This is a genomic window from Kitasatospora sp. NPDC015121, assembly GCF_055562955.1.
The window spans coordinates 355,172-407,085 of the sequence record NZ_JBVHEH010000004.1; the positions used below are offsets into that span (position 1 = coordinate 355,172).

The window sequence follows — 51,914 nt, forward strand, 5'->3', positions numbered from 1 at the left end:
TGCCAGGTCGAGGGCTGCCGAGGAACCGCCGGGCTGCCCTGCACCGGCACCGGACGCACCCCCCGCATCAAGGAGACGTCCCACCCCTGGCGCATCGAGGCCTACGCCCAACACACCGCCGCCTGACCTCCGACGGGAGCACCATGACCACCACCCTCACCGCCAGCGCCGGCGACGGCACCACCGTCACCGTGCTCGTCGACCAGGCCGACGCCGTCCGCCTCGCCGGCCGCCGCATCTCCCTCGGATCCCACGGCTACGCCCAGATCCGCGACGGCGGCGTCCGTACCCTCCTGCACCGCTGGGTCATGGGCATCCCGGCCGGCGACCGGACGGACACCCTCGTCGACCACATCAACCGGAACCGGCTCGACTGCCGCCGCGCGAACCTGCGGCTGGCCACCCCGACCCAGAACAACCTCAACCGGGCCTTGGCGCCCCGTGACCTCCCCCGCGGCGTCTCCCGCCGCAACAAGCGGTACACCGCCAAGATCAAGCGCGGTCGAATCAGCCAGCACCTGGGCACCTTCGACACCCCCGAGGCAGCGGCCGCCGCCTACCAGGCCGCCCAAGAGCTCGCCGACCCCGCCGAGTGGTGCCAGCCCGCCGCATGACGATCGCCGCCCTCCGCGCGCTGATCGACGCCGAGATGCCCGACGTCATCCGCCCGCCCGCCCCCCGCATCCGACCCCGCACCCCCAAGGAGGCCCAGCCCGTGAACGCCGAAGCCGCCGTCGCCGTCTCGATGTACACGGACGGCGAGCCCATCGCCACCATCACCTCGGCCACCGGCCTCACCCAGGACGAGATCGGCGCCGCCGTTACCGCGGCCGGCGCCGCCAAGCAGTTCGTCGCCGACCGGGGCCCATCGTCGACCGGTCCGGCCCAGGAGCTCATCTCCTGGGGCATGCAGCACTCCTCCGCCAGGTTGCAGCGCCTGGCCGATCAGGCCCGTACCGCGCTCGCCGACCTCCAGCAGGCCCGACGGCGCGAGGTCGTGGTGACGGCGGCCGAGGAGCAGGTCCACCGCGCGAAGCAGGCCCTGGCCGACGCCGAGGCGACCCTGCGCAAGGCGCGCGGCACCACTCCGGCCCAGGGCGGCCGCCCGGACCGCACGGAAGCCGCGCTGATCCGGGCCTGGGCCGCCGAGACCGGCCGCGTAGTCGCCCCGGTCGGCCTCGTGCCGCGCGCCATCGTCAACGCCTACCGCGCGGCCCACGCGGCCCACGCGGCCGCCTGACAGCCCGCCATGGACCCGATCATCGCCCACTGGGACCGCACCGAGATCCCGCCCGCCACCGCCACCGACGACACCATCCTGTGCTGCCTCGCCGAAGACGGCACCCCGGTCGCGCTGCTCCTCAGCCCCGAGGAGCGCCGGCGCCTCGGCCGAGAGCTCCTCGCCCCCGCGCCCGGCGTGCCCCGCCCGCTGCCCGGCGGCCGCCGCGTCGTCCACCGCAGCCGCGTCGTCCACCGCAGCCGCTCGACCACCAACCGCCGTCCGTCCGCCGCCTGACGGCCCGCCACCGCCCACACCACACCGGAGACCACCCATGACCACCGAGCCCGAGCCCATCACCAACCAGGAGATCCCCGTCATCGCGGACCGCGTCGCCCGCGGCCTGGTCACCTACCTTCTCACCGAGGGCCGCGACTTCCTCGGTGAAGCCATCGACGAGGCGATCGGCGACGACCAGGATGCCGACCGCTTCGACCCGTACATCCGCGGCAAGGTCTACAGCTCGGTGTGGGACCAGCTTGGCCGGGCCGCCGCCGAGTACCAGCCCCGCGACCAGGTGCTCGTCGAGGCCGCAGACCTCGCCCTCGCCACCCCGTCCGGCCACACCCTCTGCCACAAGGATGCGGCAGTGCACATCCTCGCGGCCCGCGCCGGCCAGGAGGACTGACCGATGGCCGCCACCGCACACGTCGTCTACGCGTTCAGCCGCCGCGAGGGCGCCCGGTCGAACGGCGGCTACCACCTGCGGCTCGACGAAGCGCTGCACGCCGGACGGATCAGCCGGTCCGCGGGCGACGCTCTGTGCGAACCCCGTCGCGACTGGTGGGGCCTGGAACCGCGCCCTGCGGCGGACGCTACCTGCCCGCGCTGCCTCGACCTCGCTTCCCGGTACGGGGTCACCGTCGACACCCCGGCGGCCGCCCGGTGAGCGCGCCCGAGCAGCAGGCCGACAGCGGCGTCCGCGGCACCATCCGCCTCGCCATGATCCGCAACGGCCAGTGCGCACCCGACGCGGCCACCAACCTGCTCGACATCTACCGCGACGAGACCCGCCGCGCGGCCGCCGCCGAGCAACGCGCCACCCTGCTCGCCGAGGGCTACGACCTGTCGTGCCGGTGCGACAGCTGCACGGCCTGCCTCGTCCGATACGCGATCTCCGCGATCGACCCGGGTACCGACTACTACGAGGACACCGAATGACCACGCCCGTGCAGCCCCCGGCCGGCCTCTCCGACGCCGCGCTGACCGTCGCCCTCGCCCCGCTCGCCTCCGTCATCGACCAGACCCTGCGCACCACCCCGGTCCGGCTCGGCGACACCACCGACCTGACCGCCGCGCTCACCGTCGCCGTGGCCGCGTACATCGGGCCGCTCGTCGGCAACGTGCCCGAGGAACTGGCCGCCCTCCGCCAGCAGCCCGCGCCGCTACCCGCCGACCTCGCCACCCTGACCACCTGGGACGGCGCCGACAACGACGACGCCCTCACCCGATGGCGCCGCACCTGGACCACCTACCGCCGCGACGCCAGGTGCTCCTGCACGGACCCCGACGGCACGACGTGCGGATGCGCAAAGGGCCGATCCCCCGCGTGGCAATGCCCCTGCCACACCGTCAACGGCCCCCGACCCGTTACCGCGCCGTCCGCCTGACCACCCGCCGGCCGCCCCACCCCGGGGCGGCCCCGCCCGAAGGGCCAGCGTGAACAGCTACCGGCACGCCCAGTCCGCCGCCCGCAAGTGGGGCGGCGCCCCCGAGCTCTACCTCCCCATCCACGAGTTCATCGACAGCAGCAAGCGGATCATCGGCGACGTCCGGCACCGCTCCCTCTACCACCACACCGAGGGCGTCTGGCTCTGCCAGCGGATCTTCGGCGTCACCCTCGACATCCCCCGCCAGCACGGCACCGTCCAGATCCCCGTCCGCGAGATCGCCGAACGCCACATCCTCGAAGACCTCGGCTGGCTCCCCTCCCCGGCGGACTACATCGATGGCATGCCCATCAAGACCTGGATGTCCGGCGCCCAGCGCAAGACCGTCCCCCTCTCCCACCTTCTCCTCAACCAGCCCACCGGAGGCACCAAATGACCACGACCCGCACCTTCCTCGGCATCGCCGTCCAGGGCGACATCACCCAGGGCTCCACCCGCGTCGACCAGCGCCCCGCCGAAGACCTCCAGCCGATCCTCCAGGCCATCCTCGACGACCCGACCATCGTCGAATTCGGCTGGACCCAGTACACCCCGTACTTCAACGACGGCGAGCCCTGCGAGTTCAGCGTCCACACCCCGTGGGTGCGCACCGACCAGGACGAGGACACCGACGAGTACGAGCTGAGCCTGGACAGCTCCCACCCCAGCCTCGGCGAGGAGCCGTACGTCAAGGTCGATGCGCCCGGGACTGCCAGGGGCTGGGACTGGGAGCAGGGCCCGTACCAGGGCCCGGACGAGGCCCGCTACCGCCGCTGCCGCGCGCTGCAGCACGCGCTCGAAGGCGGCGAGTTCGAGCACGTCCTCCTCGACGCCTTCGGCGACCACGCCGGCATCACCGTCCGCCGCGACGGCATCCAGGTCGAGTTCTACGAGCACGACTGACCGACCATCCGCCGGCCGCCCCACCTCGGGGCGGCCCCAGCCACCGGAGCAACGGCTCCATGATCGACGTCCTCCTCGGCATGCTCGCCCTGGCCGCCACCGGCGGATCCATCTGGCTCCTCTCCTGGGCCGACGAGCGCATCCACCAGTGGAAGATCCACCGCGCGACCATCCGCGCCATCGCCGAAGCCGAACAGATCACCCGCACCGCCGCGAACGGAGACCGGCCATGAACCTCGACGCCCCCGACGACCTCGGCATCATCAACGCCTCCGCCGGGATCCCGCTGCTGTGGGAGCGCCACGGATCGACCCTCATCTACACCACTGCCCCACCGCCGCCCGGACCTCCGGCGTGGTTCCCCACCCTGCCGAGCCAGGAGCAGTGACCACCCCGGCACCCGCCAGCCACGCCACCGAGCAGGCCCGCGCGGAAGCCGAACTCGTCGGCGACGACTGGCCCGACGGCGACACCCGCCGCTACGCGCTCCGCCACGGACGGTGGAAGCCCATCGAGGACCTGGCCGACATCGACACCTACCAGCCCGCCAACACCTGACAGCCCAGTGCCACCGAGGAGACCACCGCCGTGCTCACCGCCGCCCGCACCGCCCGCCTCCGCCAGCAGCTCAACGAGATGCCCGAACTCCTCACCCACACCTACCTCACCCTGCTCCCCGGCAGCGGCACCCGCGACGGCCGCGTCTCCGGCGCCACCCGCACCCCGCCCCTGCCCTGCCGCCTCGACACCCTCGACGCCCTCACCGACCCCACCGAGCCCAACATCGACATCCTCGAGTCCTGGGCCTGCACCGTCCTCGACGACCGCGCCCGTGCCAACGACTGGACCGCCTGGACGCGGATGCCGGCCATCCGCGGCGAGATGGCGGCCAGCACCAGCATCAAGATCCTCACCTTCCACCTGCCGTTCGCCGCCCAACGCGACTACGCCGACGACCTCGCCACTGAGATCGACACCCTCCACCGCCACCTCAACCACCTCGCCCGCCACCCCATCCGATCCACCCGCCCCGTCCGCACCCCCTGCCCCGCCTGCCAGCTCCTCGCCCTCTGCGAGCGCACCGACGGCTGGCGCGAATGCCTCGGCTGCCGAACCACATTCAGCCCCGCCGACTACACCGACCGCGTCCACCAGGTGCTCGCCGAACTCCACGCCGCCTGACTCACCCAGGACCACACCATGACCACCCTGACTCGCACCTGGCTCGCCGCCGCCCTCGCCGGCCGAGCCACCCCGGCGCCCACCACCCCGCTCGACCCCGACGCCATCCGCGCCGCCGTCGCCCGCGGCCTCGCCAGCCCCTTCGTCTGGCGCGGCCCGCTACCCCCGCAGGGCGGCCCCGAACTCGCCGACTCAGCCCCGGCGAGTCAAGTGATTCAGCCCGCCCGAACAGCGCTTTCTGACGACAAGGTGGTTGCGCTCCACCGCTGCTGGCGCCAGGGTGATTCAACCCGCACCGCAGCCACCGAGTGCGGGGTGAGTCAACCGACCGCCTACCGGTACTTCAGGCGATTCAAGGCCGCCGAGCAGGCGAGCGCGAAAGGATGACCGCATGAGCCAGCGAGTCTTCACCGGAACCGCCACCCTCACCACCGACGACGACACCCTCCACCTCGTCGATGTCGTCCTGCTCGTCCACCACCACGACTTGGGCCTGAAGTCCTGGGACGGCACCGCCGTCATCGCACCGGGCCAGCCCGACCTGAGCGGCCTCTTCGCCGAGCCGCACGCCGAAATCACCCTCGACACCGGGGCGGCTGGGACAGTCATCGTCCATGCTCTGGAGACCGTCGACGCCGTACAGCGCATCGAGCTCCAGGGAGTTGGGCCCGCCCCCGCGTAGCCGCTTGCGCAAGATCGGCACGATGTGTCAGGCTGGCGACAGCACCACACGTGTGCCCAAGACACCAGAAGCCCCCGCAGCCGAGCAGTAGCTGCGGGGGCTTCGTCGTACCCGGGAGGCGTGGCGTGGAAGAGCTTCTGACCCCCGCTCAGGCCGCCAACCTGTGCGGCGTGACTCCCGATGCAATCTGGCAGTGGAAGCGCCGTGGCCTCATCACCCCTGACGGCCTAGACGAGCGCGGCCGACCGCTGTACAGCCAGCTCACCATCGCCCGCGCCGAGGCCCGCACCCGGCAGCGCGCAGGCCGCCAACTCTCTACCGCTGCGTGACCGATCACGATCTCGCCACAACCGCTCCGCGCACCCTGGCGGCCTGCCACGGTGCACCGCATGGGATTCATCAACAACGTCAAGGGCGGCATGGCCGCCGACAAGGCCCGAGAGGCTTACGCCAAGGGCGACTCGGTCTTCGTCTTCAAGGCAATCGAGGCGAACTCGAAGAGCACCACCACCGGCCCAATGCCGGGCATGGCCGAGCAGATCCAGGCGATCGAGGCAGAGGGCTGGCGCCTGGACCAGTTCACCGCTGCCGAGGGCAAGACTGCGCTCAGCGGCGAGCGCATCGCCCTGGTGCTGCTGTTCCGCCGACACTGACGCAACGCAGGTCGCGGCCCGCCGGCATCCCCCCCGGCGGGCCGCATCTCACGCCTGACAGGTCACGATCGCATAGCCGCCACTGCTCGTGTTCGTCGCCACCGTCCGGCCGTTCACCTGGATCTCGCACGTCAGCGTCCCAGTGCGGCCCGTGTTCTGGGCCGAGAAGTACAGGAACGTCGACAGGCCCGCATCGAAGATGATCCCGTCCGCTCCCGTCGTTGCCGAGTGCAGCGGCACCTTCTTCCCCATCGCCTGAGCCGTCTGCCCCCGCTCGTCGGTGAACGTCAGGTCGGCGCCCTCCGCCGTGCCAGTCAGCTTGTACTTCACGTGCCGAACCGGCGGCGTGTACGGCACCGCCGACGACGAGCCCACCGACGGCTCCGGGTCGTCGTCGATGCTCGCCAGCCCGATCACCAGCAGCGCCAGCGCAGCAGCTACCGCCGCCACCGCAGTGACCCCGCCCCGATTCCAGTCCCGCTGCGGACCGACAGTCGGAGCCGTTGTCGGCTTCGGTGGGATGTCCTGAACTTCCATCATGCCCCCTCGAGTTGGGCGCCAGCGTAGGGCGGAGGCGAGCATCATGGCCAGACGCCGAGCACTCACCGTCTGCTCCGTCCCCGGCTGCCCGGAGTACACCCCGGGTGGCCGCTGCGAGAGCTGTCGGCGCGAAGCGGACCAACGGCGTGGCGGAGCCCGGCAGCGTGGCTACGGCCGCGGGCACGAACGCTTCCGCGCCGCCGTCCTCGCCCGCGACCCGCAGTGCGTGCTCTGCGACGCCGCCCCCTCGGTGCACGCCGACCATCACCCGCTCAGCAGGCGCGAGCTGGTCGACGCCGGCCTCGACCCCGATGACCCGAAGCGCGGCCGCGGCCTGTGCACCAGCTGCCACAGCCGCGAGACCGCAGCCCACCAACCCGGAGGGTGGCACGCATGAGCACCTACCTCGACCAGGTCGTCCACCAGCGCGACGAAGCCCAGCGGCAGCTCCGCGCCGCCGAGAGCACCCGGGACGGCGCCTACCGCGAGCGCGCCCACCTCGTCGCCTGGCTCGCCGCCCTCTACCCGTCCGTCCTCGTCCCCGCCCCGGACGTTGACGAGGACGGCTGGTGCATCGTCTACCTCACCGTCGGCGACCACCAGCTCTCCTGGCACATCGCCCCCACCGACACCGGCCTCTTCGGACACGTCGAACGGGTCGACCCCGCCGACCCGCGCGCCCAGTGGGACGGCCACACCACCGAGCAGAAGTACGAGACGATCCGCGCCCTGCCTCCCGCGATCAGCGCCGCCATCGAACTCGAACAGCAGATCCGGGCCGGGATGGCCAACATCACCGCCGAGGCCCACATGATCGCAGGCAGGCCCTGGTGACGCAGGGCCTCGACCGCGGCTGGTGGGTCGAGTACGAGGCAGACCCCGAGATCAACCCCTTCGCCCCCGAAGCCCCGTGGTGCGCCATCCTGCAGCTCGACAGCGGCTGCTTCACCCTCAGCGGCGTCGCGTTCTTCACCGAGGCCGACTGCCTGACCTTCATCCGCACCGAGATCATCGGGCGCGGGCAGATCGGAGAGGAGCGCACGTGACCGTCCTCAGGCTCCTGCTCCGCGAAGAGCTGGAGACCAACCGCGAAGCCATCATCAAGTGGCTGAAGGCCAACCACATCGACCCGAGCACCGTCTCCCCAGCCTGGATCTCCATCGAGGTGTACGCCGGGCAGACGCTCATCCGCTGGGACCACATCAAGCGGACCCCCGACGGCCGGGCCCTGGTCGACCCGCGCGACCCCACCAGAGCCTGGACCGTCGAGCTGAGCAACCGGCTCCTGGTCGAGCTCGACCTCCCACTCACCGCCCCGCCCAGGCCCGCCGCCGAGCCGCTCGGCGACCGGCCCGCCGCCGACCAGGGCCAAGCAGCCAAGGTGCCCGGACTGGGCCTGCTCAGTCGCTACCGAGGGTGACCAGACCCCTGGGGGGTGACCCCCTACGGCCTGCCCTGGCGGACCGCCGGGGAGGCAGCTCGCTGTGTGTACGGGTCTGGGAGTCCCCGGACCGAGCGTCAAGTGACGCTGTGTGACCCAGCCTGGCCGCACCGGCCGGGCCCCGACGCGCCGCAACGGCGCCCCTGGAGGCGATCACATGGCAGGGATGGGCCCGGCTCCGAAGCCGGCCGACCAGCGGCGGCGGCGCAATGCCACGCACGCGACGACCAAGCTGCCCGCGGCCGGCCGGACCGGCGAGCCGCCGCGCTGGCCCCTGCTCGACGACATCACGACCATGGAGCGCCGGGATGCTGCTCGCCGCCTGGCGGACGAGCTGGAGATGCAGCTCCTCGAACCGGAGCTGACCGGCCGGGCCCGCTCGTCCACGCAGAAGAAGTACGACGCGGCGCTGAGCGCGGCCAACATCCTGACCGCCCAGCTCGAGGCCGCCCGGGCGGTGGAGGCCGAGCTGTGGGCCGAGCTGTGGGCGACTCCCCAGGCCGCCGCCTGGGAACGCCTGGGCTGGACCCGCGAGGTCGCCCAGTACGTCCGCTGGAAGGCCAAGGCCGAGCAGGGCGACCTCGACGCGGCGAAGGAGTCCCGCCAGCTGGCGGATCGTCTCGGGCTGAACCCGCTGGCGATGCTGCGGCTGCGCTGGGAGGTGGCTGTCGACGAGGTGTCCGAGCAGCGGCAGGAGCGCACGGCCCGGCCGCCGGTAGGCGCGCGGAGGCGGCTGAAGGTGGTCGACCCCGGTGCCGTGGCGGGGGGCTGAGTACCCGGGCGAGTTCCCCACGCTGGGTTGGACGGTCGGTGAGTGGATCGAGGAGCACTGCGTCATCCCGGACGGCGACCGGGCGGGCGAGTCCTACCGGCTCACGGACGAGATGTGGACGTTCCTCGCCCACCACTACCGGCTCCGGCCCGGCGCCCAGCCCGGGCAGCGGGCACCCGCCTTCGCCTACCGCCGCTCGCAGCTGGTGCGGCCGCAGAAGTGGGGCAAGGGCCCGTTCTCCGCAGCGCTGATCTGCGCCGAGGCCGTCGGCCCAGTGCTGTTCGACGGCTGGGACGCGGACGGCGACCCGGTCGGTCGGGAGTGGCCGACCCCGCTGATCCAGATCGCAGCGAACTCCGAGGACCAGACGGCCAACGTCTACGCTGCGCTGCAGCCGATGATTGAGCTCGGCCCGCTGGCCGACCTGGTCCCGGACACCGGCGACACCCGGATCAACCTGCCAGGCGGCGGCCGGATCGACCCGGTCACCTCCCGGGCCCGGACCCGGCTCGGGCAGCGCGTCACCTTCGTGGTGCAGGACGAGACCGGCCTGTGGACAGTGGCGTCCGGCATGGTGCAGGTCGCCGAGACCCAGCGTCGCGGTCTGGCCGGCATGGGCGGGCGCTCGATCGAGACGACCAACGCGTGGGACCCCAGCGAGGACTCGGTGGCCCAACGGACGGCCGAGTCGCGGGTGCGGGACATCTACCGGGACCACCGGCTGGCCGACCCGCGGTTGAAGTACAAGTTGAAGGCGGACCGGCGGAAGATCCACCAGGTCGTCTACGGCGACTCTGCGAAGCCCCGCACCGGCTGGGTCGACCTCGACGCCATCGAGGCCGAGGCCGCCGAGCTGGTCGAGAAGGACCTCGCCCAGGCGGAGCGGTTCTTCGGCAACAGGGTCACCGCGGGCACGGGCACGTGGATCGAGCGGGCCGTGTGGGACACCCTCGCGCAGCCTCGCACCGTGCTGCCGCGGACCCGGATCGTCCTCGGCTTCGACGGCTCGGACCTGGACGACTGGACCGGCCTCCGGGCGGAGACCTTGGACGGCTACCAGTTCACCCCGGTGTACGGGCCGGACCGGCGGCCGACGATCTGGAACCCGGCCGACTGGGGCGGCCAGGCTCCCCGCCTCGAGGTCGCCGCGGCGCTCGACGAGGTGATGACCACCTACGACGTCGTCCGCGGCTACTTCGACCCGCCGTACTGGGAGACCGAGGTCGACGCCTGGTCGGAACAGTACGGGGAGACCCGGGTGATCCGCTGGTACACCAACCGGATCACGCAGATGCACGCCGCGGCCGAACGCCTGGTGACCGACGTAACGAAGGCCGGCACCACCTTCCGGCACGACGGCTGCGAGATCACGTCCTCGCACGTCGGCAACGCCCGCAAGGCCGCCCGACCCGGCGGGAAGTACGTGCTCCGCAAGGCCTCCGTCACCCAGAAGATCGACGTCGCCGTGTGCTCCGCCCTTGCCCGCGAGGCCGCGGGCGACGCCATCAAGGCCGGCCTGGCCCGGCAGACCGAGTCGTGGGTGTGGACCGCGTGAGAGGAGGTGCCCGGTGACGCTGACCCTGGAACAGGCCGGCGCCCTGGCGGACACGCTGATGTCCGAGCTGCAGTCTCGCGCGGGCGAGGTGCGGACCGCCACGAACTACTTCAAGGGCCGGGTACCGCTGCGCTTCGCCTCCGACCAGTACCGGCAGTACTTCGAGAAGCAGTACAAGGGCTTCTCGGACAACTGGGTGGCGCCGGTAGCGGAATCGCCGGTCGAGCGCCTGACGGTCACCGGGGTGAAGGCCGCCGGCGAGCTCAAGGCCGACCGGGAGCTGTGGGGCGTCTGGCAGCGCAACGGCCTGGACGCCGACAGCCAGCTCGGCTTCCTCGGCGCGGGCCTCGGCGCGCGGGCGTTCTGCCTCGTCTGGGGTGACCCGAGCGACCCCGAGACGCCCTCGGTAACGTTCGAGGACGCCCGACAGGCCATCGTCCAGTACGAGCCCGGCAGCCGGCGCAAGCGGCGCGCGGCGCTGAAAACCTGGCAGGACGGCAACTGCGAGTACGTCACCCTGTACCTGGCGGACCAGGTGTGGAAGCTGGAGCGCCCCCACGGCGCCGAGCCCCGCAAGTCCGCGATGCTCGCCCAGGCCGAGGAGATGGAGCGGGCCTGGAAGGCACGCGACACCGGCACCGAGCCGAACCCGCAACCGAACCCGATGGGCCGGGTGCCGATGGTCGAGCTGCCGAACCGGCCGCTGCTGGCCGACGACCCGCTGTCGGACGTCTCCGGGGTCATCTCCATGCAGGACGCGGTGAACCTGCTGTGGTCCCAGCTGTTCACCGCGTCCGACTTCGCGAGCTTCCCGCAGCGCGTGGTGCTCGGCGCGGAACCGCCGAAGACGCCGATCCTGGATAGCAACGGCCAGGTCATCGGCTCCAAGCCGGTACCGCTGGAGAAGTTCGCCGTCGACCGCGTCCTGTGGCTGTCCAGCTCGGAGGCGTCCATCGGGTCGTGGCCGGCCGCGAACCTGGCCGCGTACACCGAGGTGATCGAGGTCGCCGTCGGGCACATCGCAGCCCAGACCCGCACCCCGCAGCACTACCTCATCGGCAAGATGGCGAACCTGTCCGGCGACGCGCTGATCGCCGCCGAGACCGGCCAGGTCAAGAAGTGCGAGCAGAAGCAGCTCTGGTTCGGCCAGGCCCTGCGCGAGATCTTCCAGCTCATCGCCCTGGCGCTCGGCGACCCGGCGAAGGCGAAAGCCCTCGCCGGCGGCACGGTGCTGTGGAAGGACGCCGAGTCCAGGAACATGGCCCAGCTGGTCGACGCGCTGCTGAAGCTGAAGCAGATCGGTTTCCCCTTCGAGTACCTGGCGCTGCGCTACGGCCTGACGCCCACCGAGGTCGCCGACCTGCTGAGGATGCGCGAGCAGGAGGCCGCAACCGACCCGGTGTCAGCGCTGCTGAACGGCAAGCCCGGCCTCGCCGACCCGGTGCCCGTCGGGGCGGACAGTGGACAGTGAGGAGCTGGCCGGCGCCTACTACCAGCGGCAGGCCCGCATCGCGCTGGCCGCCCAGCGCGCCGCCGCCCGCGAGTGGAAGACCCTGGCGCCCGGCGCGCTGACCGATAGCTGGCTCGATGGCGCCGGACAGCGCCTGTTCGCCATCGTCTCGTCGGCCCAGTTGTCGGCCGCGACCGGCAGCACCGCGTACGTCTCCGCCGCGATGACGGCCCAGGACGCTGCGGGGCCACCGCCCGAGCTCACCGTGGACGCGACCGCGTTCGCGGGCATCGCCGCCGACGGACGCCCGCTGGGCACCCTGCTCTACCAGCCGGTGACCACCACCAAGGAGGCCATCGGCGCCGGGATCCCTCTGCCCGACGCCCTCGACAGGGGCCTGGCGGACCTGCTGCGGATCGTCGGCACGGAAGTGCCGGACGCCGGGCGGGCCGCGACCGGCGCCGGGATCGCTGCGGACAGGCGCTGCCGCGGCTACGTGCGAGTGCTCTCCCCGCCGTCCTGCGCGCGCTGCGTGCTGCTGGCCGGCAAAGAGTACGGCTGGAATGCCGGGTTCCAGCGCCACCCGCGGTGCGACTGCGTGCACCTGCCGATGTCCAGCTACCGCCGCGGGGCCCCGGCGATGGACCCCGAGCACTACTTCCGGAGCCTGTCCCGAGCCGACCAGGACAAGGTGTTCACCGTCGCGGGCGCGCGGGCGATCCGCGACGGCGCAGACATCTGGCAGGTCGTCAACGCCCGCCGCGGCATCTCGACCATCGGGTCGTGGGTGCGCGACGACGTCACCCACCGCGGCCGCATCGCCGAGACGTCCCGGGTCGGCCCGCGCCGCCTGACGACGACCACCGAGGGCTTGACCAAGCGGGGCCTGGCCGCCAAGCGCCTGAAGGAGCTTGTGGCGGCCGGCCGGGCCCCGGCCCGCGCCCGCCTGACCACCGAGGCGATCTACCAGCTCGCGTCCGACCGGGACGAGGCGATCCGCCTGCTGTACCGGTACGGCTACCTCTACTGATCGGCCGCCGCAACGGCGGCCCCAACTCCTGCAACAGGAGCATCAGATGCACGACACCACCCTGCCCCGTCACGCCTTCACGGGCCTGACCGCCCTCGGCTGGCGCAAGGCCCGCCCCGGCGAGACGGACCCGCAGCCGATCTGGCCGATCCTCGGCGCCGCCCCCGACGGTGAGGACGACCAGGACGACGAAGACCAGGACAACGACGGTGAGCCGGACGACGACCAGGAGCCGGACGACGAGCCCCTCGGCGACGCCGGCACGAAGGCCCTGGCCGCCGAGAAGGAGCGCCGGAAGGCCGAAGCCGACCGTCGCCGGAAGGCCGAAGCCGACCTGGCCGAGCTGCGCAAGCAGATGGAGGCCAGCAAGCAGGGCGACAGCGGACCGACCGCAGAGCAGATCCGCCAGGAGGCCACCACCGCGGCGACCGCCCGGGCCAACGAGCGGATCGTCCGGTCCGAGGTCCGCGCCGCTGCGGCGGGCAAGCTCGCCGACCCCAAGGACGCCCTCCGCTTCGTCGACCTCACCCGATTCGAGGTCGACGAGGACGGCCAGGTCGACGAGGACGAGATCGCCGACGCGATCGACGACCTCCTGAAGTCCAAGCCCTACCTGGCCGCAACGGCCAGGCAGCCCCGCTTCGAGGGCACCGGCGACGGCGGCGCGCGCAAGGCGCCCACCGGCCCCCGGCAGCTCACCGAGGCCGACGTCAAGAAGTTGACGCCCGAGCAGATCGACGAGGCTCACCGCAAGGGTCAGCTGCGCGACTACATGGGCTCCTAACCGAGAGGACCCACCCCCAGTGGCCATCACCCGATTCAAGCCGGAGATCTGGAGCGCCAAGCTCCTCGTCGCCTCCCGCAAGGCCCTCGTCTACGGCGGCCCCCAGGTCATCAACCACGACTACGAGGGCGACATCTCCGAGGCCGGCGACACCGTCAACATCACCTCGATCTCCGACCCGACCATCGGCACCTACGTGCCGAACTCGACGACCATCACCCCCGAGGAACTGACCGACGCCCAGCGCAAGCTGGTGGTCGACCAGCAGAAGTACTTCGCGTTCAAGGTCGACGACGTCGACAAGCGCCAGGCCAAGGGCGACGTCATGACCGAGGCCATGTCCCGGGCGGCGTACAAGATGGCCGACATCCAGGACCAGTACATCGCCAGCTTCTACACCGGCATCCAGGCCACCAACGTCCTGGGCTCCACCGGCGCCCCGATCAACACCTTCACCACACCGACCGACGCCTACGACAAGGTCCTCGTCCCGCTGCGGACCAAGCTCGCCAAGGCCAACGTCCCCACCCAGGGCCGCTACCTGATCGCCTCCCCGGAGCTGATGGCGTCCCTGCTCCTGGACTCCCGGTTCATCAAGGCCAACGAGTCCGGCACCCCGGACGCCCTGCGCAACGGCCTCGTCGGCCGCGCCGCCGGCTTCACCATCTACGAGTCCAACAACGTCCCGGTGCCCTCCGGCGACACCCAGGTCATCCAGGCTGGCGTCAACGCGGCGATCACCTTCGCCGACCAGATCGTCAAGACCGAGGCCTACCGCCCCGAGTCCAGCTTCTCGGACGCGATCAAGGGCCTGAGCGTCTACGGCGCCAAGCTCATCCGGCCCGACATGCTCGCCTGCGCCTACATCGACCCGGCCTGATCGGAGACCTGACCCATGGCACGCACCCCCCTCCCCTACAGCGCCCTCGTCCCGAACAGCAACCTCGCGGACCCGGCCGGCACCGCCCTCACCTCCGGCGCCGGCAACGGCGGCCAGATCAGCGCCGCCCGGCCGGAGCTGACGATCCTGCGCCTGTCGAACGCCTCCGGTGGATCCGGCACCGCCACCCTCAAGGCCGGCACCTACCCGCCCGCACTGGCCGCTGGACTCGGTGACCTGAGCGTCACCGTCGCCAACGCGGCCACCCAGTGGATCGGCCCGGTCGAGTCCGGCCGCTTCCTGCAGTCCGACGGCTCCCTGGTCATCGAGACGTCCGTCGCGATGACCGCCACCGCCTTCCGCGTCCCGAGGAACACCTGATGACCGACACCATCCACGTCCGCGGCGAGGGCGGCACGATCATCGAGATGGACCTGCCGCTGCACGAGACGATCGCCCAGCGCCTCGCCACCGGCCAGCTCCGACGCGTCACCGCCGACGGCGAGCCCTGGACCGAGCCAGACCCCGACGTGCCCGGCCTCCCCGACAAGGCGCCCGCCCAGGCCGCGCCGAAGGCCGAGTGGGTCGGCTGGGCGGTCGCCCAGGGCGCCGAGGCGGACGAGGCCGAGGCGATGACCAAGGCCGACCTGATCGAGGCCTACGGCCCGTCCAAGTAGCGAAGGGAGGAGCGGCCGTGAGCCTTCCCCCTCTCGCCACCCAGGCCGACGCCGTCGGCTACGGCTACACGCTGCCCCCGGCCACGGCTGACGGCCTGCTGGCCCGCGCCTCGGCTCGGATCCGGCGCGCCGCCGGGCAGCCGATCACCAGCACCACCAGCACGGTGCGGCTCACGGCGACCGACGGCACCATCACGCTGCCGGGCCCACCGATCACCGCGGTGACCTCGGTATTCGGCGTCGCCTGCGACGGCAGCACCGTACCGCTCGACTGGTGGTGCTGGGACGGCGAGACCGTGACGGTGCCCTGCGGCACCGGCCCGGTCGAGGTCGTCTTCACCCGCGGCTACGCGGTGGTGCCGGACGGCATCGTCGAACTCACCTGCGCGGTCGCATCGCGCTTCGCCGCGACACCGGCCTCCGCCGAGGGACTGCTGCGGTCCCGTCAGATCGACGATTACAGCGAGACCTACACCACCGAGGCGATCGGGGCGGCCGGCGACCTACTGCCGGGCGAGCGCGACGCCCTCGAGGACGCCCTCGGCGCTCCCGAGGCCTGGATGACAGGAAGCCGCTGATGGACCTCGCCAGCCTGCTCGCCTCGGGCCGGACCGCCCACGAAGAGCTCATGCTCGACACCGTCCGCCTGCTGCTGCCCGGCCAGCCGGTCTACGACCCGGCGACCGGGCAGACCTCGCACCCGCTCACCGAGCTGTACTCCGGCCCGGCCCGGGTGAAGCCGTCCCAGTCGGTGTCCGAGGATGCGGCCTCGGGCCAGCGCCTGGTGGTGCAGCGCCGCTACGAGGTCGCGCTGCCCTGGTCGGCCACCTCTGCGGCCCGGGTGGTGCCGGGCGTGCAGGTCGAGGTCGTCACAGCGCAGGACGCCCGGCTGGCGGGCCGGACCCTGTGGGTCACCTCCGAGGCGGATTCCTCCACCGCGACGGCGTGGCGGATCGCGGCGGAGGACCGGTCGTGAGCGCGGACGTCTCCGGGCTGCGCGCGCTGGCGCAGGCCCTCGGCCGGGCCGGGGCGGAGGCCGACCGGCGGGCCGAGCAGATCGTCGCCCGGGGCGCGATGAACATCAAGCGGGACTGGCGGGCCACCGCGGCGGCGACGGCCGGCGCGCACGGCCGCCTCTACCCGCTGTCGATCAGCTACGACGTCACCGTCCGGCCGGGCCACGGCGCCAGCGCGGTGATCGGCCCCGACAAGGCCGGCCCGCAGGGCGCGTTGGGCAACCTGCTGGAGTTCGGCAGCGCGACATCAGCGCCGCACAACGACGGCGGCCGCGCCCTGGCCGCCGAGGCCCCCCGCTTCGCGGCCGCGATCGAGGCGCTCGGGGAGGAGCTGCTGTGACGGCCCCTCAGCTCCTTCCGCACGTCCAGGCGCTGGCCGCCGCGATCACCGCGCTGCCCGGCGTGCCGCTCGCGGTGTACGTCGGCGGCGCCCCGGCCGGGCCGACACCGCTGCCGGACACCTACGTCGTGCTCTACCCCGACCCCGGCGTCGTCTCGGCCGCCTCGCTCGCGGACGACCGCACCGAGCTGGCGGCCATGGTGCAGGCCACGTGCGTCGGCTCGACCCCCGAGGGCGCGGTCGGCACCGCGGACCGGGTCGCGCAGGCCTGGGACGGCGCCCTGCTGGTGGCCAGCCGGTCCTGCTGGCGCCCGCAGCGCCTGGGCGGGCCGCCGCTCGCGCGCGACGACGACCTCGTCCCGGCGGTCTGGTACCTCGCCGTGCAGTACGCCATCCACTCCATCCCCGCCTGACCCGAAGGAGGGCCTGATGGCCACTCTCACCCCCGCCGCGATCACCGCTGGCGGCACCCTCGAATCCCCCGTCGCGGCGTCCGCTGGCGGCGACAAGGTCGCCCCGATCGGCGACCGCGTCTGGGTGGAGGTGACCAACGGCGGTGGCAGCAGCATCACCGTCACCATCCCCTCCTACGCCGCCGTCCGCAGCCAGGCCGCCGCCGACCGCACCATCACCATCGCGGCCTCCGCGACCAAGAAGATCCCGATCCTGGCGGAGTTGAACACCAACCCGAGCGACGGCCTGGCCAGCATCACCTACTCCGGTGTCGCCACGGTCACCGTCGCCGCCTACCGCAGCTGACCCCACCCGCCCCCGAACGCCCCGAACGCCGGGGCGTTTCGCATGTCCGCTCGAGGAGAGCCGATGTCCGACACGATCGCCGATGGCCAGACGCGGGTCTCTTGGGTCCCGACCATCGCCATCATCACCGCCCCGACCTACCCTGAGCTGACCGGCACCGGATCCATGGACCTCACCCCGCGCGCGACCGCCGACGGGCTCAACCTGGAGGCCAAGACCGCCTCCGTCGACACGTCCAGTCTGGCGTCCACGTTCGACACCCAGGAGGCCGGCCGGGTCGGCTACGACAGCCCGACTCTGACTCTCAAGCGCGGCACGACCCCGCTCGAGGACAAGCCGTACAGCGTCATGGTCCGCGGCGTGCACGGCTACATCGTGATCCGCCGCAACGTCGCCTACACCACCGACTGGGCCAGCGGCCAGCAGGTCGAGGTGTACCCGGTGGTGTGCGGCGAGCGGATCAACCTCAAGCCCGCGGCCAACGAGGTGCTGAAGTACACCGTGCCGATCATGGTCACCACCGAGCCCGCGCCGAACGCAGTGGTCGCCTGATGGCCGGCCAGAAGACCCCCGCGCACAAGACCTCGGCGCTGGACGCCGAGGCCGTCATCGCCCTCGCCACGCTGCGCGAGAGCAGCGTGGCGCTGTGCCTGGCCGGGCACCTGCAGGGCGAGTACGAGGACCTTGAGCGGCAGCTGGCCGACGCGGCCGCCACTGTCGGGCAGTCCCTGGCCGGTGGCGACCGCGTGGGCATCGCTCAGCGGATGGAGGCTCTGCGCGAGGAGATGGCTCAGCACCTGGTCGTCTTCCGTCTCCGGGCGCTTACCCCGACGGCCTGGTCAGATCTGATGGCTCAGCACCCGGGGCGCGGCGATCAGCTGTTCCACGCGCCCACGTTCGGCCCGGCCGCGGTCGCCGCATGCCTGGTCGACCCGGCGATGACCGTCGAACAGTACGGACGCCTGGCTGAGCGGATGACCGCCGGACAGCAGGACGCTCTGCTGGAGGCCGTCTGGCAGCTCAACGCGGTGGCGGCCCAGCGCCTCCCTTTCTCGTTGCTCGCCTCCGCGACCGCCGGCTCCCTCACCGGCGAGAAGTAGAGGCGGCGCGGGCCTGGGGTGTCCCCCGCGGCGTCTTCCTCGGCCGACCGATGCCCGGCCCCGGCGAGCCCCTGTGGACGGACGACGACCGAGCCTGGGCCCTCGCCCTGCTCACCGTCGAGGACGAGACGTGCAAGGGCTGCGGACAGATGCTCGTCGACTCCACCGACCAGGGCCTCGAAGAGATGTGGCGGGCCGAGGTCATCAAGTGCCACGCCTGCGCCGCCGCAGGCCGGGAAATGACCGACTTCCAGCAGGGTAACCCCGACCACCACGGCGCCTACGCGCACGTCACCAGACGGGAGGCCCTGCCTTGGTCCGCACCGTAGACGTTCGCCTCGACCTCAACACCACCGGCTTCCGCGCGGGGGCGTTCCAGGCCGAGCAGGCCACCGACCGGGTCGCGGCATCGGCGCTGGAGGCCGCGGCCCAGAGCCAGGGCGCCTTCGGCCGGGCGGCTGCCGGCATCCAGTCGAGCATGGGCCAGGCCGGCCGGGCCCTCAACACGTTCGGGAATCTGGCGACGGAGTCGACCGCGCAGGCGACCGCGGGCATGGGGCGGATGGAGGCGGCGGCGCGGGAGATGCCGGCGGTGCTGACCGGCGCCGCGCAGGTCGGGAGCCGGGCCTTCGGGGAGATCTCGCTGTCGGCCACCGCGGCCGCGAACTCGGTCGTGGCGGCGGACACCCGGATGACGGCGGCGTCCGCGGCCTCCGCGCAAGGCATTCAGGTGTCGCTGGCGACCCGGCTCGCGCTGGGTGAGGCCGTGATGGCGCAGGAAGCCGCCCGGGCGGCGGCTGCCGAGCGGGCTGCGGCTGCCGAAGCCGCCGCTGCGGCTGAGGCGGCTGCGGCTGCCGAGGCTGCTGCGGCGGCGACGGTGGGCGCCTACGGGCGGATGACGGCGGCGGTGCGGTCGTGGGCGACCGCGACCCGGGCTTCGGCGGTGGCCGGGTTCGGCTCGATGGCGACGGGCGCCGAGCAGGGTGAGAAGGCGTTCGGGGCCGTCCGGACGACCGGGTTGCTGATGATCGGCACCCTCGTCGCCGCGACGTACACCGCCGCCAAGTTCGAGAAGAGCATGAGCGGCGTCTACGCGGTCGCCGACGCGACCGCCGAGCAGATGCGGGAGCTGCGGCAGGCCGCGCTGGAGGCCGGCCGCGACACCTCTTTCTCGGCGTCGCAGGCCGCCGACGCGGAGGCCGAGCTGGCGCGGGCGGGTGTGTCGGTGGCGGACATCACCGGCGGCGCGCTGCGCGGCTCGCTCGGCCTGGCTGCGGCCGGCCAGCTCAGCCTCTCCGAGAGCGCGACCATCAGCGCCCAGAGCATGAACACGTTCGGACTGCGCGGCCGGGATGTCACCCACATCGCCGACGTCCTCGCCGCAGCGGCCAACAAAAGTGCCGCTGACGTGCACGGATTGGGCGAGTCCATGCGGATGGGCGGCCTGCTGGCGCACCAGACCGGCCTGACGCTGGAGGACACCGCCGGCGTGCTGGCGATGTTCAGCGACCACGCGCTGATCGGCTCGGACGCCGGCACCAGCCTCAAGGTCATGCTCCAGCGCCTGGTCCCGCAGTCCGGGGAGTCGGCCGAGGCGATGGCGCAGATCGGCTTCTCGGCCTACGACGCGACCGGCCGCTTCGTCGGTCTGTCCGAGCTGGCCCAGCGCATGTCGGAGTCCTTCGGGCAGCTCACCCCGGAGGCCCGCAACGCCGCGATGGGCGTGATCTTCGGCAGCGACGCGGTGCGCGCCGCGACGATCCTCTACGAGCAGGGCGCCTCCGGCGTGGACCGCTACCGGTCCGCGGTCGACGACCAGGGCGCGGCCGCCCGGATGGCCAGCATCCAGATGGACAACCTCGCCGGCGACCTGGAGCAGCTGAAGGGCTCGCTGGAGGTGGCGCTGATCCAGGGCGGCACCGAGGCCACGGCGGTGCTGCGCGACGTGGTGCAGTGGATCACCTCGCTGGTCAACGCCTTCTCAGCGCTGCCGAGTTGGGCGCAGACGACGGCGGTCGCCGTGCTGGCGTTGGGCGGTGCGGTGGCGCTGCTGGCTGGCGGCCTGATGCTGGCCCTGCCCAGGGTGGCGGCGTTCCGGACCAGCTTGACGGAGCTGGCGACGACGATGCCCCGGGTGGCGTCCGCCATGTCGATGACGATGAAGGCGGCTGGCGTGCTCGGCGTCGTCCTGGCGGTCGCCGGGGCGGCCCTGACGCTCTTCGGGTCCAAGTCGGCTGAGGCGAAGGAGAAGCAGGAGTCGCTGACGGAGGCCGTGCGCGCCGATGGTGCGGCGGTCGGGCAGGCCACCCGGGCGTGGGTGGCGCACGAGCTGGAGCAGCGCGGGGTCCTGCGGGCGGCGGAACAGCTCAAGATCAACACGAAGGACGTGACGGACGCGATCCTCGGCAGCGGCGAGGCGGCGGACCGGGTCCGGGCGCAGATCGCGGGCCTGTCGGAGGCCGACAAGGCGCGGGTCACGGAGCTGGGGACCGTGACGAAGGCGCTGGACGAGATGAGTTCGGCCACCGAGGGCGCCCTGGCGTCCGCCAAGCGCGAGGCGATCGCGGTGGACGCGGCCAAGAACGGCGCCCAGGGCCTCGGTTCGGCGTACGAGAAGACGGCGCAGGAGATGCAGGACACCCGCACCGAGGCCGACCGGCTCAAGGACAGCCTCGACCAGCTCAACGGGGCGAACATCTCCGTGGCGTCGTCGGCGATCCGCTACCAGCAGTCGCTGCAGGAGCTGCGGGACGCGGTGAAGGACAACGGCGCGACCCTCGACATCACCACCGAGAAGGGCCGCGCGGTGAAGGGCGCGTTCCTGGACGCGGCCGGTGCGGCGATGGCGCACGCCGAGGCGGTCGTGAAGTCCACGGGCTCCTCCGAGCAGGCGCAGATCGTGCTGGAGCAGGACATCGCCGCCCTCAAGGCGACGATGAAGGCCGCCGGGATGACGGCCGATCAGATCACCGCGTTGACGGCCGCGTACGCGCGGGTGCCGGAGACCGTATCCACGGCGGTGCTGTCGCCGTCCGCGCAGCAGACGGTGCGGGAGCTGGAGGCGGTGCAGCAGGCGGTGGAGGACGTGCCGCCCGGCAAGACCATCAAGATCGCGGCGCCCGGGTCAGCCGCGATCCAGGACCTGGAGGCCGTCGGCTACAGGGTGGAGAGGCTGCCCGACGGCAAGCAGGTCAAGGTGACCGTTCCGCTGAACGACGCGTTCGACGGGACGGTCCGCATCCAGCAGATGATCAACTCGATCACCGGCCGGCAGGTCCGGGTGACGGTCTTCCAGGACTACATGGTGACCGGGTCCGGGAAGGCGCTGCCGATCCAGCAGGCCTGGGGCGGCATCACCGGCATGGCGTACGGCGGGGTGACCGCGGCGGCGTCCGGGCTGACCGGCCGGGAGGCCGGGTTCTCCTCCCGCCCGATCCTGTGGGCGGAGGCCGGCCGGGAAGCGTACATCCCGATGGACCCGCGCAAGCGCGGCCGGGCCGAGCAGATCCTCGGCCAGGTCGCGTCCGAGTTCGGGATGCGGCTGCTGCCGGTCGCCCGGGACCTCATCCCGGCCCGGCAGTTCGCCGGCCCCGCCCCGGGTACGTCGGCCAGCTACGACCACTCCCGCTCCACCACCGTGCACCTGCACGGCGCCCAGCAGTCCTCGCAGGAGCAAGTCGCGGACCTGGTCCGCCACTTGGAGTTCATCGGCTGAGAGGAGGGGCGGCATGGGGTACGTCCCCGGACAGCAGCTCGGCGGCCGCACGGTGCAGCTCGGCGCCCTGACCCTCGGCCAGGTCGACTCGGCCGGCGTCGCCTGGACGATCGGCACCGACGGGCTGAAGGGCTGGCCCGGCGCCGGGGTGCGTACCCAGTACAGCGACCGCGAGGCGGACCACGGCGCCTGGGCGGGGCCGACCTACCTCACCGCCCGGGCCATCACCCTGGCGGGGACGATCATCGCCCCCGACCTGGCGTCCCTGGACGCCGCGGTCGAGCAGCTGATGGCCGCCGCCTCGCTGACGGACACCCTGCTGGTCGTGGGCGAGAGCATCCCGAAGCAGTCGCTGGTGCGCCGCTCCGGCGAGCCGCTCATCCAGCTCGTGTCCGACCGGATCGCGGTGTACAGCGTGCTGCTGACCGCGGCCGACCCGCGCCGCTACTCCACCACCGTGCAGTCCCCCTCGACCGGGCTGCCGATCGCGACCGGCGGGGTGAGCCTGCCGATCACGCTCCCGCTGGTCATCACCTCCGGCAGCTCCAGCGGCCAGCTCACCCTCACCAACGCCGGCAGCGTCGCGGCCCGGCCCCTGTTCACCGTCACCGGGCCGGTGCCGGGGTTCGTGCTGCTGGCGCAGTACCCCGACGGGACCACCCGGCAGCTCACCTACACCGACACCCTCGGCGCCGGCGACGTGCTCACCCTCGACGTGGACCGCCGCACCGTGATGCTCGGCGGCGTCTCCCGCCGCCGCTACCTGTCCGGCCAGTGGCCCGAGGTGCCACCGGGACAGACCGTCACCGTCCAGTGGTCCTCCGCCGGATCGGACCCCGCCGCCCTGCTGACCGCCACCATGCGCTCGGCCTGGATCTGAGAGGAGCCCCCATGGCCACCGACCCGACCTGGCTGCCCGGCCTGGCGTACGACGAACTGGAGCTGCGCCGGATGGACTCGGCGCTGGTGATGGCCGACGGGACCGCGCTCGGCTCCCGCCCGGGCACCCGGCCCGGCGACGCGGGCCTGACCGTCACCCTCGCCGGCACCACCGTCAACGTCAGCTCCGGCACCGCGGCCCTCTACCGGTCCGGGCAGGGCCTGTACCGGGCGCAGATCCCGGCGTCCGTCGCCGGCACCCTGAGCGCCGCGCACGCCACCTGGTCGCGCATCGACCTGGTGTACCTGCGGGTGTGGGACACGGCGGTGGACGGCACCGGCCTGCGCAAGGGCGACGTGGTGCTGCTGGCGGGCACCCCGTCCGCGACGCCGTCCGCGCCGACGCCGGGCGCCACCGAGATCTACATCCCGCTCGCGACCGTCACCGTCCCCCCGACCGGATCCGGGGGCACCGGATCGGCGACCGTCTCCGCCACGGTCCGCCAGGTCACGGTCGCCCCCGGCGGCATCCTGCCGGTCTCCTCCAGCACGGACATCGCCCTGGCCGGCGTCTACGTCGGCCAGGCCCGGTACAACACGGTGCGCGGCCAGCCCGAGTACTGGACCGGGACCGTCTGGGCGGCGCTGGGCGACTACACCACCCACACCCCGGTCTGGACCACCACCGGCACCGCCCCCACCCTGTCCAACGGGTCGCTGACCAGCCGCTGGACCCGCATGGGCCGCAAGATCCACTGGTACGGATCCCTGACCTTCGGCAGCACCACCAGCGCCGGCACCGGCGGCTGGTCGCTCTCGATGCCGGTCGCCGCCGCGAACCTCGGGATCACGACCGTCGGCACCGCCGACTACGTGGTCACCGGCAACAACGAGTACGTCGGCGTCGTCGAGATCCCCGCCGGGGCGAGCACCGCCGTGTTCGTCGTGAAGACGCAGACGAGCTACTTCTTCAGCAACGTCACCGACGCCATCCCCCTCGCGGCGTCCGCGAACAGCCGCCTGCACTGGAACATCGAGTACGAGGCGGCGGCCTGATGGTCGAGCTGACGTGGCTGGCCTGCGACCTGCGCACGGGCGCCGTGGTCGAGGAACTGCGGGCGCTGTCACCCACCCAGCCGCTCGCCCGCGCGATCGGGGCCAGCCGCTCCTCGACCTTCGCGCTGGCGCTGGGCGGCGCCCCGGACGAGTGGGAGGCCGCGACCGATCCGGGCCGCACCATGCTCGTCGCCCTCGACACCGACACCGGCACGCCGATCTGGCCCGGCATCACCCTGACCCGCGACGGCGGCTCCAACAGCGTCCTGGACCTGGCCGCCGCCACCCCGGAGGCCTACCTGGACGCCCGCTACCCGGGCGACTACACCGCCACCGCCGACCCCACCAGCATCATGGCCGCGCTCGCCGCCGCCTCCATGATCGACGGGCCCCCGCTGCTCCTGGACACCGTCGCCACCGGCAGCACCATCACCTACACCATGGCCGACGCCGACGACCGCACCATCATCTCCGCGCTGACCGAGATCAGCGAGATGGACGGCGGCCCCGAGTGGACGATCGACCCCGTGTGGGCGGACGCCGCCCAGACCCGGATCCAGCTCGTCCTCCGGATCCGCCCCGCCATCGGCACCCAGGACCCCGTCCCCGGCACGGTGTGGGACATGCCCGGCTGCATCACCACGTACACCCTGTCCGAGGCCTACACCCGGGGCCGCGGCGCCACCTCCGTCCTCGCCCGCGGCGACCGCGCCGACGGACAGCGCGCCACCAGCACCACCCACACCGCCGCCGCCCTGATCGCGGCCGGCTGGTGCCGCTGGGAGTACCGCTGGACCCCCGCCCAGGGCATCACCGACACCGGCCAGCTCGACCAGCACGCCGCGGCCGCCCTCGCCCTGATGGGCACCGGCACCCGCACCTGGAGCGTCACCGCCGCCGCCAGCGCCGCACCGCGCCTGGGCCGGGACTGGGCGCTGGGCGACAGCGTCACCATCGACATCGACTCCTCCCCCCGCCACCCCGCCGGCATCACCACGACCGCCCGCGCCTGGGCCTGGGAGCTCGACGTCGCCGCCGACCGCCTCGCCCCCATCCTCCTGGAGACCGCGTGACCTCCCGCACCAACCAGCTCCCCCCGCGCCCCGACCACTACGGGCGCGCCATCGCCGCCCTCCAGGCCGAACTGCGCGAACTGCGCGCCTCCCGGCCGGACATGACCGGCGCCGACGCCCTGATGCCGCCCCTGGACGCCGACCTCACCCGCTGGCCCCAGACCGCCGCCGCCGCCTGGACCACCATCGCGTCCTGCACCAACACCCGCTCCACCAACCAGATCCGCGTGGCCCTCGCCACCGCGACCTCCGGCGGCGGCGCCGGCAGCATCCGCCTCGCCATCGACGGCACCCCGTGGGGCCCCACCGTCGCCGCCGGCAGCGCACTCGACTGGACCGGCACCCTGCCCGCCGCCGTCGCCCTCGGCGCGCAGTACCGGCTCACCATCGAAGCGCAGCGCACCAGCGGCTCCGGCACGGTCCACGCCCAGACCCAGCTCATCCGCGCCATCACCTAGGAGACCCGTGCGCAGCGTCACCACCGTCGTCACCACCGACCCCGCCCAGCTCGCCCGCTACTTGGACCACCTGGCCACCGAGGAGTACCTGGCCGGCCGCGCCGGCCGCGCGGCCCCCACCCAGCCCGGCTCGCCCGACGCCGTCGGCGAGCTGTGGTTGATGGCCGTGGCCCGCCAGGCGACCGACCCCGGCGAGTGGGCGGTGTACGCCCTCACCTCCGCCGAGGACGTCCCGGGCTGGCCCACCGCCACCGACCGGTACACCGGCGGGATCCGCTCCGCCGACGACATCGCCCGCGCCCTGGCCGCCACCGGCACCGACGTGGTGCTGCGGCACTACACGGACTTCGCCGTCACCGCGACCACCACGGACGTCCCGCTCACCTGACCCACCCCCACCCGCACCCCGCCGCCACCTCGGCGCCGGGGCCCTCAGCATGCCTGGAGGCTTGCCGTGAGAGACCAGTTCGTCGGCCTGCTGCTCAGCCAGGTCGGCCAGCACGAGGGCCGCGACCCGGACGGCACGTGGAACAACCGGCAGCGCTACAGCCGGGAGACCCCGGGCCTGGAGTGGTCGGACGGCCAGCCCTGGTGCGCCACCTTCCAGGCCTGGGGCGCGCACCGGACCCCGGGCCTGGAGCCGCTGTGGCCGATGACGGCCTCCTGCCTTGTCGCGGTCGCCTGGTGGCGGCAGCGCGGCCGCTGGTCCAACTACCCGGTCCTCGGCGGCCCGTTCTACCTCGGCCCCGACGGCGGCACCCACACCGGCGTGGTGGTGGCGTACGACGCGACGACGATCACCACGGTCGAGGCCAACAGCAACTCCGGCGGATCCGCCGAGGGCGACGGCGTGTACCGCCGCGTCCGGCAGCGCTCCTCCGTCTACGGCTACGGCGTGCCCGCCTATCCGGAGGGCACCGTCTCCGCCGACCCGCGCCTGGGCGGCACCCGGGCCGCCACCACCAACCCCACCGCACTCCCCGAGGAGGACCCGTTGGCCGCACTGACGCCCGACCAGCTCGCCCAGATCGAGCAGGCCGTGATGAACGCGATCGAGAAGAAGAAGAACGACCTGTCGCACGCGACGCTGTACTGGCTGGTCCAGGCCCTGTCCGACACCCCGGAGAGCGCGGGCGATCACCCGCTGAAGTGGGTGGTGCCGCAGCTCCACGCGGCGGTCAAGGCGATCCCGCAGCAGATCCGGGTCGCGCTCGCGGACGCGATCCAGCTGCAGGTGACCGTCGCCGCCGCCCCGACCGCGCCGAAGGCGCCGACCGCCCCGAAGGGGAACTGACCATGGCGATCTCTGACGCGCGCCGCCGTACGATCCGTACCGCCTTCGCGGTGGCGACTGGCCTCCTCGCGGGCATGCCGCTGCTCGTCCACACCGCCGGGCTGCCGGACACGCTGCCCGGTCTCAGCGTGGTGCTCGGCGTCTCCAGCGCCGTCACCCGCCTGCTGGCGCTGCCGCTGGTGGACAGCTGGATTCCCGCTTGGGCGAAGAAGGCCCCGGCCCGGGCCGCGCTGCCGCCGCTGGACCCGGCGGCGCGTGAGTGAGTACGCCGCCGCCGCCCGACCCGCTGACTGCCCTGGCGGTCGGGCTGGCTGAGATCAGGGGCGAGCTGCAGACGGGGCTGGCCGAGATCCGCGGCGAGCTGGCCCTGCGCCGACAGGCGGATGTGCAGACCGGGCAGATCCTGACGGAGCACACGGCCCGGCTGGCCGAGCACGAGCGGATGCTGGCTGAGCTGCGGCAGGCGCAGGCGGCCGAGGAGGAGGTGCGACGGGTGGGCCAGCGGCGGCTGCAGGCGACTGCGACGGTGCTGGGGATCGTGGCGACGGGGGTGGCGCTGGTGCCGGTCGTGCGGCCGTGACGGGACGTCAGGAGGCGGTATGATGGTCGAGCACCACCCTCCCATCGGGGATGATCCAAAGACCGAGGCCACGGCCGCGGGTGCCCGCCTAGTCGCGGGCTTGCCATTCGGGCGTCGCAGTACATCGCCCTGCCCAGCGCAGGGCCTGCCACTCGGCATCGCAGTACATCGCCCTGCCCAGCGCAGGGCCTGCCACTCGGCATCGCAGTACATCGCCCCCGCCCTGGCTTCGCGCCGGAGCGGGGGCGGTTTCGTCGTGCCCGAGATCAGGAGGCTGGGCAGATGTAGATGCGCACCGCTTCCAGGATCTGCGCTGCGGCCTTGGGGCCGAAACCCTCAGGGTGCTTCGGGCTGGTGAACCGCTGTTGCGCCAGCTGGATCAGGTCGTCTTCCGCCTTGCCCTGGCTGATGGATGAGCACTCGTCTCGGCCCCGGTTGACGGCGGTGTCCTCCTTGCCGTGAACGATGTCCGGGTCGATGGTGTTCAGCGCCGCGATGTACTTCGAAGTGGTGGACGCGTCCGGCTTCGGCGGCAGGCCGCCCGCGCCCGCAGGGGCGGGGGCGGACGTTGACTGCTGCGGAACGGCGGCCGGCGCGGATGCGGCCGACGGCGCCGAGGACGTCGACGTGGTGCTCGAGGCGCTCGAGCAGGCGGTGGCTACTGCGGCGGCGAGCAGCAGAACGGTGGCGGCGGCGCGGAGACGCACGGGTACCCCCCAAGAACAGGCGACGGGACGTCCCGGACGGTACCGGGCGCAGCCAGGAGCCGGGCAGGTTTCCTCGAACTGGCCGCCCCGCCCGCCTCTTCGGAGGCCGGGCGGGGCGGCTTCGTCGTGCCCGGGGGCGCCTGCGGGGTGTCCCCAGACTGAATCCGGCCAAGGCATCAGCTTGGGGTCGTGCCAATGACGTCAGGCGAATTCATCGGCATTCCAACAAGCCTGCATTAGGCCGCTATGGAATTCGCCCTCAATTACGCCCATGCAATTACACGGCCCTCGGATGCTGAAATTGCGACTAAACCGATCACATTTGATCACTCTTGATCAGTATCGCTAAGCCGCAGCTCCAACTGAGTCAGAGTAGGGCGTGTCAATGCCAGGCCATTGGGATGACTTGAATAGGATCGCCACTAGGGTCATTTAATACGTATACGTACTTGAGTTGGATGACTAAGCGAATGCGTGCACCATGGATCACGGCCACCCAAGAAAAGGTGCGCCGGGGGGAGGCTCAGTCCCCCCGGCGCGCCGTGGTCGTCCGCTGAAGAGCACCCGACACACGGCAAGGGGTCATAATGTCACAGCCTTATGACGAGAGGTCTGCCCAAGACAAGCAGGAGGCAGCCCGGGTGAGGCTCCTGGTCGAACAGCACGAGGCCCGCTTCGCTGATCAGGAGCAGCGCCTTCGCAAGTTGGAAGGGCGCCGTTGGCCAGTGAAGATGATCGTCGCGGTCTGCACTGGAGTCACCGCAGTCGTCGCTCTGGTGACGCTACTCCGGCACCACTGACGTCCTGCTGCGGCCGCCCCGTCTCCTCCGGGCGGCGGGGCGGTTCGTTGCGTCGGGGCCAGACGCCTGCCGTGCAACCAACCGGTCACGGTCCGGCCACACCACCAACACCGCTCTCCCATGGTCGCTACGGTCCCAGCATCTGCCCGCCACCCCTGGGATGTTGACCATGCGCCGAGCCACCCTCACCACCGCTGCGCTGTTTCTCGCAGCAGCCGCCATGACCGCCTGCGACCCGCCCGCCACCAGCACGGGCAACAGTTCGACCACGCCCGCCGCTGCACCCCCGGCCGCATCCCAGACCGCGGTGCCCTCGGCCAGCGAGCAGAAGACCGCGGACCTTCCGGACTTCACCGGCATGGGCCTGCAGGCCGCGCAGGACAAGGCGCAGGCGGCCGGCTTCTACGGACTGAAGTCCCACGACGCGCTCGGCCGGTCGCGGAACCAGATCCTGGACCGGGACTGGAAGGTGTGTTCGCAGGCGCCCGCGGCCGGCCAGCAGCCGACCAGCACGATGATCGACATGGCGGCGGTGAAGCTCGACGAGCAGTGCCCGGCGGCGGATCAGGGCGCTTCGACGCCGAAGGCTGGGGCGTCGATGCCGGATGTGAAGGGGAAGGCGGTGTCGGCGGTGCGGGACATGCTGCCGAAGAACACGTCACTGTCGGCGAAGGACGCGTCATCGCAGTCGCGGGTGATCATCGTGGAGTCGAACTGGCAGGTGTGTGCGCAGGACCCGGCGGCGGGCGCAGCTCTGAACGGCCAGCCGGTGATGCTGAAGGCCGTGAAGTTCGGCGAGTCCTGCCCCTGATCATGTGCAGGGCGCGGCCTCGTACGCCCGGCCTCAGCCCGCCGCCACCAGTTCCTTCGCGGCACGGAGCACGCCCTGCACCAGCACGTGCCGGCCAGCACCTGCGGCGAGGACGGCGGGGTGCCGGCGGACGGCGTCGGTCGCTGCGGCCAGCGCCTCGCGCAGCCGCTCCGCTTCCGCGTGCTCCTCGGGCGTCCAGGACCGCCGGGCCACCACGTCCGTCGGGTGCTCGGCCCGGCGCCGCGTCTCCACCTCGTGCACGTACTCGGCGTACTGCTGCTCGGCGTCCAGGCGGGCACGCTGCAGCTCGATCAGGTCGTCGGGGAGGTCCACCCGGACAGTGTAGGAGCGGGCGCTGACCGGGTGGTGGAGTCCCGGCTACCCTGGCGTCCATGATCAGAGCTGTGGTGTTCGACATCGGCGAGACCCTCACCAGCGACACCCGATACTGGGCAGACTGGGCCCGCTGGCTGAACGTCCCGCAGCACACCATGTCCGCCCTCGTCGGACACGTCCTCGCACAAGGGCTCGACAACGCCGAAGCGATCCGGATCCTAAGGCCAGGCTGCGACGTCGGCGCAGAGTGGCGCGCCCGCCAAGCCGCCGGCCAAGGCGACCACCTGGATGAGACCGACCTCTACCCGGACGTCCGGCCCGCGCTACAGCATCTGCGCGACGCCGGAGTGTGGGTGGGCATCGCCGGAAACCAGAACGCGGCCGTCACCAGCCTGCTGCGTGGGCTCGACCTGCCCGCCGACGCGATCGCCACCAGCGGAGAGTGGGGCGTCTCCAAGCCGTCCCCCGAGTTCTTCGAGCGGGTCGTCGGCTGGGCGCCGGGCCACGGGCAGCAGATTGTATACGTCGGCGACCATCCGGCTAACGACGTCGCTCCCGCCCGGGCGGCCGGTCTGCGTGCTGCGCACCTTCGCCGGGGCCCGATCGGGCTGACCACCACCGCCCCGGACGCCGACTGGACGATCGACTCGCTGACCGAGCTGGCCAACCTGATCATCCGACAGAACTGAGAACCGCCCCGCAGCACGCTACGAGGCGGTTCTGGCACCCGAGTTGTGACAGCGCGAGTACCGTTCCGAGTGGTCGCACGGAACGGAGTTCAGTATGCCCGGAACCAGCGCTGCCCACCTCGGGTACCGCGTAGCCGCCGCACGCGCCGCCACCGGCCTCACCCGCCACGAACTGCACCAAGCCTCCGGCGTCTCCGTCAGCATGATCCGCGCCGTCGAAGCCGGGACCCGCACGCCGAGCGACACCGTCCTCGACGCCCTCGCCCGGGCCCTACGCACCAGCCCGGAAGAGCTGGCCGGCGGGCCGGGCCGCACGGACTCCCGGGTACACCAGGCGATCCCCGCACTGCAGGCCGCGATCAGCGCCTACGACCTGCCGGAGGACGGCCCGGTGCGGCCGCTGTACGCCCTCGCCACGGCGGTGGGGGAGATGACGCAGGCCCGCGTCAACTCGCAGTACAGCCACCTCGCCGAGCGGGTGCCGGCGCTGCTGGAGGAACTGTTCCGCGCCGTCGACCAGACCGTCGGCGCCGACCGGCAGCGAGCCGCTCGATTCCTCGCCCTAGCCATCCGGTCTGCTGACGCCGCGGCCTACAAGTACGGCTACCGGGACCTGTCGGCCAGGCTGGTCGAGCTGATGCGCTGGGCCGCCGACCTCGCCGAAGACCAGGCGCTCGCAGCCGCCGCCGCGTACGTCCGCACCGAGGTGTTCTTCGCGACCGGCCAGCTCGGCACCGGACTGCGCGCCCTGCAGCGGGCCGCCGACCGGATGCCCCCACCCACCACGGTCCCGCTAGCCGCCGCCGCCGCGGCCCTGCACATGCGGGCCGCCGTCGTTGCCGGCCGGGCCGTCGACCCGGACAGCGCCCGCCTGCACCTCGCCGAGGCCGACCGGCTGGTGCGCTCCGTGCCGGAGCGGCTGTACGACGGGACCGCGGTCGGCCCGGACTCCGTGCGAATCCACCAGCTCGCAGTTGCGGTCGAGCTCGCCGACCCGGCCGACCTCGGCCGCGCGGTAGCGGAGGCCGGCCGCTGGGCACCGCCCCGGGACCTGCCCGCCGAGCGCCGCTCGCACTACTACATCGACCTCGGGCGGGCGCAGATAGCGCTGGGCCGCCCGCAGCACGCCCGCGAGTCCCTGCTTGTCGCCCGCCGGATCGCGCCGCAGCACGTGCGCGAGCACGGCCAGGTCCGGGCCGAACTCGCCACCCTGGTGCGGCTCAGCCGCGGCCGCGACGAGGAGCTGCTGGCGATGGCCCGCTGGGCAAAGGCCGTCTGACAAGTGCTACAGGTTGTGTCACTTCCTGCGGTTCCGGGCGGGGATCGTAGAGGACGTGACAGCGACACCGCCTGACCAGGGCATCAGCCCTGCCCGCCTCCACGGAGAGGCCTGCATCACCTGCGGCTCCACCGAGCCCCCGCTCCACCCCGGTGGCACCATCACCGTCCCCGGCGAGACGCCTGACGGCGCGCACGACTTCGGGGTCGTCGTCTGCACCGCGCACCTGGAGCTCGGCCATGGCTGAGCTGCTGCAGTGGCGTGAGGGCCGCTTCGAGCCGCGGCAACTCCCCGCATCCAAGCGCGGCGTCCGGCTCTGGGGCGTCTGGGATGTTGAGGCCAAGGCGTTCGTGGTGGACGACGGCGAGCCGGTGGCATGGTGGGACCGGGGCGGCGCGCACGACTGGATCAACCGCCAGCGCTACCTGACCGAGCGCACCACCCGGCGGCCGGCGTGAGCGCCGGCGAGCACGACGTCTACCGGGCAGCTCCGCTGCGGGTCTCGGGGGATGGCACGCAGCTGTGGGGCGTGCTCGCCCCCGATGACAGCTGGCTGCTGTCGATGGGCCAGCCGGAGTGGCATCTGCGCGAGTCGACCGCGAAGCGGATCGCCGACGAGCGCAACCGGGCTGGCGGCTTGGCGCCGGCGGGCGGGTAGTTACTCGGTCTCGTCGCGGAGGAGCCGCCACGTTGGCACGCCGAGCGCTGCTGCCGCAGCAGTCAGTTCGTCCAGCCCAGGACTGGTCTGCGCGCGCTCCCAGTAGCCGATGGTCTGCCGATCTAGGCCAGCGAGTTCGGCCAGCCGCTCTTGGCTGAGGTCGCGCTCGACGCGGAGCGCCCGCAGGCGCTGGCCGAGGTCTCGCCGCTGCTGGAGCTGCTGCTCGGTGGGAGTGCGGCGACTGCCTCGGGCTGGTGACACCCGTTGACATTCACCTGTACATGATCAAAAGTCTGCATCATGCATTCGTCACTTATCGGGCACACGTTCGATAAGATGTCCAGCCCACTCGGGGGGCCGAGCACCGGAGCGCCAGTGACAGCACAACCAGCCGCCGAAGCCGAGGCCGCCGCCAATAGCCTGCGGGCGGCCTTGGCCCGGCACGAGATTGTCCTGCCCTCGCTGGGCCTGGACGTGGGCGCCATGGCGTCCGACTGCCCGCTCGTGCAGCTCGGTTCAGCGCCCGCCGAAACCGTCAACCGGATCGCCGCCGCGCTGAGGCGAGTGCCAGTTCAGTGAGCCAGCACCCGCCACTTGCAGGCCAGCCCGAACAGGGTGTCGACGCCCAGGATCTCCTTCATTTCGGCCACCTGCACGGCCACTGTCCGCGAGCTGACCTTCAGCTGCTTCCCGATCGCTTCGTAGCTCTGCTCCTGCTCGAGGGCGCGCAGGATCTGCTCGTGACGGGGGGTCAGCACGGGCTTCTCCTCCGCCCCGGTCCAGGCCGTTGCCCTGGACCAGTCGCGTTCGAAGTTTGCCGCGAGGAAGCCGGTCACGCCGGGGTCGTTGACGACGTAGGCGACCGCCTCGCGACTGGTGGTGAGGATCGAGTTCCCAGGGATGACCGCAATCGACCGGTCGATCAGGATCATCCGCTGGAAGGGCTCGGCAAGCGTCCTAATCTCGGCGCCGGCCTTCGTCATCTCCAGCACCCACAGCTCGGTGGCCTCGCCCGTCCGAGCGTCGGCGTGGTAGAGCGTGCGGACTGCAACCCCGCGCCGGATCGTGTCGATGTCGCGGTCCTTCGTCTCCTCCAGGGTCTCGCGACTGCGGGCGCCGCCCGGCTGGCACACGAGCAGTTCGCCGGTGCAGCCGTCCAGCAGCTGGCCGATGCGCGCGTTGATCGCCGCCGATCCGCGGACGAGGTCGATCAGTCCGGCCCGGGGGTCGGTGGTGCGGCCATCGAACGCCTGGCGCAGGTCTGCGAGGAGGTCGCTGATTCCGGCCGCCTGGGCCAGCAGGGCGGCGGCCTGTCCGTGGTACTCAGCCTCCCAGCGGGCACCGACATAGCCGGGATCGACGAGGGTGAGCCCGCGCCCCGGGTCTTCGCGCAGCAACCCACGGTTGAGCAGCTGCCAGGCCGCGTCCTGGTCGTCGTCGGCGATGGGTTCGCCAGCCGCCACCCGGGCGTACAGGGCACGGGCCTCAGGGCTGATGTCGATGTCCATGATCCCCAGTCGATTGCATCCAAGTGCAGGTTCATCTGAATGAACCACCAGACTCCTTGCCGTGCAACTACTTCGTGCGAGATCGTTGCTCAAGCCGCCAAGCGCACGGCAAGTCGCCTGTCAGCAACGGGCGTTGCCAGCAGCGGTCACCACATGATCGGAGTCAACATGAAGCTCAGCAGGGCCATCCCCGCGATGGTCGGCGCCCTCGCGGCCGCGCTCCTCAGCCTCGCGGTCACCACGGCGCACGCGGATGAGGCGCCGGCGCCGAAGCCGACCCCGTCGCCCACCACGACCTACACCGCCAACGACACCAACTGGGGTGGCTGAGACGTCCACACAGAAGGCCCGGCCGCTTCGGCGGCCGGGCCCCTGATCGCCCGCTGGTGGCGCCCGCTCTCATCGGGCGCCACCAGCGGGAACCTGGATCACTGGATGCACCTCGCTGTGGGAGGCGTGTCGGCATCCTACTGATCCGCCCAGCCGGCCTGTACCCCCTAATCGAGGGGGTGCAGGCCTGCTCGCCGCCCATGCTCCCCGGGGAGAATCTGGGGAGCCGCCCCTTCTGGGGAGCGTCCGGGGAGGCACAGTTCGAGGAAGCCAGGGGCGCCATGGGGAACAGTGAGGCGACTCCCGGCCCAGGTCAACGCCATAGAGCGGTCATCACTGCACGTCACGGACGCTGGGCCTCATGTACGACGAGTACAAGGAGCCGCTGTACGCGGCCCCGCCGCTGCTCTCCCGGATGGTCGACGCGGGCCTGCTGGGCCGCAAGTCCGGCCGCGGCTTCTACGACTACACGGCGTCCTGACCCGCCGTCACCTCCCGCCGGGCCGCCCCGACTTCGTGACGCGGGCGGCCCGACGCGCACCCGGGGCCCGGCCCGTGCCCGGGGCCCGGCCCGCGCTCAGGGGCTGGCGTAGCGGGCGACGTCGGCGACCCGGCAGCTGACCGGGCCGTACGGGTCGGCGGTGCCCTGGGCGCGTTCGAGGGCGTCCTGGCCGGGCGGGACGGAGCTGGCGGCGGCGACGCCGACGGTGACCTGCCGGCCGCTGCCGTCCTCGAAGGCGATCTGCACCACGTAGTTGCTGGTGGTCGCGGTGTGGTTGGTGATCCGGACGGTCGCGGAGGGCCACTGCAGTTCGTCGTCGACCCGGCAGGCGGTGACCTCGACGTCGCCGAGCGCGGCCCGCCGGACCTCGTCCGCGCTCAGCGCCGCGCCGGCGTCGTCCGGCCCGCAGCCCGCCACCGCCGCCCCCCACACCGGCGCCAGCACCAGCACGGCGGTCAGGCGGGCGGCGGTCGCTCGGATGCGGCGCATGGTTTCCCCTCGGGACGGACACGGGTCAGGGGCGACGCTACGAGCCGTGGGGGGCGTCCGCACCGAATGTGTCCGATCCGTAACAACCGTGCGGAGCAAGTGTGCTGACTGTACGTCAGCGAAGCGAGCGGCGACGGCCGCGGTGGCGGACGGGACGAACGGCCCGGCGTGTGCGGTCGCCGGGCCGTTCGGGTACCGGGGTGGGCGCCCGGTCGTCCGGGCGCCGGGCGGCTAGGCCTTGATCTCGTACGGGTCGCCGTAGACCTTCCACTTGAGCGGCGGGTTGAGGTCGAAGTTCTTGGCGTTGAGGAAGACCAGCTGCTCGGTGTCGACCCGGCTGGTGTCGGCGTGCGCCTCCTCCTGCTTCATGACGACCTTGCGGGCGTCCAGGAAGGCCTTGATGTAGGTGGCCTCGTCGCCGCCCTGGGCGGGGGTCTTGGCCTTCTTCAGGGCGGCGGCGCGGATCCCGCCGAAGCTGTCGGAGCTGGTGCCGGGGCCGTGCATGACGATCGCGTCGTAGTAGGCGAACTGGCCGAGCGCGCGCAGCCCGTCCGCCTTGGCCTGCTTGACCGCCGGGTTGAAGTAGACCCGGTCGCGCTCCTCGTTCTGGGCCCGCTGGAAGACGGTGTCCTTGGCGGCGGTGCGCCAGTCGTTGACGAAGGCGCTGCCGAGGCCGGAGTGCGAGTCGGTGCCGTTGACCTTCTTCAGCGCGGGCAGGTACTTGGCCAGCACGTTGCCGGGCTTGAGGTCGGTGTAGTGCTGGACGAGCTCCAGCATGTCGCCGGTGCCGGAGCAGAAGCCGATGATGCCCGCGGTGTAGCCGCGGCCGTCGTCGATGTCCTCGATGTACTTGTACTGGGCCTTCCAGTCCAGCGAGGAGTTCTCCGCCGAGGAGACCAGCTCCATGGCGATCTCCTTCTTCGCCGGGTCGTCCAGCCCGACGGCGGCCACCGCCGCGGCGCGCACGGCGCTCGTGCCGCCCGCCGCGGGGGCGGCGGCGTGGCCGGTCCCGGCCGCGGCCAGGGTCAGCGGGAGGGCGCCGACCAGGACCGCGAGGGCGGCCCGGGTGGCGCGGGCGGTTCGGGCGCTACGAGCGGTGCGGTGCTTGCTGGGGTGCATCTGACGCTCCGTCTGGGTGCCGGCCGCGGGCGGGGGGAGCCCGCGGATGAGGGTTAGGAAAGTTTCCTAACGAGGATTGAAGCGTCCGCATCACGCCGCCGCAAGACGTCCGACGGCATCCGGTGCACGACGTTCCGGTGAACGACCCGCCACGGATCCGCCACCGACCCGCCTCCCGCCCGCCTCCCCGCGCGGAAAACCGCTGGCCACCGGCCCCGGCAGCGACCATGCTGGGCCGGATGGAGATCCGCGAAGCCACCCCGGAGGACTGGGCCGCCGTCTGGCCGTTCTTCCACCGCGTCGTCGCCGCCGGCGAGACCTTCACCTACCCCACCGACCTGACGTCCGACACCGCCCGCGGCTGGTGGATGCTGTCCGCCCCGAACCGCACCGTGGTCGCCGTCGACGAGGCCACCGGCACCGTCCTCGGCACCGCCAAGATGAACAACAACCAGTGGGGCAACGGCGGCCACGTCGCCAGCGCCAGCTTCATCGTCGACCCCGACCACGCCGGCCGCGGCACCGGCCGCGCCCTGTGCGCGGAGGCCCTGGGCTGGGCCCGCGCGCAGGGCTTCCGCGCCATGCAGTTCAACGCCGTCGTCGCCTCCAACGCCCCGGCCGTCGGCCTCTACCGCTCGCTCGGCTTCGAGGTCGTCGGCACCGTCCCCGAGGGCTTCCACCACCCCCGCCTCGGCTACGTCGACCTGTACGTCATGCACCGACGGCTGTGACCCCGGGCCCGGGCGCCGCCGCCCGGCCCTCCCGCACCACCGCCGGCCGCGAGAGGACCGTCACCAGCAGCGACACCGCCGCCGGCGCCCCGATCGCCCAGCGCACCTCCACCAGCTGCGCCGCCCCGCCCGCCAGCGCCGCGCCGACGCCCTGCCAGGCGATCCGGCCCGCCGACTCCACGCCCTGCACCTGGCCGCGCGCCGCGTCCGGGGTCAGCGCCAGCAGCCGCTCCTGCAACGGCAGCGTCGCCGCGAACCCGACGCCCGCCAGCCCCACCGCCGGCGCCGCCACCCACACCGGCGGCCCCGCCACCAGCAGCAGGAACGGCCCCGCCAGCAGCAGCCGCAGCCCGTACGCCAGCCGGGCCCGCCGGGCCTCGTCCAGCAGCCGGCCCACCAGCAGGTCGCCCGCCAGCATCCCGGCGGCGCTCGCCGCCAGCAGCGTCCCCGCCTCCCCCGGCGCGTACGGCAGGAACAGCGCCTCGCAGCCCACCACCAGCCCGTTGGGCACCCACAGGTTCAGCAGCAGCGCCCGCCGCCCCGGCCGGCCCAGCAGCTCGACGTTGCCCCGCCAGGTCTCCCGCAGCCCGGGCCGGCGCGGCGGCCGCACCGACCGCTCCCGCACCGTCACCGCCACCACCACCGTCGCCAGCGCCGTCAACCCGGCCGCCGCGCCCATCAGCCGGTACGGGGAGAGCAGCCTCAGCAGCACCCCGCCGAGCGCGAAACCGAGCACCGCCGCCCCGCCCGCGCTGACGTTCATCAGCGACCGGGCCCGCGCGTAGCCCTCCCGCGGCACGATCTCCGCCAGCAGGCCCATCCGCGTCCCGGTGCCCAGCGACTGGAAGAACCCCACCAGCAGCAGCAACCCGAACCGCGCCACCAGCGGCAGCCCCGGCACCGCCTGCGCCGCCGTCGCCGCCAGCGCCAGCAGGTGCAGCGCCACCAGCGTCCGGCGCGGCCGCGCCCCGTCCGCGACCGACATCAGCGTCAGCGCGCCCAGCACCGCCGCGAACGACGACCCGTACATGCTCACCGCCGTCAGGAACGGCGACCCCGTGCGCTCCCGCACCAGCACGCCCAACGCGAACCCGGACAGCGTCCCGGCCCCCGCCAGCAGCGTGAAACCTGCGTACAACCCCGCGAACTCCCGCTGCCGCAGCAGCGCCAGATATCCATGACCAGTCATGAAAAAAGCCTCCGACGCTGCCGCGGGGGCGCGTTCGAAGGCTGACACCGAGAACGTAGCACCTCCCGGCCCGACCGCACAAAACCCGGCCCCCGCAAGGCTTTCGGCCCCGTGGCGGCCCGGATCCTGCAGGTGCCGCCGGACACCACCCGCGTCCGACCCCGGGCACGGCGGAGCCCCGCCGCTCCCCCACCCGGGGGGTGCGACGGGGCTCCGTCACCGCCGACGGGCCGTCAGGCCCCGCGCAGCACCGCGCCGGTGCGCTCGTCGGCCACCGCGACGGCCGCCGCCCGGGCCGCCGACGCCTCGTCCGCCGTCAGCGTCCGGTCCGCGGCGCGGAAGCGCAGCGTGTACGCCAGCGACTTCTTGCCCGCGCCCGCCTGCTCGCCGGTGAACACGTCGAACAGCCGCAGCGACTCCAGCAGTTCGCCCGCGCCGTCGCGCAGCGCCGCCTCCACGTCCGCCGCGTGCACGCCCGCGTCGACGATCAGCGCCACGTCCTGGGTCGCCACCGGGTACGCGGACACCGGCGGGCCGGAGACCCGGCGGCCGTCCGCGAACAGCAGGTCCAGGTCGAGCTCCATCGCGCTGGTGCGCTCCGGCAGGTGCAGCGCCTTGACCACCCGCGGGTGCAGCTCGCCGGCGTGGCCGACGACCTCGTCGCCGACCAGCAGCTCGGCGCACCGGCCCGGGTGCCACGGCGCGTACTGCGCCTGCCGGACGGTCAGCTCGACGCCCGCGGCGGCGGCGACCACCCGGGCCGCCTCGACCGCGTCGGCCCAGCCGGACGGCGCGCCCTTGCCCCACCAGCCGGACGGCAGCCGCTCGCCGGTCAGCGCGACGGCGACCCGGCGCGGCTGGTCGGGGAGGGCGGCGTCCAGCTCGGCGAGCTGCTCCTCGGTCGGGCGGCGGTCCACCGGCAGCCTCGGCGCGACCTTCTGCTCGGCCTTGGGCAGGAACACCGTGCCGGTCTCGAAGATCGCCAGGTCGGTGTTGCCGCGCCCGACGTTGCGCCGCAGCGCGCCGAGCAGGCCCGGCAGCAGCGTGGTGCGCAGCGCCGGCTCGGCGTCGTTCAGCGGGTTGACCAGCTTGACGGTGCGCCGGCGCGGGTCGTCCGCGTCCAGCCCGAGGCCGTCGAACGCGGCCTCGCCGACGAACGGGTACGCATTGATCTCCACGTAGCCCGCGCCGGCCAGCGCCACGCCGACCCGCCGGTGGAAGCGCTGCGCCTCGGACAGGCCGCGCCCGGGCGGGGTGACCGGCATCCGGGCCGGGACGTTGTCGTAGCCCTCCAGCCGGATGACCTCCTCGGCGAGGTCGTACGGGTCGGTCAGGTCGGGCCGCCAGGACGGCGGGGTGACCTCCAGGACGTCGGTGCCGACGACCGAGCAGCCGACCTCCTGCAGGCGGCGGGTGACGGTCTCCCGGCCGTACTCGGCGCCGGCGACGCGGTCGGGCAGGTCGGCGTCGATCGGGATGGTGCGCACCGGGTGCGGGGCGGCGATGTCGGTGACGCCCGCCTCGGCGGTGCCGCCGGCGATCAGCACCAGCAGGTCGACGGCGCGCTGCGCGGCGGCCCGGGCGGCCTCCGGGTCGACGCCGCGCTCGAAGCGCTTGGACGCCTCGGAGGGCAGCTTGTGGCGCTTGGCGGCGCGGGCGATCGCGATCGGCTCGAAGTGCGCGGCCTCGACGATGATCTCGGTGGTTCCGGTGACGGCGCCGGTCTCGGCGTCGACGACCGGGTCGAGGATCTCGGTGGTGGCGCCGCCCATCACGCCGGCCAGGCCGATCGGGCCGGAGTTGTCGCAGATCAGCAGGTCCTCGGCGGACAGCACGCGCTTCACGCCGTCCAGCGTGGTGAGCTCCTCGCCCGCCACCGCCCGGCGGACCTGGATCGGCCCGTCCACCCGGTTGCGGTCGTAGGCGTGCAGCGGCTGGCCGACCTCCAGCATCACGTAGTTGGTGATGTCGACGGCCAGCGAGATCGGGCGGATCCCGGACTTCTGCAGGCGGCGCTGCAGCCAGATCGGCGACTTCGCGGCCGGGTCGACCCCGGTCACGGTGCGCGCCACGAACCGGTCGCAGCCGACCGGGTCGGCGACCTTCACCAGGTAGCCGTACGAGTTGGCGGGCGGCACGTCCAGCAGCGCCGGGTCGGCCAGCGGCAGGCCGTACGCGGCGGCGGCCTCGCGGGCCACGCCGCGCATCGACAGGCAGTAGCCGCGGTCGGGGGTGACCGCGATGTCGAGGACCTCGTCGACCAGCTGCAGCAGCTCGATCGCGTCGGTGCCGGCCTCGTACTCGGGCGGCAGCACGATGATGCCGTTGTGGTCGTCGCCCATGCCGAGCTCGCGGGCGGAGCAGATCATGCCGGCCGAGGTGTGGCCGTACGTCTGCCGGGCGGAGATCGGGAACGGGCCGGGCAGCACGCCGCCGGGCAGGATCACCACGACCTTGTCGCCGACCTCGAAGTTGGTGGCGCCGCAGACGATCTCCTGCGGCTCACCGGTGCCGTTGGCCGTGCCGACGTTCACGAAGCAGTGCCGGATCGGCTTCTTGAAGCCGGTCAGCACCTCGATGGAGAGCACCTCGCCGACCACCAGCGGGCCCTTGACGTCGGTGCCGAGCTGCTCGACGGTCTCCACCTCGAGACCCGCGCGGACCAGCCGGGCCGCGACGTCGCGGCCGGTCTCGCCCGCCGGCAGGTCGACGTACTCGCGCAGCCAGGAAAGCGGGACGCGCATCAGATCTCCATCCCGAACGGGAGGGTGAAGCGGACGTCACCCTCGACCATGTCGCGCATGTCGGCGACGTTGTGGCGGTTCATCAGGATCCGCTCCAGGCCCAGGCCGAACGCGAATCCGCTGTAGCGGCTCGGGTCGATGCCCGCGGCGACCAGCACCCGCGGGTTGACCACGCCGCAGCCGCCGAGCTCGATCCAGCCCTCCGAGGAGCAGGTCCGGCACGGGCGGTCGGGGTTGCCCACCGAGGCGCCGCGGCAGACGAAGCACTGCAGGTCGATCTCGGCGCTGGGCTCGGTGAACGGGAAGTACGAGGGGCGCCAGCGCAGTTCGAGGCCGCCGCCGATCAGCTTCTCCACCAGCACCTCGATGGTGCCCTTGAGGTGGCCGAAGGTGATGCCCTCGTCGACCGCGATCGCCTCGACCTGGCGGAACACCGGGGTGTGGGTGGCGTCCAGCTCGTCGGTGCGGTAGACCCGGCCGGGGCTGACCGCGTACAGCGGCGGCTCGCCGGCCAGCATCGCGCGGATCTGCACCGGGGAGGTCTGGGTGCGCAGCACCATGCCGGAGTCGGCGGTGCCGTCGGGCGCCTCGACGAAGAAGGTGTCCTGCATCGAGCGGGCCGGGTGGTCGGCGTGCAGGTTGAGGGCGTCGAAGTTCAGCCACTCCGCCTCGACCTCGGGGCCGGACGCCACCTGGTAGCCCATCGCGACGAAGGTGTCCTCGATGCGCTCGGCGAGCGTGGTCAGCGGGTGCCGGGCGCCGCGCGGCACGCGGCCGTACGGCAGGGTGACGTCCACCGCCTCCTCGACCAGCACCCGGGCGTCGCGCTCCGCCTCCAGCTCGACCTGGCGGGCGGCCAGCGCCTGGTTGACGGCGCCGCGGGCCTGGCCGATCAGCTTGCCCGCGGCGGCCTTGGCCTGCGGGGGCAGCGCGCCGATCTCGCGGTTGGCGAGCGACAGCGGGGAGCGGTCGCCGGTGTGCGCGACCTTCGCCTGCTTGAGCTCGTCGAGGTCGGCGGCGGCGGCGAAGGCGGCGAGCGCCTCGTCCCGGGCCTGTTCCACCACCTCGGGCTTGAGGGCCTCGACCTCGACCGGGTCGTACGACTTATTGGGTGCCGACATCTCTATCTTTCCCGTGCTCCTGCTCGTGATCAGGTCTGCTGCGTCGCCGGGCGTCCAAGAACGCCAAGGGTCGAGTGTAGTCGCAGGCCGCGACCGGCCACCGCGACGGACCGCGCCGGGCAGCGGGTCAGAGCATGAAGTCGGGGACGCCGCCGGGCAGCACGAACCGGAACCTGGCCCCGCCGCCGTCGGCCCGGCTGATCCGGATCACCCCGCCGTGCGCCTCCACGATGCCCTTCACGATGTACAGGCCCAGGCCGGTGCCGCCGCGCTTGGAGCCGCGCCAGAACCGGGTGAACACCCGCGGCATCGCCTCCTCCGGGATGCCCGCGCCCTGGTCGCTGACGGTCACCGAGGTGCCCTCGACCACCCGGGGCGGCGTGCCGGGCACCTCGACCAGCTCCTTGGCCGGGCCGACCTCGATGGTGACGGTGCCCTCGCCGTGCCGGACCGCGTTCTCCAGCAGGTTGGCCAGCACCTGGTCGAGCTTGTCCGGGTCGCCCCACTGCTCGGCGGGCGGCCCGTCCACCCGGATGTCGAAGCGCTCGGCGGGGATGCCCGCCGCGACCTTGCCGGCCACGTGCCGGTGCACCGCCGCCGCCAGGTCGACCCGCTGTCGGCGGATCTCCAGCCGGCCGGCGTCGATCCGGGAGATGTCGAGCAGTTCGGCGATCAGCCGCACCACCCGGTCGGCGTCGGCGTCGACGGTCTCCAGCATGACCCGCTTCTGGCCGTCGTTGAACCGCTCCCACTTGGCCAGCAGGGTCGCCGTGAAGCCCTTGACGCTGGTCAGCGGCGAGCGCAGCTCGTGCGCGACGGTGGCGATCAGCTCGGCGTGCGAGCGCTCGGTGCGCCGCCGCGCCTCGGTGCCGCGCAGCGTCACCACCACCTGCCGGACCGGTCCGCGCGGCGCGTCGCGCACGTACCGGGCGCAGACCAGCACCTCGCGGCCGTCCAGCAGCAGGTTCCGCTCGGGCTGCCCGGTGCGGGTCGCGAGCCCGCCGTACGGGTCGGTGAGCGGCCACCAGCGGCGGCCCTCCAGGTCCTCCAGCGGCAGCGCGAGCGCCAGCTCGACGCCGATCGCGCAGTGCGCGGAGCGACCGGTGATGCGTTCCGCGGCGCGGTTGAAGACCACCACCCGGCCCTGTCCGTCCGCGACCACCAGTCCGTCGGGCAGGTCGTCGGGTGCGACCGGTGCCCAGTTGACGCCGCCCATGGGTGTCCTCCCCCGCCCGCCCCCTCGCAGGCCCAGGAACCGACCCTAGCGCGCTCAGGCCTCGGCGCGACACCCGCGCGGGGAGCGCTGGGCGCGCGCGGAGGCGTACAGGCACACGGCGGCGGCCGTCGCGAGGTTCAGGCTCTCCGCGTGCCCGTGGATGGGCACCCGCACCACCTCGTCCGCCAGCGCGCGGGTCTCCTCCGGCAGGCCCCAGGCCTCGTTGCCGAACACCCAGGCGCACGGGCCCTCCAGCGTGCCCTCGTCCAGTTCCCGGTCGAGGTCGCGCTCCCCCGCTCCGTCCGCCGCGAGCACCCGCACCCCGGCCGCCCGCAGCCGGGCCACCGCCTCCTCGACCGGCACCCCGGTCGCCACCGGCAGGTGGAACAGGCTCCCGACGGACGCCCGCACCGCCTTCGGGTTGTACGGGTCCACCGAGGCGTCGGTCAGCACCACCGCGTCCGCCCCGGCCGCGTCCGCGGTGCGCAGCACGGTGCCGGCGTTCCCGGGGTCGCGCACGTGCGCGAGGACGGCGACCAGCTTGGGCCGGGCCGCCAGCACCTGCTCGAACGGGATGTCGATGAACCGGCAGAGCGCGACGATGCCCTGCGGGGTGACGGTGTCGCAGATGTCCGCGACGACCTCCTCGGTGGCGGTCAGCACCGGCCGCCCGGCCGCCCGCGCGGCGGCCACGATGTCGGCGTGCCGCCCGGCGGCCTCCGCCGTCACGTACACCTCGACCACGGCGTGCTCGCCGTCCGGCAGCCGCCCGAACGCCACCGCCTCCCGCACGGCCTGCGGGCCCTCGGCCAGGAAGCGCCGCTCCTTGCCGCGCTGGTTGCGCTTGGCGAGGCGGCGGGCGGCGACGACGCGCGGGGAGCGCAGGGAGGTCAGCAGGGGGGTCTCGGTGCTCATGCTCACGATCTTCGTCACGGACGGGCTGGGGCGCGATACGCGACGGACCCGCAGGCCGGGCGGCCTGCGGGTCCGGGGAACGCTCTCAGGGCGAGTGCCTGGATCAGGCGGCGACCTTGGGGGCGTTGACGTCCTCCGGGAGCGCCTTCCGGGCGACCTCGACCAGGGCCTGGAACGCCACGGAGTCGTTCACCGCGAGGTCGGCCAGCATCTTGCGGTCGATCTCGACGCCAGCGGCCTTGAGGCCCTGGACGAAGCGGTTGTAGGTGATGCCGTTGGCACGGGCAGCGGCGTTGATGCGCTGGATCCAGAGCTGGCGGAAGTCGCCCTTGCGCTTCTTGCGGTCGTTGAAGTTGTAGACGAGCGAGTGGGTGACCTGCTCCTTGGCCTTGCGGTACAGGCGCGAACGCTGACCGCGGTAGCCGGAGGCCCGCTCGAGGATGACCCGGCGCTTCTTGTGGGCGTTCACTGCCCGCTTGACGCGTGCCACTTCATTACTCCTTGGTTCCGGACCTCGGGTCGTGCCGGCGGTCCGTTATTCGATTCGGTCGGTAAGGATCAGCTGGTGCCCGCGACCGGGTCGCGGGCGGGCGATCACTTGCCGAGAAGCTTCTTGATCTTCTTCGCGTCGCCCGGGGCCATCTCGGCGTTGCCGGCCAGCTTGCGGGTCAGCGTCGAGGGCTTGTGCTCGAGCAGGTGGCGACGGCCGGCACGCTCGCGCAGCACCTTCCCGGAGCCAGTGATCTTGAAGCGCTTGCTGGCGCCGCTGTGCGTCTTCTGCTTCGGCATGTCGCCGTATCTCCTCGTCGGTCCGTTCCGGCCCGCGCCGTGCGGCGCGGGCCGGAACTGGATGGATCTCGTCTCCAGGGCGGGACGCCCCGGAACCGGGTGCCTCGGCAGCCCGGCTCCTGACCCGGGGGTCAGGCGTCCTGGGCGGCCTCGGCGGGCTGCTCGACCTCGGCAGCGGCGTCGTCGGCGACCTCGGCGGCGTCGTCGGCCTCGGCCTCGACGGCCTCGGTCTCCTCGACCTCCGCCACCTCGTCGTCGGCGTCGTCCGCGGCCGGTCCGCGACCGAGCCGCTCCGCCTTGCGGGCGTCAGCGGCGGCGCGGGCCTCGGCCATGGCCTCGGTCTTCTTCTTGTGCGGGCCGAGAACCATGATCATGTTTCGGCCGTCCTGCTTCGGAGCGGACTCCACGAAGCCCAGGTCCTGGACGTCGTCCGCGAGCCGCTGCAGCAGTCGGAAGCCCAGCTCGGGGCGGGACTGCTCACGACCGCGGAACATGATCGTGATCTTGACCTTGTCGCCCTGCTTGAGGAACCGAACGACGTGACCCTTCTTGGTGTCATAGTCGTGCGGGTCGATCTTCGGCCGGAGCTTCATCTCCTTGATGACCGTGTGCGCCTGGTTCTTGCGCGCCTCACGGGCCTTCATGGCGGACTCGTACTTGAACTTGCCGTAGTCCATGAGCTTGCACACCGGCGGGCGCGCCGTGGCGGCGACCTCGACCAGGTCCAGGTCGTACTCCTGGGCAAGCTCCAGCGCCTTCGCGAGCGGGACGATGCCGACCTGCTCGCCGCTGGGACCGACGAGTCGCACCTCGGGGACGCGAATCCGGTCGTTGATGCGGGGCTCGGTGCTGATGGGGCCTCCTCGGTTGCACCTTTTCCGATGCGGCCGTCGGGCGGCGGTCGCACGTAGTGGTTTCGACCACTGGGCGGGGCTTCATTCATGCTCCGCTGCCCCTCCGCCGGAGAGGTCACCGATCGCACGAAAAAAGCCCCGCACGGTACAGGCGGGGCTCCACACGTTCCGGGATGCCCTCGCGGGCACCGCTGCCGACGAACATTCCCGCACGGGCGCTCGTCGCGGACCGAACCTGCCGACCCTTCGGCCGATCAGGTGGGAGACTGTCGCGGTTGCCCTCTCGGGCCTCCTGAGTGGAGCCTCCACTTGCTGGCCGGGCACCCCGAAGGGTCTCCTGGCCGGTCAGTCTCGAATCATACCAGCGTTCTCCGCCCGACCGGTATTCCGGCCGCGCCCGGCCCGCCTTGTACGCTCCTTCCGTACCGCACCGCGCTTTCGCACCCCCCTCGGAGTGACACCTTGACCAGCCAGCCCGACCACGCGCACGAGTCCGACCAGGCCCTCGGCTTCGACGACCTGACCCGCGACATCGCCGAGGTCCCCGCCGTCGAGGTGATCACCACCGTCGCCGTGCACCTGATGAGCGCCGCCGCCGTCAAGTGCGGCCTGGCCGAGAACGGCGACGCCGACAAGGACCTCGACGAGGCCCGCAAGCTGATCACCGCCCTGGCCGGCCTGGTCACCGCCGGAGCCCCCGAGATCTCCAACTTCCACGCCGCCCCCCTCCGCGACGGCCTCCGCTCCCTCCAGCTCGCCTTCCGCGAGGCCTCCCTCGTCCCCGACGCCCCCGGCTCCGGCCCCGGCGAGAAGTTCACCGGCCCGGTCTACTCCTGACCCGCCCCACCCCCACCGAAGCCGCCCCCACCGGGCGGCTTCCGCATTCCCCCACTCCCCCAAAGCCCGGCGCCGGATGCCGGCGAGCATGCCGACCACCACCCTCCCCGCCCCATCAGGCAGGCCTCCCCTCCCCCTCCCCCTCCCCCTCCCCCCGAAGGCGCACCCCTTCCCCTCCAAAGGCGTCTCCCCCTCCCCGCCGAAGGCACCCTTTCCCCGGCGAAGCCGTCTCCCCACCTCACGAAGGCGCCCCCACCCTCCCGCGCCGGAGGCATGCCCCTTCCCCGCCGAAAGCGTGTCCCCCCGCCGAAGGCGCCCCCTCCTTTCCCCGCCGAAGGCGTGTCCCCTCGCCAAAGGCGTGCCCCTCCCCGCCGAAGGCGTCCCTCCCCGCCGAAGGCGCGTCCGTCCCCCCGCCGGAGGCGTGTCCCTCCGCGCCCCGTCAGGGGCGCGGGGAACTGCGCGCGGCGGCGGGCCGCACGCAGAAGCCGCCCGCCGGGGATCTCCCCCGACGGGCGGCCTCCGTCATCCGCTGCGCGCCTACGCGTCGTACTCGTCCAGCGGCGGGCACGAGCACACCAGGTTCCGGTCGCCGTACGCGCCGTCGATCCGGCGCACCGCCGGCCAGTACTTGTCCGCCGGGTTGACGCCCGCCGGGAAGACCGCCTCCTCGCGGGTGTACGGGTGGTCCCAGGCGCCGGCCAGCATGGCCGCGGTGTGCGGGGCGTTGCGCAGCGGGTTGTCGTCCGCCGCCCACTCGCCCGCGCCGACCTTCTCGATCTCGCCGCGGATCGCGATCATCGCCGCGCAGAAGCGGTCGATCTCGTGCAGGTCCTCGGACTCGGTCGGCTCGATCATCAGCGTCCCGGCGACCGGGAACGACATGGTCGGTGCGTGGAAGCCGTAGTCGATGAGCCGCTTGGCGATGTCGTCGACGCTGACGCCGGTCTCCTTGCTGAGCGGCCGCAGGTCGATGATGCACTCGTGCGCGACCAGCCCGCCGGGGCCGGTGTAGAGCACGGGGTAGTGCGGGGCGAGCCGCTTGGCGATGTAGTTGGCGTTGAGCACGGCCACCTGGGTGGCGCGCTTGAGGCCCTCGCCGCCCATCAGCCGGACGTACGACCAGGAGATCGGCAGGATCGCCGCCGAGCCCCAGGGGGCGGCCGAGATCGGGCCGACGCCGGTCGCGGGGCCGGCTTCGGCCTGCAGCGGGTGGTTGGGCAGGTACGGCGCGAGGTGCTCGCGGACCGCGACCGGGCCGACGCCGGGGCCGCCGCCGCCGTGCGGGATGCAGAAGGTCTTGTGCAGGTTGAGGTGCGAGACGTCCGCCCCGAACTTGCCGGGCTTGGCGAGGCCGACCAGCGCGTTGAGGTTGGCGCCGTCGACGTACACCTGGCCGCCGGCCTCGTGGACGAGCGCGCAGATCCGGGTGATCTCGGTCTCGAACACGCCGTGGGTGGACGGGTAGGTGACCATCAGGACGGCCAGCTGCTCGCCGTGCTGGGCGATCTTCGCCTTCAGGTCCTCGACGTCGACGTCGCCGTCGGCGAGGGTCTTCACCACGACGACCCGCATGCCGGCCATCGCCGCCGAGGCCGCGTTGGTGCCGTGCGCGGAGGACGGGATCAGGCAGACGTCGCGCTGGGTGTCGCCGTTGGCCCGGTGGTAGGCCCGGACGGCCAGCAGGCCGGCCAGTTCGCCCTGCGACCCGGCGTTCGGCTGGATCGACACGGCGTCGTACCCGGTCACCTCGACCAGCTGCTGCTCCAGCCCGCGGATCAGCGTCAGGTAGCCCTCGGCCTGGTCCACCGGCGCGAACGGGTGCAGCTGCCCGAACTCGGGCCAGGTGACCGGCTCCATCTCGGTGGTCGCGTTGAGCTTCATGGTGCAGGAGCCCAGCGGGATCATGCCGCGGTCGAGCGCGTAGTCGCGGTCGGAGAGCCGGCGCAGGTAGCGCAGCATGGCGGTCTCGGAGCGGTGGCTGTGGAAGACCGGGTGGGTGAGGTACTCGTCCTCGCGCAGCAGCGCGGCGGGCAGCGCGTCGGCGTCCTCGGCGATCTCGGCGCCCTCGACCCCGAACGCGGCGAACACGGCCGCCAGGTGCTCGCGGGTGGTGGTCTCGTCGCAGGAGACCGACACCCGGTCGCCGTCGACCCGGAACACGTTGACGCCGCCGGCCAGCGCCGCGGCGACGACCTCGTCGGCCCGGCCCGGGACGACCGCCGTCACGGTGTCGAAGAAGGCGTCGTGGGCGAGCTCGACGCCGCCCGCGCGCAGGCCCGAGGCGAGCGCGGCGGCGTAGCGGTGGGTGCGGCGGGCGATGTCGGCGAGGCCGTCGGGGCCGTGGTAGACGGCGTACATGGAGGCCATCACGGCGAGCAGCACCTGCGCGGTGCAGATGTTGGAGGTGGCCTTCTCGCGGCGGATGTGCTGCTCGCGGGTCTGCAGGGCGAGCCGGTAGGCGCGGTTGCCGTCGGCGTCGACGGAGACGCCGACCAGGCGGCCGGGCAGGTTGCGGGCGTACGCGGCGCGGACGGCCAGGTAGCCGGCGTGCGGGCCGCCGAAGCCCATCGGGACGCCGAAGCGCTGCGAGGTGCCGCAGGCGATGTCGGCGCCGAGCTCGCCGGGCGAGCGCAGCAGGGTGAGGGCGAGCAGGTCGGCGGCGACCGCGACGATCGCGCCGAGCTCGTGCGCCCGGTCGATGACGGGCTTGATCTCGCGCACCGCGCCGGACGCGCCGGGGTACTGGAGCAGCACGCCGAAGACGCCGCGCTCGGCGATCTCGTCGGGGATGCCGTTCGACAGGTCGGCGACGACGACCTCGACGCCGGTCGGTTCGGCGCGGGTCCGGATCACGGCGACGGTCTGCGGCAGGGTGTCGGCGTCGACCAGGAAGACGCCGCCCTTGACCTTGGTGACGCGCCGGGCCAGGGACATCGCCTCGGCGGCGGCGGTGCCCTCGTCGAGCAGCGAGGAACCGGAGGTGTCCAGGCCGGTCAGGTCGGCGACCGCGGTCTGGAAGTTGAGCAGCGCCTCCAGGCGGCCCTGCGAGATCTCCGGCTGGTACGGGGTGTAGGCGGTGTACCAGGCCGGGTTCTCCAGCACGTTGCGCAGGATGACCGGCGGGGTGAAGGTGCCGTAGTAGCCGAGGCCGATCATCGAGGTGAGGACCCGGTTGCGGCCGGCCAGCTCGCGCAGCTCGGCGAGCACCTGGGCCTCGCTGCGGCCGGCGGGCAGGCCGAGCGCGGTGAGGCTGCGGATGGCGTCGGGGACGGCGGCGTCGGACAGCTCGTCCAGGGAGGCGTAGCCGACCTGGGCCAGCATCTTCTGCTGGGCCTCGCTGTCGGGGCCGATGTGGCGGTGCTCGAAGGGGCTGGCCTGCTCAAGGTCGCTGAGCGTCGGCTGGGCGTTCATGGGGGTCGGGCCTCCTGGTCGCGGACCGGCGGTGGTGCGCACGCGGTCGGCGGCCGTGGGAGCGCCTGGGCGTACGAACCCGTCAGCCTCCCCCTCTGTCATCGGTACCTGAGAGCTTCGCACGTCCGGGCCCGGCCCGGACGGCTTGCACCGTCGGCGAGGGCGGGGAGCGGCCGGCTCCGGTGCCGACGGTCCTGCCCTGCTTTCCAGAGTGACCTGTCCCGTTCGGTACGGATGCCTGAGAGATTCCGGGGAGGGGTTGCTCCTTCGGCGTCCCGCGTCCCGCCTGTCCGGCGGGTTCGGGACTCTCCCGAGCGGGCTCGGCGGTCGCCTCCGAGGTTACCAGCGCGGGCCCTCCGGATCACCGGTGCGGCCCTGTGATCTGCCCCGGACGGCGGCTTCCGGAGTGCCGCCGTCCGTTACGTGCCGTTTGGTGTGGAGTGGCGGCCCCACACGCTCCTCCGGCCGCCTCCGAACACATCCCCGAGGAGCGGCAGGACTGGAGGACAGCGTGCAGACCGATATCGATCCGCGCGACCTGATCGGGCACAAGGCGGTCGACCGGAACGGTGACAAGATCGGCACGGTCGACGAGGTGTACCTGGACGACGCCACCGGCGAACCGGAGTGGGCGGCCGTCCGCACGGGGATCTTCGGCCGGGACGCCTTCGTCCCGCTGACCACCAGCGAGTTCGCGGGCGACGAGCTGCGCGTCCCGTACGACAAGTCGCTGATCAAGGAGTCCCCGGACTTCGGCGTGGGCCAGCACCTCTCGCCCGCCCAGGAGCTGCAGCTGTACCGCTACTACGGACTGGACGCGGGCGACGCCGGCTCGGGCCCGACCGACGAGCAGGCCGGGCCGGCGGCTCCGGCCGCCCCTGCGGCGAAGGCGGCGGCGGTCGGGACGGCCGCCAAGGAGCAGTCGCGCCAGGAGCCGTCGGCGGACCGCGACTTCGGCACCGTCGCCTCCACCCCGACCCCGGTCGCCTCCCCCGCCCCGGCCCCCCAGGCCCACGCGTCGGCCGCCCACGCCCCGGCTCCGGCGGCCGCCGCCGCGCCGACCGCCTTCGCGGCGGCCGAGGCCGAGCCCGCCCAGCGGCAGCGGTCCGCGCCGGCCGCCCACGCGGGGCCG

The 51,914-nt window shown here is 72.8% G+C and carries 74 protein-coding genes, 1 pseudogene and 2 riboswitches (2 of these 77 running past the window's edge); of the genes and pseudogenes, 59 read left to right on the forward strand and 16 right to left on the reverse strand.

Annotation, left to right across the window (positions count from 1 at the left end; genetic code table 11):
• The 18 genes from ACZ3J7_RS07635 to ACZ3J7_RS07720 form a co-directional block, all read left to right on the forward strand.
• Nucleotides 1-126 carry the 3' end of a hypothetical protein gene (locus ACZ3J7_RS07635; RefSeq protein WP_465617847.1) on the forward strand. 720 nt of this gene lie to the left of the window's left edge, so the window shows 126 of its 846 coding nt (coding positions 721-846); the start codon falls outside the window, past its left edge; the stop codon is at nt 124-126.
• Nucleotides 127-143: 17 nt separating this feature from the next.
• Complete coding sequence (locus tag ACZ3J7_RS07640) at nt 144-614, forward strand: HNH endonuclease (RefSeq protein WP_465617848.1); 471 nt, start codon at nt 144-146, stop codon at nt 612-614.
• On the forward strand, nt 611-1,240 hold the full coding sequence (locus ACZ3J7_RS07645) for a hypothetical protein (protein WP_465617849.1): 630 nt from the start codon (nt 611-613) through the stop codon (nt 1,238-1,240). The genes ACZ3J7_RS07640 and ACZ3J7_RS07645 overlap by 4 nt, the downstream gene beginning before the upstream one ends.
• 9 nt (nt 1,241-1,249) lie before the next feature.
• Complete coding sequence (locus tag ACZ3J7_RS07650) at nt 1,250-1,516, forward strand: hypothetical protein (protein WP_465617850.1); 267 nt, start codon at nt 1,250-1,252, stop codon at nt 1,514-1,516.
• A 37-nt stretch (nt 1,517-1,553) separates the two neighbouring features.
• Nucleotides 1,554-1,907 (forward strand): hypothetical protein, encoded by a 354-nt coding sequence (locus tag ACZ3J7_RS07655; RefSeq protein ID WP_465617852.1) that lies wholly within the window; start codon nt 1,554-1,556, stop codon nt 1,905-1,907.
• 3 nt (nt 1,908-1,910) lie between these two features.
• Nucleotides 1,911-2,168 carry a hypothetical protein gene (locus tag ACZ3J7_RS07660; protein ID WP_465617854.1) on the forward strand — a complete coding sequence of 86 codons (258 nt, stop codon included), beginning with the start codon at nt 1,911-1,913 and terminating at the stop codon, nt 2,166-2,168.
• On the forward strand, nt 2,165-2,440 hold the full coding sequence (locus ACZ3J7_RS07665; RefSeq protein WP_465617856.1) for a hypothetical protein: 276 nt from the start codon (nt 2,165-2,167) through the stop codon (nt 2,438-2,440). The genes ACZ3J7_RS07660 and ACZ3J7_RS07665 overlap by 4 nt, the downstream gene beginning before the upstream one ends.
• Nucleotides 2,437-2,889, forward strand: a complete 453-nt coding sequence (locus ACZ3J7_RS07670) for a hypothetical protein (protein ID WP_465617858.1) — start codon at nt 2,437-2,439, stop codon at nt 2,887-2,889. The genes ACZ3J7_RS07665 and ACZ3J7_RS07670 overlap by 4 nt, the downstream gene beginning before the upstream one ends.
• 49 nt (nt 2,890-2,938) lie before the next feature.
• Nucleotides 2,939-3,325 carry a DUF6915 family protein gene (locus ACZ3J7_RS07675; protein WP_465617860.1) on the forward strand — a complete coding sequence of 129 codons (387 nt, stop codon included), beginning with the start codon at nt 2,939-2,941 and terminating at the stop codon, nt 3,323-3,325.
• Entirely contained in the window at nt 3,322-3,831 is a 510-nt protein-coding gene (locus ACZ3J7_RS07680) for a hypothetical protein (protein ID WP_465617861.1), read from the forward strand. The genes ACZ3J7_RS07675 and ACZ3J7_RS07680 overlap by 4 nt, the downstream gene beginning before the upstream one ends.
• Nucleotides 3,832-3,890: 59 nt before the next feature.
• Complete coding sequence (locus ACZ3J7_RS07685) at nt 3,891-4,064, forward strand: hypothetical protein (RefSeq protein ID WP_465617863.1); 174 nt, start codon at nt 3,891-3,893, stop codon at nt 4,062-4,064.
• Nucleotides 4,061-4,219, forward strand: a complete 159-nt coding sequence (locus ACZ3J7_RS07690) for a hypothetical protein (protein WP_465617865.1) — start codon at nt 4,061-4,063, stop codon at nt 4,217-4,219. Before ACZ3J7_RS07685 ends, ACZ3J7_RS07690 begins: the two co-directional genes overlap by 4 nt.
• Nucleotides 4,216-4,389: a hypothetical protein gene (locus tag ACZ3J7_RS07695; protein WP_465617867.1), complete on the forward strand. Its 174-nt coding sequence runs from the start codon at nt 4,216-4,218 to the stop codon at nt 4,387-4,389. The genes ACZ3J7_RS07690 and ACZ3J7_RS07695 overlap by 4 nt, the downstream gene beginning before the upstream one ends.
• A 30-nt stretch (nt 4,390-4,419) precedes the next feature.
• Nucleotides 4,420-5,013, forward strand: coding sequence for a hypothetical protein (locus ACZ3J7_RS07700; protein WP_465617868.1), 594 nt, complete (start codon nt 4,420-4,422; stop codon nt 5,011-5,013).
• 18 nt (nt 5,014-5,031) lie between these two features.
• Nucleotides 5,032-5,400 carry a helix-turn-helix domain-containing protein gene (locus ACZ3J7_RS07705; RefSeq protein WP_465617870.1) on the forward strand — a complete coding sequence of 123 codons (369 nt, stop codon included), beginning with the start codon at nt 5,032-5,034 and terminating at the stop codon, nt 5,398-5,400.
• A 4-nt stretch (nt 5,401-5,404) separates the two neighbouring features.
• On the forward strand, nt 5,405-5,695 hold the full coding sequence (locus ACZ3J7_RS07710; protein ID WP_465617872.1) for a hypothetical protein: 291 nt from the start codon (nt 5,405-5,407) through the stop codon (nt 5,693-5,695).
• A 125-nt stretch (nt 5,696-5,820) separates the two neighbouring features.
• A complete protein-coding gene (locus ACZ3J7_RS07715; RefSeq protein WP_465617874.1) occupies nt 5,821-6,024 on the forward strand; it encodes a MerR family transcriptional regulator in 204 nt (67 codons plus the stop codon).
• 60 nt (nt 6,025-6,084) lie between these two features.
• Complete coding sequence (locus ACZ3J7_RS07720) at nt 6,085-6,348, forward strand: hypothetical protein (protein WP_465617876.1); 264 nt, start codon at nt 6,085-6,087, stop codon at nt 6,346-6,348.
• Nucleotides 6,349-6,396: 48 nt separating this feature from the next.
• Here the strand turns inward: ACZ3J7_RS07720 and ACZ3J7_RS07725 are convergent, their stop codons facing one another.
• Nucleotides 6,397-6,888 (reverse strand): hypothetical protein, encoded by a 492-nt coding sequence (locus ACZ3J7_RS07725; RefSeq protein WP_465617878.1) that lies wholly within the window; start codon nt 6,886-6,888, stop codon nt 6,397-6,399.
• Nucleotides 6,889-6,931: 43 nt separating this feature from the next.
• On the opposite strand from ACZ3J7_RS07725, the gene ACZ3J7_RS07730 reads away from it, so the two are divergent.
• The 29 genes from ACZ3J7_RS07730 (at nt 6,932) to ACZ3J7_RS07870 (ending at nt 27,747) form a co-directional block, all read left to right on the forward strand.
• Nucleotides 6,932-7,285 carry a holin gene (locus ACZ3J7_RS07730; protein WP_465617880.1) on the forward strand — a complete coding sequence of 118 codons (354 nt, stop codon included), beginning with the start codon at nt 6,932-6,934 and terminating at the stop codon, nt 7,283-7,285.
• Nucleotides 7,282-7,722 carry a hypothetical protein gene (locus tag ACZ3J7_RS07735; RefSeq protein WP_465617882.1) on the forward strand — a complete coding sequence of 147 codons (441 nt, stop codon included), beginning with the start codon at nt 7,282-7,284 and terminating at the stop codon, nt 7,720-7,722. The genes ACZ3J7_RS07730 and ACZ3J7_RS07735 overlap by 4 nt, the downstream gene beginning before the upstream one ends.
• Complete coding sequence (locus ACZ3J7_RS07740) at nt 7,719-7,934, forward strand: hypothetical protein (RefSeq protein WP_465617884.1); 216 nt, start codon at nt 7,719-7,721, stop codon at nt 7,932-7,934. The genes ACZ3J7_RS07735 and ACZ3J7_RS07740 overlap by 4 nt, the downstream gene beginning before the upstream one ends.
• Entirely contained in the window at nt 7,931-8,308 is a 378-nt protein-coding gene (locus tag ACZ3J7_RS07745; protein WP_465617886.1) for a hypothetical protein, read from the forward strand. Before ACZ3J7_RS07740 ends, ACZ3J7_RS07745 begins: the two co-directional genes overlap by 4 nt.
• Before the next feature lie 178 nt (nt 8,309-8,486).
• The gene (locus ACZ3J7_RS07750; RefSeq protein ID WP_465617888.1) at nt 8,487-9,101 is read left to right on the forward strand and encodes a hypothetical protein; all 615 of its coding nucleotides are present in this window, start codon (nt 8,487-8,489) and stop codon (nt 9,099-9,101) included.
• Complete coding sequence (locus tag ACZ3J7_RS07755) at nt 9,082-10,656, forward strand: hypothetical protein (RefSeq protein WP_465617890.1); 1,575 nt, start codon at nt 9,082-9,084, stop codon at nt 10,654-10,656. Before ACZ3J7_RS07750 ends, ACZ3J7_RS07755 begins: the two co-directional genes overlap by 20 nt.
• Before the next feature lie 13 nt (nt 10,657-10,669).
• Entirely contained in the window at nt 10,670-12,127 is a 1,458-nt protein-coding gene (locus ACZ3J7_RS07760) for a phage portal protein (protein ID WP_465617892.1), read from the forward strand.
• Nucleotides 12,117-13,136, forward strand: a complete 1,020-nt coding sequence (locus ACZ3J7_RS07765) for a VG15 protein (RefSeq protein WP_465617894.1) — start codon at nt 12,117-12,119, stop codon at nt 13,134-13,136. Before ACZ3J7_RS07760 ends, ACZ3J7_RS07765 begins: the two co-directional genes overlap by 11 nt.
• 46 nt (nt 13,137-13,182) lie before the next feature.
• Nucleotides 13,183-13,920 (forward strand): phage scaffolding protein, encoded by a 738-nt coding sequence (locus ACZ3J7_RS07770; protein WP_465617896.1) that lies wholly within the window; start codon nt 13,183-13,185, stop codon nt 13,918-13,920.
• 19 nt (nt 13,921-13,939) lie between these two features.
• Nucleotides 13,940-14,800: a phage major capsid protein gene (locus ACZ3J7_RS07775; RefSeq protein ID WP_465617898.1), complete on the forward strand. Its 861-nt coding sequence runs from the start codon at nt 13,940-13,942 to the stop codon at nt 14,798-14,800.
• Between the two features lie 15 nt (nt 14,801-14,815).
• A complete protein-coding gene (locus ACZ3J7_RS07780) occupies nt 14,816-15,181 on the forward strand; it encodes a hypothetical protein (RefSeq protein WP_465617900.1) in 366 nt (121 codons plus the stop codon).
• Nucleotides 15,181-15,477, forward strand: a complete 297-nt coding sequence (locus ACZ3J7_RS07785) for a hypothetical protein (protein WP_465617902.1) — start codon at nt 15,181-15,183, stop codon at nt 15,475-15,477. Before ACZ3J7_RS07780 ends, ACZ3J7_RS07785 begins: the two co-directional genes overlap by 1 nt.
• A 17-nt stretch (nt 15,478-15,494) precedes the next feature.
• A complete protein-coding gene (locus ACZ3J7_RS07790; protein WP_465617904.1) occupies nt 15,495-16,055 on the forward strand; it encodes a hypothetical protein in 561 nt (186 codons plus the stop codon).
• Nucleotides 16,055-16,453, forward strand: a complete 399-nt coding sequence (locus ACZ3J7_RS07795; protein ID WP_465617906.1) for a DUF6093 family protein — start codon at nt 16,055-16,057, stop codon at nt 16,451-16,453. The genes ACZ3J7_RS07790 and ACZ3J7_RS07795 overlap by 1 nt, the downstream gene beginning before the upstream one ends.
• Nucleotides 16,450-16,833 carry a hypothetical protein gene (locus tag ACZ3J7_RS07800; protein ID WP_465617908.1) on the forward strand — a complete coding sequence of 128 codons (384 nt, stop codon included), beginning with the start codon at nt 16,450-16,452 and terminating at the stop codon, nt 16,831-16,833. The genes ACZ3J7_RS07795 and ACZ3J7_RS07800 overlap by 4 nt, the downstream gene beginning before the upstream one ends.
• Nucleotides 16,830-17,246: a hypothetical protein gene (locus tag ACZ3J7_RS07805; protein ID WP_465617909.1), complete on the forward strand. Its 417-nt coding sequence runs from the start codon at nt 16,830-16,832 to the stop codon at nt 17,244-17,246. The genes ACZ3J7_RS07800 and ACZ3J7_RS07805 overlap by 4 nt, the downstream gene beginning before the upstream one ends.
• 16 nt (nt 17,247-17,262) lie before the next feature.
• Entirely contained in the window at nt 17,263-17,592 is a 330-nt protein-coding gene (locus ACZ3J7_RS07810; RefSeq protein ID WP_465617911.1) for a hypothetical protein, read from the forward strand.
• A 63-nt stretch (nt 17,593-17,655) separates the two neighbouring features.
• Nucleotides 17,656-18,144 (forward strand): phage tail tube protein, encoded by a 489-nt coding sequence (locus tag ACZ3J7_RS07815; protein WP_465617913.1) that lies wholly within the window; start codon nt 17,656-17,658, stop codon nt 18,142-18,144.
• Nucleotides 18,144-18,692 (forward strand): hypothetical protein, encoded by a 549-nt coding sequence (locus ACZ3J7_RS07820; protein WP_465617915.1) that lies wholly within the window; start codon nt 18,144-18,146, stop codon nt 18,690-18,692. The genes ACZ3J7_RS07815 and ACZ3J7_RS07820 overlap by 1 nt, the downstream gene beginning before the upstream one ends.
• A 50-nt stretch (nt 18,693-18,742) precedes the next feature.
• Complete coding sequence (locus ACZ3J7_RS07825; protein WP_465617917.1) at nt 18,743-19,021, forward strand: hypothetical protein; 279 nt, start codon at nt 18,743-18,745, stop codon at nt 19,019-19,021.
• Nucleotides 19,006-22,407: a phage tail tape measure protein gene (locus ACZ3J7_RS07830; protein ID WP_465617919.1), complete on the forward strand. Its 3,402-nt coding sequence runs from the start codon at nt 19,006-19,008 to the stop codon at nt 22,405-22,407. The genes ACZ3J7_RS07825 and ACZ3J7_RS07830 overlap by 16 nt, the downstream gene beginning before the upstream one ends.
• Nucleotides 22,408-22,420: 13 nt before the next feature.
• Complete coding sequence (locus ACZ3J7_RS07835; protein WP_465617921.1) at nt 22,421-23,287, forward strand: phage tail family protein; 867 nt, start codon at nt 22,421-22,423, stop codon at nt 23,285-23,287.
• Between the two features lie 11 nt (nt 23,288-23,298).
• Nucleotides 23,299-24,342: a hypothetical protein gene (locus tag ACZ3J7_RS07840; RefSeq protein WP_465617923.1), complete on the forward strand. Its 1,044-nt coding sequence runs from the start codon at nt 23,299-23,301 to the stop codon at nt 24,340-24,342.
• A complete protein-coding gene (locus tag ACZ3J7_RS07845) occupies nt 24,342-25,415 on the forward strand; it encodes a hypothetical protein (protein ID WP_465617925.1) in 1,074 nt (357 codons plus the stop codon). The genes ACZ3J7_RS07840 and ACZ3J7_RS07845 overlap by 1 nt, the downstream gene beginning before the upstream one ends.
• Complete coding sequence (locus ACZ3J7_RS07850; protein ID WP_465617927.1) at nt 25,412-25,873, forward strand: hypothetical protein; 462 nt, start codon at nt 25,412-25,414, stop codon at nt 25,871-25,873. The genes ACZ3J7_RS07845 and ACZ3J7_RS07850 overlap by 4 nt, the downstream gene beginning before the upstream one ends.
• A gap of 7 nt (nt 25,874-25,880) precedes the next feature.
• Entirely contained in the window at nt 25,881-26,261 is a 381-nt protein-coding gene (locus tag ACZ3J7_RS07855) for a hypothetical protein (protein ID WP_465617929.1), read from the forward strand.
• 66 nt (nt 26,262-26,327) lie between these two features.
• Nucleotides 26,328-27,167: a hypothetical protein gene (locus ACZ3J7_RS07860; protein ID WP_465617931.1), complete on the forward strand. Its 840-nt coding sequence runs from the start codon at nt 26,328-26,330 to the stop codon at nt 27,165-27,167.
• A 2-nt stretch (nt 27,168-27,169) separates the two neighbouring features.
• Nucleotides 27,170-27,430 (forward strand): hypothetical protein, encoded by a 261-nt coding sequence (locus ACZ3J7_RS07865; protein ID WP_465617933.1) that lies wholly within the window; start codon nt 27,170-27,172, stop codon nt 27,428-27,430.
• Entirely contained in the window at nt 27,427-27,747 is a 321-nt protein-coding gene (locus ACZ3J7_RS07870; RefSeq protein WP_465617935.1) for a hypothetical protein, read from the forward strand. Before ACZ3J7_RS07865 ends, ACZ3J7_RS07870 begins: the two co-directional genes overlap by 4 nt.
• A gap of 266 nt (nt 27,748-28,013) precedes the next feature.
• On the opposite strand, the gene ACZ3J7_RS07875 is transcribed toward ACZ3J7_RS07870, so the two are convergent.
• Nucleotides 28,014-28,454, reverse strand: coding sequence for a DUF732 domain-containing protein (locus ACZ3J7_RS07875; protein WP_465617936.1), 441 nt, complete (start codon nt 28,452-28,454; stop codon nt 28,014-28,016).
• A 969-nt stretch (nt 28,455-29,423) separates the two neighbouring features.
• Between ACZ3J7_RS07875 and ACZ3J7_RS07880 the strand changes: the two genes are divergently transcribed.
• Nucleotides 29,424-30,065: a hypothetical protein gene (locus ACZ3J7_RS07880; RefSeq protein WP_465617938.1), complete on the forward strand. Its 642-nt coding sequence runs from the start codon at nt 29,424-29,426 to the stop codon at nt 30,063-30,065.
• 33 nt (nt 30,066-30,098) lie between these two features.
• On the opposite strand, the gene ACZ3J7_RS07885 is transcribed toward ACZ3J7_RS07880, so the two are convergent.
• Entirely contained in the window at nt 30,099-30,398 is a 300-nt protein-coding gene (locus ACZ3J7_RS07885; protein WP_465617940.1) for a hypothetical protein, read from the reverse strand.
• A gap of 59 nt (nt 30,399-30,457) precedes the next feature.
• On the opposite strand from ACZ3J7_RS07885, the gene ACZ3J7_RS07890 reads away from it, so the two are divergent.
• The 5 genes from ACZ3J7_RS07890 to ACZ3J7_RS07910 all read left to right on the forward strand — a co-directional run bounded on the left by ACZ3J7_RS07890 (nt 30,458) and on the right by ACZ3J7_RS07910 (nt 33,027).
• Nucleotides 30,458-31,090 carry an HAD family hydrolase gene (locus tag ACZ3J7_RS07890; protein WP_465617942.1) on the forward strand — a complete coding sequence of 211 codons (633 nt, stop codon included), beginning with the start codon at nt 30,458-30,460 and terminating at the stop codon, nt 31,088-31,090.
• A 94-nt stretch (nt 31,091-31,184) separates the two neighbouring features.
• Nucleotides 31,185-32,369, forward strand: a complete 1,185-nt coding sequence (locus ACZ3J7_RS07895; protein ID WP_465617944.1) for a helix-turn-helix domain-containing protein — start codon at nt 31,185-31,187, stop codon at nt 32,367-32,369.
• 55 nt (nt 32,370-32,424) lie between these two features.
• Nucleotides 32,425-32,616 (forward strand): hypothetical protein, encoded by a 192-nt coding sequence (locus tag ACZ3J7_RS07900; protein WP_465617946.1) that lies wholly within the window; start codon nt 32,425-32,427, stop codon nt 32,614-32,616.
• Nucleotides 32,609-32,827, forward strand: coding sequence for a hypothetical protein (locus tag ACZ3J7_RS07905; protein ID WP_465617948.1), 219 nt, complete (start codon nt 32,609-32,611; stop codon nt 32,825-32,827). Before ACZ3J7_RS07900 ends, ACZ3J7_RS07905 begins: the two co-directional genes overlap by 8 nt.
• The gene (locus ACZ3J7_RS07910; protein ID WP_465617950.1) at nt 32,824-33,027 is read left to right on the forward strand and encodes a hypothetical protein; all 204 of its coding nucleotides are present in this window, start codon (nt 32,824-32,826) and stop codon (nt 33,025-33,027) included. The genes ACZ3J7_RS07905 and ACZ3J7_RS07910 overlap by 4 nt, the downstream gene beginning before the upstream one ends.
• On the opposite strand, the gene ACZ3J7_RS07915 is transcribed toward ACZ3J7_RS07910, so the two are convergent.
• Complete coding sequence (locus tag ACZ3J7_RS07915; protein ID WP_465618032.1) at nt 33,028-33,213, reverse strand: helix-turn-helix transcriptional regulator; 186 nt, start codon at nt 33,211-33,213, stop codon at nt 33,028-33,030.
• Nucleotides 33,214-33,402: 189 nt separating this feature from the next.
• On the opposite strand from ACZ3J7_RS07915, the gene ACZ3J7_RS07920 reads away from it, so the two are divergent.
• Nucleotides 33,403-33,606, forward strand: a complete 204-nt coding sequence (locus ACZ3J7_RS07920; RefSeq protein ID WP_465617952.1) for a hypothetical protein — start codon at nt 33,403-33,405, stop codon at nt 33,604-33,606.
• Here the strand turns inward: ACZ3J7_RS07920 and ACZ3J7_RS07925 are convergent.
• Complete coding sequence (locus ACZ3J7_RS07925; protein ID WP_465617954.1) at nt 33,600-34,535, reverse strand: LuxR C-terminal-related transcriptional regulator; 936 nt, start codon at nt 34,533-34,535, stop codon at nt 33,600-33,602. The two genes, ACZ3J7_RS07920 and ACZ3J7_RS07925, sit on opposite strands and share 7 nt — an antisense overlap.
• A gap of 168 nt (nt 34,536-34,703) precedes the next feature.
• On the opposite strand from ACZ3J7_RS07925, the gene ACZ3J7_RS07930 reads away from it, so the two are divergent.
• Both ACZ3J7_RS07930 and ACZ3J7_RS07935 read left to right on the forward strand, forming a co-directional pair.
• Nucleotides 34,704-34,865, forward strand: a complete 162-nt coding sequence (locus tag ACZ3J7_RS07930; protein ID WP_465617956.1) for a hypothetical protein — start codon at nt 34,704-34,706, stop codon at nt 34,863-34,865.
• A 361-nt stretch (nt 34,866-35,226) separates the two neighbouring features.
• A pseudogene (locus tag ACZ3J7_RS07935) lies at nt 35,227-35,346 on the forward strand (3-hydroxyacyl-CoA dehydrogenase family protein); the annotation flags it as partial.
• Between the two features lie 96 nt (nt 35,347-35,442).
• Here ACZ3J7_RS07935 and ACZ3J7_RS07940 read toward each other — a convergent pair.
• Together ACZ3J7_RS07940 and ACZ3J7_RS07945 are read right to left on the reverse strand one after the other, a co-directional pair.
• Nucleotides 35,443-35,856: a hypothetical protein gene (locus tag ACZ3J7_RS07940; RefSeq protein ID WP_465617958.1), complete on the reverse strand. Its 414-nt coding sequence runs from the start codon at nt 35,854-35,856 to the stop codon at nt 35,443-35,445.
• A 231-nt stretch (nt 35,857-36,087) separates the two neighbouring features.
• A complete protein-coding gene (locus ACZ3J7_RS07945) occupies nt 36,088-36,975 on the reverse strand; it encodes a chitosanase (protein ID WP_465617959.1) in 888 nt (295 codons plus the stop codon).
• A 239-nt stretch (nt 36,976-37,214) separates the two neighbouring features.
• Between ACZ3J7_RS07945 and ACZ3J7_RS07950 the strand changes: the two genes are divergently transcribed.
• Nucleotides 37,215-37,706 (forward strand): GNAT family N-acetyltransferase, encoded by a 492-nt coding sequence (locus ACZ3J7_RS07950; protein ID WP_465617961.1) that lies wholly within the window; start codon nt 37,215-37,217, stop codon nt 37,704-37,706.
• Here the strand turns inward: ACZ3J7_RS07950 and ACZ3J7_RS07955 are convergent.
• The 8 genes from ACZ3J7_RS07955 to infC all read right to left on the reverse strand — a co-directional run bounded on the left by ACZ3J7_RS07955 (nt 37,687) and on the right by infC (nt 46,534).
• Nucleotides 37,687-38,895, reverse strand: coding sequence for an MFS transporter (locus tag ACZ3J7_RS07955; protein ID WP_465617963.1), 1,209 nt, complete (start codon nt 38,893-38,895; stop codon nt 37,687-37,689). The genes ACZ3J7_RS07950 and ACZ3J7_RS07955 overlap by 20 nt on opposite strands.
• 233 nt (nt 38,896-39,128) lie before the next feature.
• Nucleotides 39,129-41,639 carry a phenylalanine--tRNA ligase subunit beta gene (pheT, locus tag ACZ3J7_RS07960; RefSeq protein ID WP_465617965.1) on the reverse strand — a complete coding sequence of 837 codons (2,511 nt, stop codon included), beginning with the start codon at nt 41,637-41,639 and terminating at the stop codon, nt 39,129-39,131.
• Entirely contained in the window at nt 41,639-42,760 is a 1,122-nt protein-coding gene (pheS, locus tag ACZ3J7_RS07965; RefSeq protein WP_014134664.1) for a phenylalanine--tRNA ligase subunit alpha, read from the reverse strand. The genes pheT and pheS overlap by 1 nt, the downstream gene beginning before the upstream one ends.
• A gap of 127 nt (nt 42,761-42,887) precedes the next feature.
• Nucleotides 42,888-43,976, reverse strand: coding sequence for a sensor histidine kinase (locus tag ACZ3J7_RS07970; protein WP_465617968.1), 1,089 nt, complete (start codon nt 43,974-43,976; stop codon nt 42,888-42,890).
• A gap of 54 nt (nt 43,977-44,030) precedes the next feature.
• Nucleotides 44,031-44,891, reverse strand: coding sequence for a TrmH family RNA methyltransferase (locus tag ACZ3J7_RS07975; protein ID WP_465617970.1), 861 nt, complete (start codon nt 44,889-44,891; stop codon nt 44,031-44,033).
• A gap of 103 nt (nt 44,892-44,994) precedes the next feature.
• The gene (gene rplT, locus ACZ3J7_RS07980; RefSeq protein ID WP_465617972.1) at nt 44,995-45,381 is read right to left on the reverse strand and encodes a 50S ribosomal protein L20; all 387 of its coding nucleotides are present in this window, start codon (nt 45,379-45,381) and stop codon (nt 44,995-44,997) included.
• A 104-nt stretch (nt 45,382-45,485) separates the two neighbouring features.
• Nucleotides 45,486-45,680, reverse strand: coding sequence for a 50S ribosomal protein L35 (gene rpmI, locus ACZ3J7_RS07985; protein WP_030268653.1), 195 nt, complete (start codon nt 45,678-45,680; stop codon nt 45,486-45,488).
• A 131-nt stretch (nt 45,681-45,811) separates the two neighbouring features.
• Nucleotides 45,812-46,534 carry a translation initiation factor IF-3 gene (gene infC / locus ACZ3J7_RS07990; RefSeq protein ID WP_465618034.1) on the reverse strand — a complete coding sequence of 241 codons (723 nt, stop codon included), beginning with the start codon at nt 46,532-46,534 and terminating at the stop codon, nt 45,812-45,814.
• Between the two features lie 462 nt (nt 46,535-46,996).
• Between infC and ACZ3J7_RS07995 the strand changes: the two genes are divergently transcribed.
• Complete coding sequence (locus ACZ3J7_RS07995; protein ID WP_465617975.1) at nt 46,997-47,371, forward strand: DUF1844 domain-containing protein; 375 nt, start codon at nt 46,997-46,999, stop codon at nt 47,369-47,371.
• 537 nt (nt 47,372-47,908) lie between these two features.
• Here the strand turns inward: ACZ3J7_RS07995 and gcvP are convergent.
• A complete protein-coding gene (gcvP, locus tag ACZ3J7_RS08000; RefSeq protein ID WP_465617977.1) occupies nt 47,909-50,782 on the reverse strand; it encodes an aminomethyl-transferring glycine dehydrogenase in 2,874 nt (957 codons plus the stop codon).
• 88 nt (nt 50,783-50,870) lie between these two features.
• Nucleotides 50,871-50,997, reverse strand: a riboswitch (glycine riboswitch).
• A 1-nt stretch (nt 50,998) separates the two neighbouring features.
• Nucleotides 50,999-51,105: riboswitch (glycine riboswitch) on the reverse strand.
• Nucleotides 51,106-51,293: 188 nt separating this feature from the next.
• Here gcvP and ACZ3J7_RS08005 point away from each other — a divergent pair.
• Nucleotides 51,294-51,914, forward strand: partial view of a PRC and DUF2382 domain-containing protein gene (locus ACZ3J7_RS08005; protein ID WP_465617979.1) — the 5' portion only. 513 nt of this gene lie beyond the right edge of the window; the window shows 621 of its 1,134 coding nt (coding positions 1-621); the start codon lies at nt 51,294-51,296; its stop codon lies beyond the right edge, outside the window.

Coding starts and splice junctions, on each gene's coding strand:
- ACZ3J7_RS07640 (WP_465617848.1), top strand. CDS start 144: ATGACCACCACCCTCACCGCCAGCGCCGGCGACGGCACCACCGTCACC.
- ACZ3J7_RS07645 (WP_465617849.1), top strand. CDS start 611: ATGACGATCGCCGCCCTCCGCGCGCTGATCGACGCCGAGATGCCCGAC.
- ACZ3J7_RS07650 (WP_465617850.1), top strand. CDS start 1,250: ATGGACCCGATCATCGCCCACTGGGACCGCACCGAGATCCCGCCCGCC.
- ACZ3J7_RS07655 (WP_465617852.1), top strand. CDS start 1,554: ATGACCACCGAGCCCGAGCCCATCACCAACCAGGAGATCCCCGTCATC.
- ACZ3J7_RS07660 (WP_465617854.1), top strand. CDS start 1,911: ATGGCCGCCACCGCACACGTCGTCTACGCGTTCAGCCGCCGCGAGGGC.
- ACZ3J7_RS07670 (WP_465617858.1), top strand. CDS start 2,437: ATGACCACGCCCGTGCAGCCCCCGGCCGGCCTCTCCGACGCCGCGCTG.
- ACZ3J7_RS07680 (WP_465617861.1), top strand. CDS start 3,322: ATGACCACGACCCGCACCTTCCTCGGCATCGCCGTCCAGGGCGACATC.
- ACZ3J7_RS07685 (WP_465617863.1), top strand. CDS start 3,891: ATGATCGACGTCCTCCTCGGCATGCTCGCCCTGGCCGCCACCGGCGGA.
- ACZ3J7_RS07690 (WP_465617865.1), top strand. CDS start 4,061: ATGAACCTCGACGCCCCCGACGACCTCGGCATCATCAACGCCTCCGCC.
- ACZ3J7_RS07705 (WP_465617870.1), top strand. CDS start 5,032: ATGACCACCCTGACTCGCACCTGGCTCGCCGCCGCCCTCGCCGGCCGA.
- ACZ3J7_RS07710 (WP_465617872.1), top strand. CDS start 5,405: ATGAGCCAGCGAGTCTTCACCGGAACCGCCACCCTCACCACCGACGAC.
- ACZ3J7_RS07720 (WP_465617876.1), top strand. CDS start 6,085: ATGGGATTCATCAACAACGTCAAGGGCGGCATGGCCGCCGACAAGGCC.
- ACZ3J7_RS07725 (WP_465617878.1), bottom strand. CDS start 6,888: ATGATGGAAGTTCAGGACATCCCACCGAAGCCGACAACGGCTCCGACT.
- ACZ3J7_RS07730 (WP_465617880.1), top strand. CDS start 6,932: ATGGCCAGACGCCGAGCACTCACCGTCTGCTCCGTCCCCGGCTGCCCG.
- ACZ3J7_RS07735 (WP_465617882.1), top strand. CDS start 7,282: ATGAGCACCTACCTCGACCAGGTCGTCCACCAGCGCGACGAAGCCCAG.
- ACZ3J7_RS07750 (WP_465617888.1), top strand. CDS start 8,487: ATGGCAGGGATGGGCCCGGCTCCGAAGCCGGCCGACCAGCGGCGGCGG.
- ACZ3J7_RS07770 (WP_465617896.1), top strand. CDS start 13,183: ATGCACGACACCACCCTGCCCCGTCACGCCTTCACGGGCCTGACCGCC.
- ACZ3J7_RS07780 (WP_465617900.1), top strand. CDS start 14,816: ATGGCACGCACCCCCCTCCCCTACAGCGCCCTCGTCCCGAACAGCAAC.
- ACZ3J7_RS07785 (WP_465617902.1), top strand. CDS start 15,181: ATGACCGACACCATCCACGTCCGCGGCGAGGGCGGCACGATCATCGAG.
- ACZ3J7_RS07795 (WP_465617906.1), top strand. CDS start 16,055: ATGGACCTCGCCAGCCTGCTCGCCTCGGGCCGGACCGCCCACGAAGAG.
- ACZ3J7_RS07810 (WP_465617911.1), top strand. CDS start 17,263: ATGGCCACTCTCACCCCCGCCGCGATCACCGCTGGCGGCACCCTCGAA.
- ACZ3J7_RS07815 (WP_465617913.1), top strand. CDS start 17,656: ATGTCCGACACGATCGCCGATGGCCAGACGCGGGTCTCTTGGGTCCCG.
- ACZ3J7_RS07820 (WP_465617915.1), top strand. CDS start 18,144: ATGGCCGGCCAGAAGACCCCCGCGCACAAGACCTCGGCGCTGGACGCC.
- ACZ3J7_RS07825 (WP_465617917.1), top strand. CDS start 18,743: ATGCCCGGCCCCGGCGAGCCCCTGTGGACGGACGACGACCGAGCCTGG.
- ACZ3J7_RS07835 (WP_465617921.1), top strand. CDS start 22,421: ATGGGGTACGTCCCCGGACAGCAGCTCGGCGGCCGCACGGTGCAGCTC.
- ACZ3J7_RS07840 (WP_465617923.1), top strand. CDS start 23,299: ATGGCCACCGACCCGACCTGGCTGCCCGGCCTGGCGTACGACGAACTG.
- ACZ3J7_RS07845 (WP_465617925.1), top strand. CDS start 24,342: ATGGTCGAGCTGACGTGGCTGGCCTGCGACCTGCGCACGGGCGCCGTG.
- ACZ3J7_RS07865 (WP_465617933.1), top strand. CDS start 27,170: ATGGCGATCTCTGACGCGCGCCGCCGTACGATCCGTACCGCCTTCGCG.
- ACZ3J7_RS07880 (WP_465617938.1), top strand. CDS start 29,424: ATGCGCCGAGCCACCCTCACCACCGCTGCGCTGTTTCTCGCAGCAGCC.
- ACZ3J7_RS07890 (WP_465617942.1), top strand. CDS start 30,458: ATGATCAGAGCTGTGGTGTTCGACATCGGCGAGACCCTCACCAGCGAC.
- ACZ3J7_RS07895 (WP_465617944.1), top strand. CDS start 31,185: ATGCCCGGAACCAGCGCTGCCCACCTCGGGTACCGCGTAGCCGCCGCA.
- ACZ3J7_RS07905 (WP_465617948.1), top strand. CDS start 32,609: ATGGCTGAGCTGCTGCAGTGGCGTGAGGGCCGCTTCGAGCCGCGGCAA.
- ACZ3J7_RS07925 (WP_465617954.1), bottom strand. CDS start 34,535: ATGGACATCGACATCAGCCCTGAGGCCCGTGCCCTGTACGCCCGGGTG.
- ACZ3J7_RS07930 (WP_465617956.1), top strand. CDS start 34,704: ATGAAGCTCAGCAGGGCCATCCCCGCGATGGTCGGCGCCCTCGCGGCC.
- ACZ3J7_RS07940 (WP_465617958.1), bottom strand. CDS start 35,856: ATGCGCCGCATCCGAGCGACCGCCGCCCGCCTGACCGCCGTGCTGGTG.
- ACZ3J7_RS07945 (WP_465617959.1), bottom strand. CDS start 36,975: ATGCACCCCAGCAAGCACCGCACCGCTCGTAGCGCCCGAACCGCCCGC.
- ACZ3J7_RS07950 (WP_465617961.1), top strand. CDS start 37,215: ATGGAGATCCGCGAAGCCACCCCGGAGGACTGGGCCGCCGTCTGGCCG.
- ACZ3J7_RS07955 (WP_465617963.1), bottom strand. CDS start 38,895: ATGACTGGTCATGGATATCTGGCGCTGCTGCGGCAGCGGGAGTTCGCG.
- pheT (WP_465617965.1), bottom strand. CDS start 41,639: ATGCGCGTCCCGCTTTCCTGGCTGCGCGAGTACGTCGACCTGCCGGCG.
- pheS (WP_014134664.1), bottom strand. CDS start 42,760: ATGTCGGCACCCAATAAGTCGTACGACCCGGTCGAGGTCGAGGCCCTC.
- ACZ3J7_RS07970 (WP_465617968.1), bottom strand. CDS start 43,976: ATGGGCGGCGTCAACTGGGCACCGGTCGCACCCGACGACCTGCCCGAC.
- ACZ3J7_RS07975 (WP_465617970.1), bottom strand. CDS start 44,891: ATGAGCACCGAGACCCCCCTGCTGACCTCCCTGCGCTCCCCGCGCGTC.
- rpmI (WP_030268653.1), bottom strand. CDS start 45,680: ATGCCGAAGCAGAAGACGCACAGCGGCGCCAGCAAGCGCTTCAAGATC.
- gcvP (WP_465617977.1), bottom strand. CDS start 50,782: ATGAACGCCCAGCCGACGCTCAGCGACCTTGAGCAGGCCAGCCCCTTC.